42 protein-coding genes (2 of these 42 cut by a window edge) are annotated in these 57,671 nt (G+C 56.9%); 24 read left to right on the top strand and 18 right to left on the bottom strand.

Annotated features, from left to right (window positions below; genetic code table 11):
* The 4 genes from ACSBQQ_RS21245 to ACSBQQ_RS21230 form a co-directional block, all read right to left on the bottom strand.
* Nucleotides 1-253 carry the 5' portion of a type II toxin-antitoxin system RelE/ParE family toxin gene (locus ACSBQQ_RS21245; protein ID WP_060427179.1) on the bottom strand. Its footprint begins 86 nt before the window's first position, so only the first 253 of its 339 coding nucleotides appear in the window; the start codon lies at nt 251-253; the stop codon falls past the left edge of the window.
* Between the two features lie 14 nt (nt 254-267).
* Nucleotides 268-537 (bottom strand): hypothetical protein, encoded by a 270-nt coding sequence (locus ACSBQQ_RS21240; RefSeq protein WP_004930864.1) that lies wholly within the window; start codon nt 535-537, stop codon nt 268-270.
* Nucleotides 538-711: 174 nt separating this feature from the next.
* Nucleotides 712-1,533 (bottom strand): 5-deoxy-glucuronate isomerase, encoded by an 822-nt coding sequence (iolB, locus tag ACSBQQ_RS21235; protein ID WP_060427180.1) that lies wholly within the window; start codon nt 1,531-1,533, stop codon nt 712-714.
* Between the two features lie 77 nt (nt 1,534-1,610).
* On the bottom strand, nt 1,611-3,116 hold the full coding sequence (locus ACSBQQ_RS21230; protein ID WP_015379335.1) for a CoA-acylating methylmalonate-semialdehyde dehydrogenase: 1,506 nt from the start codon (nt 3,114-3,116) through the stop codon (nt 1,611-1,613).
* Between the two features lie 556 nt (nt 3,117-3,672).
* Here ACSBQQ_RS21230 and ACSBQQ_RS21225 point away from each other — a divergent pair.
* Both ACSBQQ_RS21225 and ACSBQQ_RS21220 read left to right on the top strand, forming a co-directional pair.
* Nucleotides 3,673-5,121: a sugar porter family MFS transporter gene (locus tag ACSBQQ_RS21225; protein WP_060429260.1), complete on the top strand. Its 1,449-nt coding sequence runs from the start codon at nt 3,673-3,675 to the stop codon at nt 5,119-5,121.
* A gap of 32 nt (nt 5,122-5,153) precedes the next feature.
* Complete coding sequence (locus ACSBQQ_RS21220; protein WP_039569082.1) at nt 5,154-5,990, top strand: TIM barrel protein; 837 nt, start codon at nt 5,154-5,156, stop codon at nt 5,988-5,990.
* A 36-nt stretch (nt 5,991-6,026) separates the two neighbouring features.
* Here ACSBQQ_RS21220 and fetB read toward each other — a convergent pair whose 3' ends face one another.
* The 3 genes from fetB to ACSBQQ_RS21205 form a co-directional block, all read right to left on the bottom strand.
* The gene (fetB, locus tag ACSBQQ_RS21215; RefSeq protein ID WP_033636352.1) at nt 6,027-6,800 is read right to left on the bottom strand and encodes an iron efflux ABC transporter permease subunit FetB; all 774 of its coding nucleotides are present in this window, start codon (nt 6,798-6,800) and stop codon (nt 6,027-6,029) included.
* Nucleotides 6,787-7,464: an iron efflux ABC transporter ATP-binding subunit FetA gene (gene fetA, locus ACSBQQ_RS21210; RefSeq protein WP_033636353.1), complete on the bottom strand. Its 678-nt coding sequence runs from the start codon at nt 7,462-7,464 to the stop codon at nt 6,787-6,789. The genes fetB and fetA overlap by 14 nt, the downstream gene beginning before the upstream one ends.
* Before the next feature lie 190 nt (nt 7,465-7,654).
* On the bottom strand, nt 7,655-7,942 hold the full coding sequence (locus ACSBQQ_RS21205; RefSeq protein ID WP_033649362.1) for a FaeA/PapI family transcriptional regulator: 288 nt from the start codon (nt 7,940-7,942) through the stop codon (nt 7,655-7,657).
* A 1,105-nt stretch (nt 7,943-9,047) separates the two neighbouring features.
* On the opposite strand from ACSBQQ_RS21205, the gene ACSBQQ_RS21200 reads away from it, so the two are divergent.
* The 8 genes from ACSBQQ_RS21200 (at nt 9,048) to ACSBQQ_RS21165 (ending at nt 16,396) form a co-directional block, all read left to right on the top strand.
* On the top strand, nt 9,048-9,584 hold the full coding sequence (locus ACSBQQ_RS21200; RefSeq protein ID WP_060429261.1) for a fimbrial protein: 537 nt from the start codon (nt 9,048-9,050) through the stop codon (nt 9,582-9,584).
* 88 nt (nt 9,585-9,672) lie between these two features.
* Complete coding sequence (locus tag ACSBQQ_RS21195; protein ID WP_033649363.1) at nt 9,673-10,224, top strand: fimbrial protein; 552 nt, start codon at nt 9,673-9,675, stop codon at nt 10,222-10,224.
* Between the two features lie 79 nt (nt 10,225-10,303).
* Nucleotides 10,304-12,805: a fimbria/pilus outer membrane usher protein gene (locus ACSBQQ_RS21190; protein ID WP_060423578.1), complete on the top strand. Its 2,502-nt coding sequence runs from the start codon at nt 10,304-10,306 to the stop codon at nt 12,803-12,805.
* Nucleotides 12,806-12,835: 30 nt separating this feature from the next.
* Nucleotides 12,836-13,579 (top strand): fimbrial biogenesis chaperone, encoded by a 744-nt coding sequence (locus tag ACSBQQ_RS21185; RefSeq protein ID WP_060429262.1) that lies wholly within the window; start codon nt 12,836-12,838, stop codon nt 13,577-13,579.
* A gap of 11 nt (nt 13,580-13,590) precedes the next feature.
* Complete coding sequence (locus ACSBQQ_RS21180; RefSeq protein ID WP_039569066.1) at nt 13,591-14,202, top strand: fimbrial protein; 612 nt, start codon at nt 13,591-13,593, stop codon at nt 14,200-14,202.
* Entirely contained in the window at nt 14,180-15,124 is a 945-nt protein-coding gene (locus tag ACSBQQ_RS21175; protein WP_033636360.1) for a fimbrial protein, read from the top strand. The genes ACSBQQ_RS21180 and ACSBQQ_RS21175 overlap by 23 nt, the downstream gene beginning before the upstream one ends.
* An 8-nt stretch (nt 15,125-15,132) precedes the next feature.
* Nucleotides 15,133-15,663 (top strand): fimbrial protein, encoded by a 531-nt coding sequence (locus ACSBQQ_RS21170; protein WP_223182045.1) that lies wholly within the window; start codon nt 15,133-15,135, stop codon nt 15,661-15,663.
* Between the two features lie 109 nt (nt 15,664-15,772).
* Complete coding sequence (locus tag ACSBQQ_RS21165; RefSeq protein WP_033649366.1) at nt 15,773-16,396, top strand: helix-turn-helix transcriptional regulator; 624 nt, start codon at nt 15,773-15,775, stop codon at nt 16,394-16,396.
* Nucleotides 16,397-17,059: 663 nt separating this feature from the next.
* Here ACSBQQ_RS21165 and ACSBQQ_RS21160 read toward each other — a convergent pair.
* The 8 genes from ACSBQQ_RS21160 to ACSBQQ_RS21125 all read right to left on the bottom strand — a co-directional run bounded on the left by ACSBQQ_RS21160 (nt 17,060) and on the right by ACSBQQ_RS21125 (nt 36,084).
* Nucleotides 17,060-18,067 carry an HlyD family secretion protein gene (locus ACSBQQ_RS21160; RefSeq protein WP_033638614.1) on the bottom strand — a complete coding sequence of 336 codons (1,008 nt, stop codon included), beginning with the start codon at nt 18,065-18,067 and terminating at the stop codon, nt 17,060-17,062.
* A gap of 92 nt (nt 18,068-18,159) precedes the next feature.
* Complete coding sequence (locus ACSBQQ_RS21155) at nt 18,160-19,179, bottom strand: NADP-dependent oxidoreductase (protein WP_033636362.1); 1,020 nt, start codon at nt 19,177-19,179, stop codon at nt 18,160-18,162.
* Between the two features lie 71 nt (nt 19,180-19,250).
* Nucleotides 19,251-19,874, bottom strand: a complete 624-nt coding sequence (locus ACSBQQ_RS21150) for a hypothetical protein (RefSeq protein WP_033636363.1) — start codon at nt 19,872-19,874, stop codon at nt 19,251-19,253.
* Nucleotides 19,871-21,466, bottom strand: a complete 1,596-nt coding sequence (locus ACSBQQ_RS21145; protein WP_065424452.1) for an MDR family MFS transporter — start codon at nt 21,464-21,466, stop codon at nt 19,871-19,873. The genes ACSBQQ_RS21150 and ACSBQQ_RS21145 overlap by 4 nt, the downstream gene beginning before the upstream one ends.
* A complete protein-coding gene (locus ACSBQQ_RS21140; RefSeq protein ID WP_226871968.1) occupies nt 21,463-25,539 on the bottom strand; it encodes a non-ribosomal peptide synthetase in 4,077 nt (1,358 codons plus the stop codon). Before ACSBQQ_RS21140 ends, ACSBQQ_RS21145 begins: the two co-directional genes overlap by 4 nt.
* A gap of 74 nt (nt 25,540-25,613) precedes the next feature.
* Nucleotides 25,614-31,109 (bottom strand): type I polyketide synthase, encoded by a 5,496-nt coding sequence (locus ACSBQQ_RS21135; protein WP_033649367.1) that lies wholly within the window; start codon nt 31,107-31,109, stop codon nt 25,614-25,616.
* Between the two features lie 39 nt (nt 31,110-31,148).
* A complete protein-coding gene (locus ACSBQQ_RS21130; protein WP_060429263.1) occupies nt 31,149-32,948 on the bottom strand; it encodes a non-ribosomal peptide synthetase in 1,800 nt (599 codons plus the stop codon).
* Nucleotides 32,949-33,009: 61 nt separating this feature from the next.
* Nucleotides 33,010-36,084 carry an AMP-binding protein gene (locus ACSBQQ_RS21125; protein WP_039569059.1) on the bottom strand — a complete coding sequence of 1,025 codons (3,075 nt, stop codon included), beginning with the start codon at nt 36,082-36,084 and terminating at the stop codon, nt 33,010-33,012.
* 1,092 nt (nt 36,085-37,176) lie between these two features.
* Here ACSBQQ_RS21125 and ACSBQQ_RS21120 point away from each other — a divergent pair.
* Nucleotides 37,177-38,670: a PLP-dependent aminotransferase family protein gene (locus ACSBQQ_RS21120; protein ID WP_039569056.1), complete on the top strand. Its 1,494-nt coding sequence runs from the start codon at nt 37,177-37,179 to the stop codon at nt 38,668-38,670.
* On the opposite strand, the gene ACSBQQ_RS21115 is transcribed toward ACSBQQ_RS21120, so the two are convergent.
* Nucleotides 38,667-39,584 (bottom strand): DMT family transporter, encoded by a 918-nt coding sequence (locus tag ACSBQQ_RS21115; RefSeq protein WP_039569053.1) that lies wholly within the window; start codon nt 39,582-39,584, stop codon nt 38,667-38,669. The two genes, ACSBQQ_RS21120 and ACSBQQ_RS21115, sit on opposite strands and share 4 nt — an antisense overlap.
* Before the next feature lie 283 nt (nt 39,585-39,867).
* Here ACSBQQ_RS21115 and ACSBQQ_RS21110 point away from each other — a divergent pair, with 283 nt between their 5' ends.
* From ACSBQQ_RS21110 to ACSBQQ_RS21095, 4 genes are all read left to right on the top strand, one after another.
* The gene (locus ACSBQQ_RS21110) at nt 39,868-41,106 is read left to right on the top strand and encodes an SrfA family protein (RefSeq protein WP_039569048.1); all 1,239 of its coding nucleotides are present in this window, start codon (nt 39,868-39,870) and stop codon (nt 41,104-41,106) included.
* The gene (locus tag ACSBQQ_RS21105) at nt 41,106-44,051 is read left to right on the top strand and encodes a virulence factor SrfB (protein ID WP_039569250.1); all 2,946 of its coding nucleotides are present in this window, start codon (nt 41,106-41,108) and stop codon (nt 44,049-44,051) included. The genes ACSBQQ_RS21110 and ACSBQQ_RS21105 overlap by 1 nt, the downstream gene beginning before the upstream one ends.
* Entirely contained in the window at nt 44,048-46,228 is a 2,181-nt protein-coding gene (locus ACSBQQ_RS21100) for a virulence factor SrfC family protein (RefSeq protein ID WP_039569044.1), read from the top strand. Before ACSBQQ_RS21105 ends, ACSBQQ_RS21100 begins: the two co-directional genes overlap by 4 nt.
* A gap of 94 nt (nt 46,229-46,322) precedes the next feature.
* Nucleotides 46,323-46,736: a VOC family protein gene (locus ACSBQQ_RS21095; protein WP_060426936.1), complete on the top strand. Its 414-nt coding sequence runs from the start codon at nt 46,323-46,325 to the stop codon at nt 46,734-46,736.
* 77 nt (nt 46,737-46,813) lie between these two features.
* Here the strand turns inward: ACSBQQ_RS21095 and ACSBQQ_RS21090 are convergent, their stop codons facing one another.
* The gene (locus ACSBQQ_RS21090; RefSeq protein ID WP_060388442.1) at nt 46,814-48,013 is read right to left on the bottom strand and encodes an NAD(P)/FAD-dependent oxidoreductase; all 1,200 of its coding nucleotides are present in this window, start codon (nt 48,011-48,013) and stop codon (nt 46,814-46,816) included.
* 300 nt (nt 48,014-48,313) lie between these two features.
* Between ACSBQQ_RS21090 and pitA the strand changes: the two genes are divergently transcribed.
* Nucleotides 48,314-49,816, top strand: coding sequence for an inorganic phosphate transporter PitA (gene pitA / locus ACSBQQ_RS21085; protein ID WP_033636373.1), 1,503 nt, complete (start codon nt 48,314-48,316; stop codon nt 49,814-49,816).
* A 73-nt stretch (nt 49,817-49,889) separates the two neighbouring features.
* On the opposite strand, the gene uspB is transcribed toward pitA, so the two are convergent.
* Nucleotides 49,890-50,225, bottom strand: a complete 336-nt coding sequence (uspB, locus tag ACSBQQ_RS21080) for a universal stress protein UspB (protein WP_016930435.1) — start codon at nt 50,223-50,225, stop codon at nt 49,890-49,892.
* A 432-nt stretch (nt 50,226-50,657) separates the two neighbouring features.
* Here uspB and ACSBQQ_RS21075 point away from each other — a divergent pair, with 432 nt between their 5' ends.
* The 8 genes from ACSBQQ_RS21075 to ACSBQQ_RS21040 form a co-directional block, all read left to right on the top strand.
* The gene (locus tag ACSBQQ_RS21075; RefSeq protein ID WP_039569031.1) at nt 50,658-51,431 is read left to right on the top strand and encodes an SDR family oxidoreductase; all 774 of its coding nucleotides are present in this window, start codon (nt 50,658-50,660) and stop codon (nt 51,429-51,431) included.
* A gap of 72 nt (nt 51,432-51,503) precedes the next feature.
* Complete coding sequence (locus ACSBQQ_RS21070; protein ID WP_223182202.1) at nt 51,504-51,767, top strand: hypothetical protein; 264 nt, start codon at nt 51,504-51,506, stop codon at nt 51,765-51,767.
* Nucleotides 51,760-53,514, top strand: a complete 1,755-nt coding sequence (locus tag ACSBQQ_RS21065; RefSeq protein ID WP_435013473.1) for a monovalent cation:proton antiporter-2 (CPA2) family protein — start codon at nt 51,760-51,762, stop codon at nt 53,512-53,514. The genes ACSBQQ_RS21070 and ACSBQQ_RS21065 overlap by 8 nt, the downstream gene beginning before the upstream one ends.
* Nucleotides 53,515-53,519: 5 nt before the next feature.
* On the top strand, nt 53,520-54,101 hold the full coding sequence (locus ACSBQQ_RS21060; protein WP_049195636.1) for a DUF924 family protein: 582 nt from the start codon (nt 53,520-53,522) through the stop codon (nt 54,099-54,101).
* Nucleotides 54,102-54,152: 51 nt separating this feature from the next.
* On the top strand, nt 54,153-55,061 hold the full coding sequence (locus tag ACSBQQ_RS21055) for a LysR family transcriptional regulator (RefSeq protein WP_047570115.1): 909 nt from the start codon (nt 54,153-54,155) through the stop codon (nt 55,059-55,061).
* Between the two features lie 266 nt (nt 55,062-55,327).
* On the top strand, nt 55,328-55,765 hold the full coding sequence (uspA, locus tag ACSBQQ_RS21050; RefSeq protein ID WP_004930988.1) for a universal stress protein UspA: 438 nt from the start codon (nt 55,328-55,330) through the stop codon (nt 55,763-55,765).
* A 200-nt stretch (nt 55,766-55,965) separates the two neighbouring features.
* The gene (gdhA, locus tag ACSBQQ_RS21045) at nt 55,966-57,309 is read left to right on the top strand and encodes an NADP-specific glutamate dehydrogenase (RefSeq protein WP_060429264.1); all 1,344 of its coding nucleotides are present in this window, start codon (nt 55,966-55,968) and stop codon (nt 57,307-57,309) included.
* Nucleotides 57,310-57,638: 329 nt separating this feature from the next.
* Nucleotides 57,639-57,671 carry the start of an autoinducer 2 ABC transporter substrate-binding protein gene (locus tag ACSBQQ_RS21040; RefSeq protein WP_060429265.1) on the top strand. 954 nt of this gene lie beyond the right edge of the window, so 33 of the gene's 987 nt are visible here — the first part of the coding sequence; the start codon lies at nt 57,639-57,641; the stop codon falls past the right edge of the window.

The following is a 57,671-nucleotide window of genomic DNA, read 5'->3' as shown; positions in this document are numbered from 1 at the left end:
CGTAGTCATAGATGACGTAGTATTCGCTGTCGGGATCCAATCGTTCGTGCAACCGCACTCCCATGCCTGCCAGCACGGCGTTGAAGCGGAAGCGGGCAGGATCGTCGGCAATTGCCGCGAGGGACGATAACAACAGATTGTCCACGAACACCCCGGCCGCGACTGCTCCTATCGTTCCGCTCTTATAAGACTCGATGTCTTTCAGGCTCCATTCCGCCGCCGGCGCGACGGTAAAACGTATTTCCTGGGGCATCCTGCACCTCGGGCCTATTTCCGCGCGTCACGCAGCCGCTGCAAGGTTTCTTCGGGCGACAGACCACGCTGATTTTTAATCTCTTGCTTCGCCATCATAGTCAGTTTCAACAACGCGTTGGACTGGCGTTCCAGATTGCGTTCCCGAATTTCGGCCTCTCTCTCAGCCGCCGTTTGTACAAACAGCTCGGCAACACCATTTTTTGTGACGTAAACCCCGCCTTCAAACAGATCGGGCGAACCTAATCCTTCGCGCGCCGCTTTTTGGGACATGGTAGTCGTCATGGTTCTTCCTCCTGTGTACCGGCAATTTCGTTGCATAACAGCGGTTCGTTAGATTCACTCAGCCAGGGAGCGATCGCGTGCGGACAGATTATCATTTGAGCAAGATGGAGGGCAAATTTAGGTCAAATTTATACCCTGATAAAGAATAAGCCCGGCAAGCCGGGCCTCAGGCGCTTATTGCGCGGCGGGATAGCCGTCGCCGTTAATCCAGACGTGATCTTTTTCCCAGGTGAATTTCCATTGCCGCACCGGCCCGGCCATCACGTTGAGATAATAGTTGTCGTAGCCCGCCAGGGTCGCCACCGGGTGATAACCGCGCGGCACTTTCACCACGTCGCGATTGTAGACCGGCATGCATTCGTCGAGCGTGCGATCGTCGGTATAGACGCGCTGCATGCAGAACCCCTGCTCCGGCTGAATACGGTGATAATACGTCTCTTCCAGATAGGTTTCGTCCGGCGAGTCTTCCCGATCGTGCTTGTGGCTCGGGTAGGAACTGGTGTTGCCCTCGTCGGTGTAAACCTCCACCACCAGCAGGCTGTCGGCCGGCTCGCTGTCCGGCAGAATGTTGTGCACCAACCGCTGGTTGCGCCCCTTGCCGCGCCGCTCCACGCCGATATCCGCCGGCGTAATCAGCCGTGAAGGCAGGTGGCCGCTGCCGGGCGCGCTGCACACCGCCAGCTCCAGATCGGTTTCTGCCCGCACGTCGATGCGATCGTGGTGCGGCACATACACCGCGTAAGGCGGCGTGCGCTCGAACGGGCTCATGCGTTTGCCGATATGCGGGTATTCGGCGCGCAGCGTGGCGACGGAGGCGATACCGGCCACCAGCACCAGGCACAGCTCCTTGTCACCGCACTCCAGCTGCAGCGACTGCCCGGCGGCCAGGCGATAAACGTCGAAACCGACATAGCGCCACCCGGCATTTTCCGGCGTCACGTGCTGAATACGCCCCTCGGCGTTCGGCGTCTGACATTTGGCAAGCAGTGAAGACATCTCGATTCTCCTGTTAACTCCCCGTGCAAAGGCCGTTGCCCCGAAGGAGCAACGGCCCGCTCATACTTTGCGATCGCTTAACCCAGCGTCGGCATGCTGAATTCGGACACCGTCTGCTGCCCGGCCGGCCAGCGCGCGGTGGCGGTCTTCATGCGCGTGTAGAAGCGCACGCCGTCGGTGCCGTGTACGTTAAGCGCGCCGAACACCGAGCGCTTCCAGCCGCCGAAGCTGTGGAACGCCATCGGCACCGGCACCGGCACGTTGACGCCGACCATCCCGGCCTGCACTTCCTGCACGAACTGGCGCGCGTAGTGGCCGCTGCCGGTAAAGATGGCGCTGCCGTTGCCAAACTCGTGGCCGTTCACCGTGTCGATGGCGGTGCGGTAATCCGGCACCCGCACGATGCCCAGCACCGGCCCGAAGATCTCTTCGCGGTAGATGCGCATGTTCGGCTTCACATGGTCGAACAGCGTGCCGCCGACGTAGTAGCCTTCAGGATAGCCCGGCACCTGATAATTGCGGCCGTCGGCCACCAGGGTGGCGCCTTCTTCCACGCCCAGATCGATGTAGCCCAGCACCTTTTTCTGGTGGGCGGACGACACCAGCGGCCCCATTTCATTCTCTTCGCCGCCCTGCTGCAAGCCCGGCCCGACGCGCAGCTGCGCGATCAGCGGCTTCAGTTTGGCGATCAGTTTATCGGCGGTGTCGTCACCGACCACCACGGCGATCGGCAGCGCCATGCAGCGCTCGCCGGCGGAGCCGAACGCGCCGCCCATCAGCGCGTTGACCGTGGCGTCCAGATCGGCGTCCGGCATGACGATCGCCTGGTTCTTCGCCGCGCCGAAGGCCTGCACCCGCTTGCCGTGCGCGCTGGCGGTGGTGTAGATATGTTCCGCCACGGTGGAGGAGCCGACGAAGCTCACCGCCTGAATGCGCGGATCGGTGCACAGCTGCGCCGCGTCTTCATTGGCGCAGTGCACCACGTTGAACACGCCGTCCGGCAGGCCGGCTTCTTTCAGCAGTTCCGCCAGGCGCACCGAGGCGGAGGGCACCAGCGCCGGCGGCTTGAGGATGAAGGTGTTGCCGCAGGCCAGCGCGATAGGGAACATCCACATCGGCACCATCGCCGGGAAGTTGAACGGGGTAATGCCCGCCACCACGCCCAGCGGCTGCATCAGCGAGAAACTGTCGACGCCGCTGCCGACGTCCGGCGAATACTCGCCCTTGATCAGATGCGGGATGCCGCAGGCGAATTCGACCACTTCCATGCCGCGCGTCAGTTCGCCCAGCGCATCCGAGTACACCTTGCCGTGCTCGCTGACGATAAGCTCGGCCAGCTCGTCGCGGTGCTGTTCCAGCAGCGCCTTGAAATTGAACATGATGCGCGCGCGGCGCAGCGGCGTGGTGCGCGACCAATCGGCAAACGCCCGATGGGCCACGTCGATGGCCTGCTTGACTTCGGCGGCGGTGCTCTGCGTGACGCGCCGCTCAACCTGCCCGCTGGCCGGGTTGTGCACGTCGACGGTTTGATTGCTGCTGCTCAGGCACACCTGCCCGTCAATAAAGTTACCCACGGTTTTCATGTCACGCCCTCTTTTCAAGTCCGCTGTCGCCTGGCCACTCGCCGGCGGCGCGGCGTTAATCGTCCCGCTCGCCAAACCCCGTCGGCAAGCCGGCTACATCCTGACCGGATGCAGCAAACTCTATTTCATTGAAAAAAAAGTTTCAAATAAATTGTTTTGAAAAATTTGTTTTTAGTGCGCGAGGTCGCAATTTTGCGGTGTCGATCGGGTTGGCGCTTTCATTACTGCGCCAGGGAAAGCGCAACGGCGCAGGAGAAACCAGGGGCAATACACACTGACTTTGCTACAGAAAACCTGCACCGCGCCTGCCCTGTCGCCGTTACCGCCCGTCCCAGAACGCCCAAGGCACCCGGATCGCGCGTGACGGTTTTTTTTGAACTGGATCTAAAAATCAATATTCCATTATTCACTAATTATGAAATAAATGTTCTTGTTTGTTCCAGCATTTATCGACGACATCGCCTTGATGACAGGCACGGTTCACACCCTTCCGCCCGCCCTCTTCCCGACAACCCAACCGTGCGGACGGAAGCCAGGATAAAAATCGGAGCAACACATGTCATATCAGCGTAAGCACAATACCGGCTACATATTGCGAATTTGCGGCATCGCCGCCCTGGGCGGCATTCTGTTCGGCTACGATACCGCCGTGATCTCCGGCGCGATCGAAGCGCTGAAAACCTATTTCAATCTCAGCCCGGCCGAAACCGGTTGGGCGGTCTCCAACGTGGTGATCGGCTGCGTGGTCGGCGCCTTCGCCGCCGGGCCGCTGGCGGCGCGCTGGGGCCGTAAAAAGGCGCTGATGCTGGCGGCGCTGCTGTTCACCGTTTCCGCCGTCGGCGCAGCCTTGGCCCCGACCTTCACCTGGTTCGTCATCTACCGCATCATCGGCGGGCTGGCGGTCGGCATCGCCGCCACCGTGTCGCCGATGTACATGTCGGAAGTGTCGCCAAAGGACATGCGCGGGCGCGCGCTCAGTATGCAGCAGTTCGCCATCGTGTTCGGCCAGATCGTGATTTTCTACGTCAACTTCAAAATCGCCAGCCTCGCCAGCGAAGCCTGGCTGGTGGAAATGGGCTGGCGCTGGATGTTCGCCTCGGGCGTCATCCCCTGCATTCTGTTCTGCATCCTGGTGTTCGTCATTCCTGAGTCGCCGCGCTGGAACGTGATGATGGGCCGCGACGATCAGGCGCTGGCGATGTTGACCAAGGTTTCCAACGCCGCCCACGCGCAGAATCTGCTGAAAGAAATCAAAGACTCGCTGCAGCAGGATCAACAGCAGCGGCATCGGAAGCTGAACTACGGCGATGTGCGGGTGCGTTTCATCCTGTTCGTCGGCTGCATGATCGCCATGCTGCAGCAGGTGACCGGCGTCAACGTGATGATGTACTACGCGCCGGTGGTGCTGAAAACCGTCACCGAAAACGCGCAGGAAGCGCTGTTTCAGACCATCTGGATCGGCGTGCTGCAGCTGGTCGGTTCGGTCATCGGCGCCATGCTGATGGATCGCATGGGCCGCATTCCGCTTATGCGTTACGGCACGCTGGGCGCCATCGCCGGCCTGCTGCTCACCTCGTACGCGCTCTACACTCAGGCCACCGGCTATTTCGCGCTGTTCGGCATGCTGTTCTTCATGGTGTTTTATGCGCTGTCCTGGGGCGTCGGCGCCTGGGTGCTGGTGTCGGAAATCTTCCCGAACCGCATGCGCGCGCAGGGGATGAGCATCGCCGTCGGCTGCATGTGGGTCGCTAACTTCGCGGTGTCGCAGTCGTTCCCGATGATCAACGACCACCCTTACCTGTTCTCGCATTTCCACGGCGCCTTCCCGATGTGGATCTTCGCCGCCTGCTGCCTGTTCAGCTACTGGTTCATCGGCCGCTATATCCCGGAAACCAAAGGCGTCTCGCTGGAAAAAATGGAGCAGGTGGTGCTGGCCAAACGCCACCGCCACCGCCACCCCCTGCCCGACGGCAAGCCGCTGCCGCTGGAAAACGGCAAATCCTGATCTCTCAACCCTGACCGCTGGAGTAATGCCTCATGACCATTGCACTGGACCGCTTCTGCATTAACCGCAAGATTGCGCCGAATCTCGATCTGGACAGTTTTTTCCGCCTGGTGAAACGCTGCGGGCTCAGTAAGGTTGAGCTGCGCAACGATATGCCCAGCGGCAAGGTGACCGACGATCTGAGCGACGCGCAGCTCAATGCGCTCGCTGCGCAATACGGCATCGAGATCGTCACGATCAACGCCCTCGGCATGTTCAATCTGATGGACAACCCGGCGGCGCTGCAGCAGCGCGCCGAAGCGTTGCTGGCGCAGGCGCAGGCCATCCGCAGCCGGGCGCTGGTGCTATGCCCGCACTGCAGCGCCGATGACACGCGCAGCGAGCAGCAAAAACGCGACGACACCCTCGCCGCGCTGCGGCTGCTGGCGCCGCTGTTTGCCCGCTATGGCGTGCAGGGGTACGTCGAGCCGCTGGGCTTCGGCATCAGCTCGCTGCGATCGTCACTGCTGACCCAGGCGCTCATCCGCGATTCGGGCGCGCCGTACCGCATCGTGCTCGATACTTTCCACCACTATTTAAGCGGTGTGGCGCAGGCCGACTTCGACGCGCAGATCCAGGTGGCGCAGATCGGCCTGGTGCATCTGTCCGGCGTGGAGGATGGGCGAGATAAAGGCGCGCTGAGCGACGAAGAGCGCATCATGCTGAGCGAGGGCGATCGGCTGGAGAGCCGCCGCCAGGTGCAAAACCTGGAACGCCTGGGCTACACCGGCGTCTATGCCTTCGAGCCCTTCTCTTCGCAGCTGGACAGCTGGAGCGAGGCGGATATCGAACGGGAAATCCGCCAGAGCATCGCCCTGCTGCAAGGGTAAAAAAAACGGCCTCCGCGGAGGCCGTTTTTCATGGCGTTACTTCAGGTTGCCGACCACCAGCTGGTGGCGCGCGTTGTAAAACTTACGGTAGGCCAGATAGCAGGCAATGATGGTCGACAGGCTGGCGGTGGAAAGCAGCATGAAGGTCACCATAATCTGGTATTTGATCGCTTTCACCGGGTCGATGCCGGCGAAGATCAGCCCGGACATCATGCCCGGCAGGCTGACCAGCCCAACGGTTTTCGCCGAATCCACGGTCGGGATCAGCGAAGCGCGGATGCTGTCGCGGATCAGCGCCGCCGAAGCGAACTTGGGCGTCGCCCCCAGGCTGAGCATCTCCTGAATCTTCTGCTGCTCGCTTTTGAAACGCTGGCCGAGGTTGGTGTAGCACAATCCCACCGCCACCATGGCGTTACCGGCGATCATCCCGGAGATGGGGATCACCTGCATCGGCGTAAATTCGATGGAGCCGGTCAATACCAATACCGCCAACGTCAGCACCGCGCCGGTGGTGATGGCGATAAACGACGTCACGAACGCGTGTTCGACGTACTTGCTGCGTTTCTTGGCGTTGTAGGCCGCGTTAAAGCAGATGAACAGCACCATCAACACTGTGAGCACCGCGTTATCCAGATCGAAAATGTACTTCAGCACGTAGCCGACGATGATCAGCTGCACCACCGCGCGGCAGATGCTCCAGATAATGTCCTTTTCCAGCGCCAGCTTTTCCCGGTGGCTGATCAGAATGGCGACCACCACCAGGATCATCGACAAGCCTAAGGATTCGTTGGTGATGTTATGCTGATTCATGCTGTTGCTCCTGTTGCTCGGCGCCGTGCGCGCGCAGGGTGATCACCTCGTCCGCATGCGCTATCTCTTCGGTATCGTGCGTCACCCACAGCACCGCCAGCCGGTGCTCCGCCACCAGCTGATGGACTATCTCATTGACGTTGCGCTTATTTTCCTCGTCCAGCGCGCTGGTGATCTCATCGAGCAACAGCACCCGGGGCATAAACTGCAGGTTGCGGATCAGGGACACGCGCTGCTTCTCCCCGCCGGACAGCTCATTGATGCTTTTGGTCAGCATCGCCTCCGGCAGCCCGAAACGCGCCAGATCGGCCTGCATTTTTCGTTCATCCGGCGACTGTTGACGGATCTGGTAGGGCAGCGCCAGATTGTCGTAAACCGTATTGCCGAACAGCGCCGGCGTCTGGAAGCAGTAAGAAACCTGTTTGCGATACGCCTCCGGCGACATCTCGGCGATCGCTCGTCCGTCGAAATAGAGATTTCCGCTGGTCGGATCCATTAAGGAAGAGATGATTTTCAGCAGGGTGCTTTTCCCGCAGCCGGAAGGCCCGGTGATCAGTTTGAACTCGCCTTCACCCAGCGTAAAAGAGACGGAGTCCAGGATCACTTGGTTGTCTATTTGATAATGAATATCATCCAATCTCAGTATGTCTTTCTTTTCCTTCATTACGATGCCGGCTCCCTACACCTGTTCCCGTCTGAGCGATAAGTATATGGCCGCAAAAAACATATTAGCAATGCCTGTGCGGATGGCAGCGAGCGGAGAGGAGGATTGACGGAGCAAAACGCCCCGTCAAATGATAAGTTTTACTAATGATTAGCTGTAGGAATAGTCAAAAGCGACCGCCAGGGTCGAATCACTCTTTTTTTATCGCCGCCTGTTCGTCGCAGCTGTACCAGCGTAGAGAATTGTTGATGCTGCGGTGGGTGCAGCGGACCTTGCCCTCCTTTTCCAGCGCCAGCAGCAGGGTGCGGGTGGTATAAATGTTTTCGCCGCATTTATCCGCCAGCTCGCGCGTCTTCGGCCACTGCTCCGGCGGGGGATGCAGGCCCCCGGCCCCTTCCACAAGATCCCGGCACAATCCCCGCAACACATCCAGCATCAGCGATTTTCTACTTTCAAACGTTTTCGGCACCTTGGCCATAGCATTCCTCCTGAGTGGTTACTGCTGAGCCCCCGTTCATGACTGCACGTCAGTGATGCACAGGGGCATAAATCACGGCGGCGTCCGCGCAAACGACGTTGTTCCGATAAAATAGACCTGGCGCTGTCTATCACCGCGCGAATGAATATTTATTAATAAATCCAACCTTTGCCGATAAAATTTCATGCATTGTTCCTCGGATTTTTCACTAGGATTTTTCTGTGCAATTTTTTTCATGGTTATCATGATATGAAGATGTTTAAACAATCCCATAACGAACCGCGAATACATAATTACCAATATTGTCAACGCATGCGCCTTACATCTGCTAAATGCATTAATCGCAGTAATCATTCCATCGTTCATCCTTTGATTATCACTTAGGTCATTATTATGTAATGCCTACGGCATCACCTGCCCTTTTCTGGTTAATCACAATGGGTTAAATAACATAAGCGCGTCCAAAAAATAGCATCTGATAAGAATAATCTCCCCTCTGCCTCATTGTTATTTTTTTGTTAACACCCCTTCGACAACCCAGGAATAGGCGGTGGAACGCCATAGGGACAACTAACCACAAAAAATCATACAAAACAAATGCTTATGTTTTTCATTTTGTTTCATAAAGAAAATTCTTCAATGTTCGTCAAAGCGTAATATTAGCAAAGCGATATTGCGCATTGTAGGGCAACCGCTATTACAGTCGATCTAATATCTCGCATAACCTTATTTATGCAGTCATTTATTCTGGATAATATTTACATACGATCTATTGGTTTTTTATCTTATATTTAACTTTTTCCTTTTGGTTTTATATTCTGAATTTGAGTTATTTCAACAAAATCTATTTCCAAGTAATGCTATTGTTTGCAAGAATATTCCCAGCAAAACGCCATACCGATATTCGGGTTTTAAAATCAAATAAAACCGACCAAACATCACATAACCATTTCGTTATTAAAAGCAAATAACGAAAAGTGTGCGTATTGCCCAAAGCAAAAGGATCTGGCTCCCACCGCAGTGCGGCTAACAGGGCGTTGCTGTTCTGCGGGGATTTAGGTGTGCTTTTCTTTTTATTTAAATACTCTCTACAGGAACCTGAGAAATGAAACTGAATAAATTAATGCTGGCGACCGCCATTGCTTTTTCTACCGCCTCCGTTGCACATGCGGCGCCGCCCCCGAACCAGGGCAGCGGCACCGTGACCTTTAGCGGTGAAATTATCGATGCGCCTTGCAGCATCACGCCGGACTCCGTCGATCAAACCGTCCCGATGGGCCAGATCAGCAGCCGCATCCTGGCCAAAGAAGGCAAATCCAGCGCCGAACCCTTCAGCATTGAGCTGAAAGACTGCGCGCTCAACACCATGAAAAACGTCAAGGTGACCTTCACCGGCACGCCGGATGCCGTCAACAGCAAATTGCTGGCGCTGAGCGGTTCCGCCAGCGGCGCGGGCATCGTGATTTACGACCAGCTGCACGCCAAGGAAGTTGAGCTGGGTACCGCAACGGACGGCCAGGGCCTGAACGAAGGCAACAACGCCCTGAAATTCGCCGCATACCTGCAAGGCAACAGCGCTTCCGGCGCCGTCGTGCCGGGCCAGTTCACCAGCGTGGCGAACTTTACCCTGGCTTATCAGTAAGCCTCGTTGGGGATGCCGGCGCGGGCATCCCCATGCTTAACGACGCCGGCTCCGGCAAAGGAACCGATCTCGACAGGGAGAAGCCAGCATGACCATCCATTGGCGAGGCGCATTGCTGATCGCGCTCAGCATCGGCAGCGCTAGCGCCACGGCGAAAACTCAGGGCCACGGCAAAGTCAGCCTGGGCGGCGAAATCGTCGAAACGCCGTGCAACATCGCCGGCGACAGTTTGGATCAAACCGTTGATTTCGGGCTGGTTTCAATGAGCGACGCCGGGCGAGATGCCCAGCCGAGCCTCATCGGCAGCCGCCGCCACTTCGCCATCAGGTTGGTGAACTGCGAACTGGCCAGCCAGATAAAGCCCGATTTTATTTATCGCGCGGCCAACCTCACCTTCAGCGGCATCGCGGATAGCCAAGATCCGCAATGGCTCGCCGTCCATGGCGAGGCGCGCGGCATGGCTATCGAGTTGCTGACCGACGCCGGCACCCCGATCCCGCTCGGCAGCACGACGGCGGATTATCTGATCGTTGCCGGCGATAACACGCTGCGCTTTGGCGCCCAGCTGCGCATTCACCCCGACAGGGCACGGGCGGGCGGTTTCAGCTCATTGGCCAAATTCACCCTGTCTTATCTGTAGCCGGTTTTCGTTAGGAACGCTGTACAGCATTACGTATTCAGGTCTTACGGGATGACCTGCTATTAGGCGCGGATTTGCCATGAGTGATCATTCTATGACGTCTTTACTGACAATAAAAAAAACGCCCATCATCGTCATTCTCTCTGTTCTCTGGGCAAAACCGGTCTTTTCCGCGACGGAATTCAATACCGACGTGTTGGATATCGGCGAACGCAGCAAAGTGGACTTATCCCGCTTTTCCGACGCCGATTACGTCATGCCGGGCACCTATCTGCTGGATATCAAAATCAACCAGAAAACGCTGCCCCAGCGCAGCATTCAGTATTTCCCGTCGCCGGATAACAAGAGCGGCAGCCAGGTGTGCCTGCCGCCTGACCTGGTGGAAAAAATGGCGCTGAAAGAAGAAGCGGCCAAAAAAGTCACCCTGTGGCGCGACAACCAGTGTGCCGACATTCGCGGCATCAAAGGCGCAACGGTTTCCGATCGCATCAGCGGCGGCGTGCTGGCGATCACCATTCCGCAAGCCTGGATGAAATACTCCGATCCCGACTGGACGCCGCCCGAACAGTGGGACGATGGCATCCCCGGCGTGCTGCTGGATTACAATCTCAGCGGCCAAATCGGTAAACAGCACCACGACAACGGCACCGCCGAAAGCCTCAGCAGCTACGGTACGTTGGGCGCCAACCTGGGCGCCTGGCGCCTGCGCGCCGATTATCAGACCGATTTCAACCAACAATACGGCCGGCGCGACAGCAATTTCGACTGGAATCAGATCTACGCATACCGCGCGCTGCCGATGCAGGCCGCCAGGCTGACGCTGGGCGAAACCTACCTGAATTCGCCGGTGTTCGACGCCTACCGTTTTACCGGCCTCAACCTCGCCAGCGACGAGCGCATGCTGCCGCCCAACCTGCAGGGTTACGCGCCTGAAGTACGCGGCATCGCCAAAAGCAACGCGCGGATCACCGTCTCTCAGGAAGGCCGCACGCTGTATCAAACCACGGTGCCCGCCGGACCGTTCGCCATCCAGGATCTCAGCAGCTCGGTACGCGGCAAACTGGATGTGAAAGTGGAAGAACAAGACGGCAGCGTTTCCACTTTTCAGGTAGATACCGCCAGCATTCCTTATCTGACCCGCCCCGGCTACGTGCGCTATAACGTGGCGCTGGGCAAGCCGTCTGCCTACGATCACCGCACGCAAGGGCCGGTGTTCTCCGCCGGCGATTTCTCCTGGGGCTTGAGCAACGCCTGGTCGCTGTACGGCGGCGCACTGCTCGGCGGCGATTACAACGCCTGGGCTCTCGGCCTGGGGCGCGACCTGAACCTGTTCGGCGCCCTGTCGGTGGACGCCACGCAGTCGATCGCGCGCCTGCCCGATGAACCCAGCGCCAAAGGCATGTCATTCAAGGTCAACTACGCCAAACGTTTCGACGAGCTCAACGGCCAAATCACCTTTGCCGGCTACCGCTTTTCGCAGCGCAAATTTATGACCATGTCGCAGTACCTGCAGGCGCGCTACGGCGACATTGACGATCGCTACAGCGGCCGACAAAAAGAGTTGTATACCGTCACCGCCAGCAAAACCTTTATGGCGGAGGACAGTGCTCAGGCGATCACCGCTTATCTGACCTACTCACACCAGACTTACTGGGACGCAGGCGCGCAAAACCGCTACGGCATGTCGACCAGCAAGCTGTTCGACTTCGGCGGGATCAGCAACATCACCGCCTCGTTGGCGGCCTATCGCACTCACTATCGGGGCCGCACCGACGATAGCGCGATGCTCAATTTCACCGTGCCTATCGGCGAGCACAACCGTCTGGGCTACGCGCTGCAGGTCAATAACCGCGACGTGACCCAAACGGCGACCTACACCGACAACAGCGACATCAACAATACCTGGCAGGTCGGCAGCGGCGTCACCCAGTCCGGCAAACCGACGGCGAGCGGTTACTACACCCATAACGCGTCGTTCGGCACGCTCAACGCCAACGCGTCTTATCAGCAGGGCAGTTACTCCTCGATTGGCGGAACTTTCCGCGGCGGCCTGACCGCTACCCGGCACGGCGTCGCCGCGCACCAGAACGCCGGCAACGGCGGCAGCCGCATGATGCTGGATACCAACGGCGTCGCCGGCGTGCCGATCAACAACGGCCGCGCTTACAGCAACCGCTTCGGATTGGCGGTGATCTCGGACATCACCAGCTACTACAACACCGATACGCGCATCGACGTCAACAAGCTGGCGGACGACGTTGAAGCCACGCGCGCGGTGGTGCAAGGCACGCTGACGGAAGGCGCCATCGGTTATCGCCACTTCGAGGTGGTGAAAGGCAGCAAGCTGTTAGCCACCATCAAACTGGCGGACGGCAGCGAACCGCCGTTCGGCGCCACGGTGCTGAGTGCAACCGGACGGGAGATCGCGGTGGTGAACGACGGCGGCTCGGTGTATCTGACCGGCGTCCAACCGGAAGAGCGGTTGGACGTCGCCTGGGAAGGCCGCCGTCAGTGCCGCATCGCCATCCCAGGCGCCGCCAAACCGCTGGACCGGCTGCTGTTGCCGTGCACCAAACCGTAATCCGCAACACATTGAGAGTAGACGCATAACATGAACAAACATTCGATAGCAGTAACCGCGGGCAGCCTGGCGTTGATAACGCTGGCTTCGACGGCCGACGCGGCGATCGCGTTGGATCGCACGCGCGCCATCTATGTGAGCGACGCCAAATCGATCAGCCTTAACATAACCAATGAGAACAAAGAGTTGCCTTTCCTTGCTCAGGCCTGGATCGAGAATGCGCAACATCAAAAGATCGTTTCGCCGCTGGTGGTATTGCCGCCGTTGCAACGGGTGGAAGCCGGAGAACGCAGCGTCGTGCGCATTACCAAAACGCCGGAAGCCGAGCTATTGCCGCAAGATCGCGAATCGGTGTTTTATTTCAATTTGCGCGAAATTCCGCCCAAAAGCAGCAAAGCCAACGTGATGCAGCTGGCGCTGCAAACGCAGATCAAACTGTTCTTCCGCCCGAAGGCCATCGTCGCGCCGCAGGGTGAGATATGGCAAGAACAGCTGGTGTTCCACAAAACCGCCGACGGTTTCACCATCGAAAATCCGACGCCGTTCCACATCACGCTGACCGGCATCGCCCGTCAGACGCAGAAACAAGGCGGTGGCGCGATCGGCGATTTTCAGCCGGTGATGCTGTCCCCCAAATCCAGCGAAAAAGTGCGTTTGCGCGACCATGGGTTCGACGCCTTCGTCATCACCTATATCAATGATTTCGGCGGCCACCCCGAGTTGCGCTTCACCTGCAGCGCTAGCCTCTGCACCGCCGCACCCGGAAAAAAATAAGGAGATACGGCATGGCTGACTTCACCGGCCGCCTGCGGCCTCTGCTGATCGGCGCCTTGCTGCTCGGCAACGGCGCCGCAATGGCCTCTCCGCCGGGAGAGGTTCAGGGCACCAGCGGCACAGTCGGTTTTCAGGGCGCTCTGCTGAGCTCCCCCTGCAGCCTGGCGCCGGACAGCCGCGATCAGTCGGTCGATCTCGGTGAGATCGGCACGCTCGCCTTCCGGCATGTCGGCGATCAAAGCGCGCCGGTACGTTTTCGTCTCGCCTTTACCCATTGCCTGCTGGGCGCGCGGGCGCTGGTGGACAATCCGGCCGGGATGCGCAACGGCGACGCCGGCAGGCTTTACCTGCGGGGGGAGCAGGCCGCCACGCTGGTGTTCCTCGGTGAAAGCGACCCCGACAATCCGCAGCTGCTGAAGCTGCACGGCGGCGTACAAGGCGTTGGCCTGCGGCTGAAAGATCAACGGGGCCGCGCATTGTCCCTCAACCAACCCAGCGCCCCCTATGTCTTGCAGCCGGGCGGCAATACGTTGTGGTTCAGCGCTCAATTGGAATCAACCCGTCCGTTCATCGAAGCAAACCAATTCAAAGGAGTGGTGCATGTCCAGTTGGTCTATTTATAAACGCCTGGCGTTGCTGGGTTGCCTGGCGACGCCGTTCGGCGCTCAGGCGCTGGAATGCCACCTGAATACCGAGAACGGCATTACCGAAGAGAGCGAGGATATCGGCCGGTTGACCATACCGGCCACCTTACCGGTCGGCAGCCGGCTTTGGACCTCTAAACCGATGAGCCGCGACGTTATGTGCTGGGCGCACGCCAGCAAACCCAAGGGGGAATGGGTTTATTTCTATCCCAATCCGGACAACCGGCAGTTCGCCGCCGGCATCGCCATGGGGGTGATTTATAACGGCCGGGATCTCGGCTTGATCAACTCCCGAGTACAAACCGATATGTTTCGTACCCCTAAGCAACGGGAGCTCGGTCATGTCAACTATCAGGTTTATTTGCAAAAAACCGGAGAAATCACCGAAGGGGGCGCCAGTCAGATCGCCGTTTTTCAGCTCGATGGCGTAGGCGGCATCAACGTCCACCCGGGAAAAAATTACCGTTTCACCCTTACCGGGCTGGATAAAATCAAAGTGATCCAGTGCGCCGCTTCGGTGGAGCTTTCAACCCCGGAAGGCGTTGACTTCGGTGAGATCCCGACCTGGAAACCCAATGCGGGCACCGTAGCGAGCAAGGATTTCAGCATCTTGATCCGCAAAAACGGCTGCAGCGACAGCTTCGCGCTGGAGGCCAATTTCATGGTGAAAAACGGCACGCTGACCGACGCTACCGGCTTGAATATGGACAATGGTTCAACCTTGCGCATCCACGATAATTCCAACCCCAAATGGATTAAATACAATCAGTTCGACAGCTTTGCCGACATGAGTGGCCGCGATCAGGTGCAAAAATCCTACAGCGCCTCATTGCAGGCCAGCGGGGAAGGACAGGAAGGCAATTTCCGCAAGACCGTAATCTTGCTGATTAATTATATTTAATGGTGGTGATGATGAAGAGCTATCGGACAATCACCGCTCTGTGCGGCATCGGTTTTCTATTTTCCTCCGCAGTCGCGGCGGAAAATAAGGAAATAGACTTTTTCGGCTCCGTGGTAAGCAGACCCTGCAATATCGACCCGCAGTCTCTTCACCAGACCGTCGAGATGGATACGGTGTTGATCAAAACCTTGTACCGCTACGGCCATACCAACCCCGTGTCATTTTCCATTCGCTTAACCGACTGTAAAACCGCCGTTTTCAAATCGGTCACCGCCACCTTTACCGGCACCGAAGATGCCGAACTGCCGGGCAAGCTGGCGATCAACAATGGCGCCAACGGCGCCGCCATCGCGCTGTTCGACGGTGCTGGCAAAGCGATTGATCTGGGCACGCCGACCGATGCGGTGACATTGCAAGATGGCCCCAACGCCCTGAGGTTCAGCGCCTATGTCCAGGCCCGGCCGAGCGCGATGAAAGATAAAAGCCTTACCGAAGGCGAATTCAGTTCCGTCGCCAATTTTGTGCTGGCGTACCAATAAGCCCCGCACCGCCCCAGGGAAATCAGGAAAACGACCGGCGCGCGAACGCCGGCGATTGGCCGTCACCGTTCGCTCCGGCGCGGCGCCGCGGCCTTTTAAGGAGCCACCCATGCCAGATATTCGCTTCACGCTGTTCGACAGCGATAACTTCTACCAGCAGGGGCTGCGTCTGCTGCTGCAGGACTATCTGCACTCCCTGAACGAATGCCAACGCCTGTACCCGCAGTTCTCGCCGCTGGCGCTGCAGGCGTTGGATAACATCGAAATCGTGTTCCGCACGCCGGAAGAGCGCTGGGGCTGCGCCTGCTGCTACCGGAGCCCCTACGGCATCCCGCGCCAGCGGCAGCTGACCTTGCTGATCCTCGACGACACGGCCCAGCAACAGGTGAAAAACCTGTCTCCGCTGTTCAGCATCCACCGGCGCGACTCGGTTTACGCCATTCGCCTCAAGCTGCAGATGGCGCTGGAAAAATTCATTCAGCAGCCGTGGATGGCGCTGCACGCCGCCGACATATGGAAATGCCAGGCCTGCCGCCTCGCCGCGCTGAGCCACTGTGAGAAAAAGGTGCTGGGCCTGATGAGCAGCGGCATGTCCGCCTGCAGCATCGCCGGCCTGCTGCAGCGCAGCCAGAAAACCATCAGCGCCCACAAACGTTCGGCGATGCGCAAGCTGAACGTGCGCAAAAACAGCGAGTTGAATCGGGTGCTGCTGAATCAGCGGGAGCTGAATTAAGCGGTATGCGCGATAAGCGAATGAGAATCATCGGGCTGCGCCTAAACGCAGCCCATAACAGATTAACCTGCCATTCTCTTTTCAATGAAAGAGCCTAAACGTCAGCCATAAATCAAAGATTCGTGCATTGGCCTGTAATATCACTGCGCCAGGATTTACCTTTGTCCTTAACCTTGCAGTTATGGGCATCCCGGTGGCTAAGCACCTTCCCGGAACAGTTCTTTGCGCTATAACATGTGCCTGCGGCCGCAGACGCAGTCAGAGGTAGCAGTAAGCATGAAGCGAGAGTAATAACAATCGATAGACTTTTCATAACATATATCCTTATTCGTTCATATTTAAGTTTCATCGTTGTACATATCGCAGAATAAATCTGCTTACGTCTTTCTATCCTCAACCCATTTTGTTTAATACGCCTCCTTACCTCTCTATCAAAACTTCAACAATGAACGACGCCGTTCTATCGAACAACGCCCCAGGTAAATGCATTGATAATCACGCTCGTCCAGCGGCGATAAACACGCGGCGCCTTTTTACCGATATAAGAACTACCAGCCAATGAATGAACAGGCTATGGTGATGACTATTATAACTTTGCCGTCATTCCGGCACAGACCGCGTTGCGACATCCCTTGTCGAGGCGGATTTCCATATTTCCCGGCGCTATCCCCGCGTATCTACCGTAACAGAGGCCGAAAGGCCGCTGTCTATTTGTTGCGGAGAGTCAAAAACAATTTTTACTGGGACGCGCTGGACAATTTTGGTGAAGTTCCCTGTCGCATTGTCTGGTGGTAATAAAGCAAAAGTTGCTCCTGTAGCCGGTGAAATACTATCCACCCTGGCATGAAATATTTTCCCTGGATACGCATCAACTTTCACCTCCACAGGCAATCCTTTACGCATACGTGCTTTCTGCGTTTCCTTAAAATTGGCGCTTATCCATGGGGCCGCTCCGGAGACGATACTGGCAATGGACTGCCCCGCCTGAACCATCATACCCACTTGCAAACTACGGTTGCTGATTACCCCATCAATAGGCGCAATAATCCGCGTGTAACTCAATGTCAATTTCGCCTGTTCCAGGTTTGCCTGAGCCTGTTCAACATTAGCCTGGCTTTGCTCAATTTCGCTTTGCAAGACCTGGAGTTTATCGCTTTGCGTTTTCAAGCTCGCTTGCGTTTGGTGGTATTTTGCCTCTGCGACGCGATAACTGGATGTGGCGTTATCCATGTCTCCCTTGGAAACATAATTCTTTTTCTGCAAAATTTGAAAACGGAGATACTGCTGATGCGCATACTGCAGAGTGGCTGCAGCAGAATTCACATCGCTGCGAAACTCGTCAATAGCACTTTTTTGCATTTGATAACTTGCCTGGGCATTCGTTAACGCCGCCCGACTTTGCGCCAGAGTCGCCTCTGCTTTCTGCAACGCGACAACAAACTCCCTGTCGTCCAACTGAGCCAACAAGTCGCCCTTATTCACCCGATGATTGTCCCGAATCATAGAGTTAACCACCACCGCGCTGATGCGGGCGCTGACGTTTGTAATGTCTGCTTGCACGTAAGCATTGTCGGTGGTTTGAAAGTAGCGCCAATAAAGCAACCAATAAAGAAACCCTGACAAAACCAGTAACACGAGCAGAAGGAAACCTATTTTTTTAGAATGTTTCATGTTGAATTCCAACAACCTGAATGATGTACGCTTAATACCCACCATCCAGGTTGAAAATATTTTCATATTATGCGCAACAGTAGAGTCTATCGTTAGCACATCCGTATCAATTGTTTGCCGAAATGTTTTCCATTAAGTGAATCAATAAAAGCCTGAGGCGCATTTTCCAGCCCATCGACTATTGTTTCTCGGTATTTCAACACACCGTTTTCTGCCGCATTTAACAAGAATGCATCTGATTCGGCGTAGTCTTTGAACCATTCGGTTACCAAAAAGAAACGATTTAAAGGCGCATCCGGCAGGGCAGAGAAAAAGTCCGCCGGGCCGGATGCATCAACATCAGTGCCTTTATTGTAATTGGCCGCATTACCGCAGATAGGCACCCTTGCCCCCTCATTCAGCAACTTGGCGACAAACAGTGATACGCGGCCGCCCACGTTCTCAAAATAGATATCGATACCCTGGGGGCACGCGGCGCGCAAATCCCGGTTAAGGTCGGCAGTCTTGTAGTTAAGGCAACTGTCAAAACCCAGCTCCTCCACGACATACCGGCATTTATCCTCGCTGCCGGCCAATCCCACAACGCGGCATCCCGCCAGTTTACCCAATTGCCCAACGACGGAGCCAACCGAGCCCGAGGCGGCAGAAACGACCAATGTTTCACCCGGTTTTGGCTTCGCGATTTTGTTTAAACCGAAATAGGCCGATCGGCCCGGCGTCCCGACCGCACCGAGAAAAATAGAAGGTGGTAATGTTGTCTCCGGCAAACGATGAACAGTGAAGTTTTGAGCATCACCGATATAATACTTTTGCCAACCGGAGAAGGTGAATACGCGATCGCCAACGTTAAACAAAGGATTACGCGAAGCCACGATTTCCCCAATAGCCTCTCCCTGAATCACTTCCCCCAGCTTTATCGGGCTCACGTATTTGGTGCTTTTATTGAGCCGTGGCCGGAGATAGAGATCGATCGATAACCATTTGTTCTCAACCAGAAACTCTCCTGGATCCAATGGCCTCAACGAGCTGGTCTCCAATCTGAAGTTTTCCAGCGTAGCGGCGCCATCAGGGTGGCTGTTCAATACGATCGATGCATTCTCAAATTGACTCATGTTCTTCCCCCTCTTAACTACGTAGATACATGTTTACGGCATCAGCAACCGCCAGCCCTGTGGGCCAGGATTTAACGGCCTTTTTTACGCAAATGTGACGTCCAACGATATTTCGGCCAATAAAAACTGAACAACACCATCAACAAAGTCAGTGGCCAACCACAGATAAAAATAATCGTGTCAACGGGCAGATCCTCGCGCATTGACAGGCCATATACACCGACGGCTTTCAGAAGGAAAACCAAGATCCACGCCAATGATACTTCGTGCCACACTTTTGCGTATTGAGCGGTACCGTAAACGGGAATATCTTTCAACCTTGGCATCGCCTGTTCTGCCAGCGTACGTATCATTGGCTTGCCTACCAGAGAATAGAAGCCGAAGACCACCACCACTGAAGATGCTCCGCTGACCGCGAGAAACACATTTTCTTTCTTGATTGCGAACGGAGCATAGCCGCGTAAATACAAATAGTGACTAACGCCTGAAACCAGAATTAATGCGATCACCGACAATGAACCGCTACGCTTGTTAAATATTTCCACTGCGCCTGAATAAATAGCCGTCAGCAGTAATGCGAAACCCGCGCCTCCCCACCAAAAGGCGATGTTATAAAGCACGATCGGGGTAATGATAGTAATGCAAGCATCGCGCGACATCAGGTAGTGCCATATCGTCATAGAGCGCTGACTCATTCCTTACCCTCTTTTTTGACATGCAAACGAAAATCGCGAGAAGAGAACATCACAAGCAACGCGGTTGCCAACATCATTCCGCCCATAATCAGAAACAGATCGTTAAACGCCATGATTTCCGACTGACGGGCGATTCTTTTGCCAAGTATCGCGAAAGCCGTACTTTTTATACTCATGACGTCAACGGCCAAACCGCGCGCGATCATCAGACTTTTAACGTCATTGAGATACCCGGCAAAGGCATTGCTGCCGGAGACCAACGACGTCTTAACGACGTCGACATGGGTATAAATGCGCGTGATGAAAAAGGTGCTTAAGATGGCAGTGCCGCAGGAGCCTCCCAGACTGCGGAATATATTGATCAACACCGCCGAAGAGGCACTGTCTTTTTGCTGAATATTGCGGGTAGCCAGCAAGGAAAGCGGCACCATGATAAAGGGCTGGCCTAATGCGCGGATCAACATGGACCAGGCCATCTGTGGGCCGGCAAAGTCACCGTCCATCGCACAGTCCATAAAGGCACTGATGGCCAGACCAACAAACCCTATGCAAATTAGATACTTCTGGTTATATCGTTGAATAAGCAACGGGATAAAAGGCAGGATGATTAACTGAGGAAACCCCATCCAGATCACCACCGTACCGATATCAGAAGCATTGTAGTCATGTACCATCGTCAGGTAATACGGCACCAAGAATAACGTACCGTAGATAGCGACGCCCAACATGGCAAAAACCAAGATGGCGCACGAGAAATTGTAGTCCCGGAATAAGCGAATATTGATAAGCGGCTGGGCATGCGTCAATTGGGCATACATAAATATTAAGAAACTAACAGCGGAAATGACCGCCAACACGCATATCATATTCGATTCTAGCCAGTTTTCTTCACCGCCCTTTTCTAAAATCACCTCAAGCGCGCCCAAACACAGCATGACCGAAATGATGCCGACAAAGTCCCCGCGACGAATAATATTCCAGTCGATAACAGGGTGTTTTAAAGCATAGTGAATCAACCCCCAGGACAACAAAGCGGGTATCGCGTTGATATAAAATATGGCGTGCCAAGAGAAATTATCCGTCAACCAGCCTCCCAATGCCGGCCCTACCGCCGGCGCGAAAGTCCCTATAATGCTAAACAGCGACATGCCCAACGGCCGTTTTTTTAATGGCAGGATCTCAATAATCAAGCGAAATGAAATGGGAATTAGCGCCCCGCCACTGAACCCTTGAAGCGCCCTAAACACGATCATGGAACTCAGATTCCATGCGGCAGAACACAGCAGCGATGCCCCCAAAAAGCCGGCAATGCACCACAGCGCATAACGCCCGGTCCCCAGAGCCTGACAAAGCCAACCACAAAGCGGAATTGCCACTATCTCTGCGGTAAAATAAGACGTCATCAGCCAGGAACTGTCATTCAGCGTCGCAGAAAGCGCGCCTTGAATCACTTTCATGGATGAATTGGCGATTTGGATATCCAAAATCGCCATAAAACCGCCGATTAATCCTCCGAGAATAGCGCACCATTCACGCCTGGAGACCCTGGTGTCCTCGGCTGGCACCGCGGCCGTTGTCAAAACGGCGCTCATGACAATATCTTCCGCAGCTGGCTGGCCGTATGGCTTATCTGAGGCGGATTCATCATCGAGATGTGATTGCCAGGCGCGCTTATTATCGTCATCCCCCCGCGAGCCAGACGAGCCCAACCCAGTCCGGGTATCTCTTGTGCAATGCGGTCCGGCAGAATCTCCTCCGCCTCCGCAACCACGATCCTGCCGTCATATTCTTTGCCCTGATAGCTATCTGTCGCAGCGATATGCGCCTGTAGAATCGTCAGAAAATGCTGGAACTGCGTTGCGCTAATATTGTCAGGAACCAATTTTGCGCGCTTGAATTCCTGCAGGAACAACAATGAACGCTGCGCTTCGGACATCTCTGCCAGCGCAGGTGCGGCGATTGCAAATGACGCACCGGTAAAACGCTCCACCTTGCGGGCGAAATATGCAAGCCGTTCAAATTCATTCATCTGTGCGGCGCGATCAATCTGTATCTGAGGAGCAGGTTGATCGAGTATCAGCACCGTTGGCGTTCGCCCGTCGGCATGCTGCAGTTGGCGCGCCATTTCGAACGCGATTGTCGCCCCCAGGGACCATCCGCCCAGCACCAGATTTCGCCGTTGCGCAATATCCTGCGCCTGCTGCAGATAGCATGCGGCCAGCACCTCTATATCGTGGTTGTAGGCCTGATCTTCACCGAAGTTCGCCACCTGCAGGCCATAGATCGGATAGTCGGCCCCCAACTCACGCGCTAATGGGTAATAACACAAGATGTTTCCGCCTGCCGGATGAATCATCAAGAGCGTCGGTTTATCTTCCTCGACCCCGGTATTCAGCATCACCAACGGCGATAATACTTGCCGTTCAGCCTGCGTCAGAAAGGCCGCCAACTCGCCGACACTGCCGTGCTCAAACAACTGCCCCAAAGACAGGGTTGTGCCAAAATGCTGATTTATTTCGATCACCAACTTCAATGCGGTAATCGAATTTCCCCCCAGCGCGAAAAAGTCATCCCGCGTATCCAATCGCTCGCGTTGCAGCACGCGGCAATAAATGGCATATAAGCGTTGTTCGACGTCCCCTTCCGGCTCTCGCACCGATTGAGGTATGGCATCGTTCATGCGCGGCAAAGCACCATAGTCCACCTTGCCACCGGCCGTTAACGGCAAGCTGTCCAGCCAAACCCACTGATCCGGCTGCATGTAATGAGGGACCTTGCTTTGCAAAAACGCACGCACTTCCGCGCTGCGAGCCTTTCCTTCGCCGCAACAATACGCCACCAGCCAGCTCTCGCCCGCACCGTTCAGCCACTGTTTTACCGCGGCTTGAGCGATCGCCGGTTGCTGCTGCAATACGTGCTCGATTTCCGCCAGTTCCACACGATAGCCCCGCACTTTCACCTGGCGATCCAAACGCCCTAAAAACTCGAGGTTTCCGTCCGGCAGCCAGCGCCCTTTGTCGCCAGTGCGGTAAAGGCGTTCACCCGCCAAATAAGGATGCGGGATGAAATTCGCCCGATTCTGCTCCTCTAAGCCGATATAGCCTGCAGCCACATGCTCACCGCCAAGATAAATCTCACCAGGAAGGCCGATAGAGACTAACTGTTGATAAGGATCCAATACCAACACGTGGCTGTCGGCCAAGGGCTTGCCGACCGGCAAATAGTCGCCCATCTCATCCGGCAAACCGTCCGGCAAGGTATAGGTCGCCACACCGACGGTACACTCCGTAGGGCCGTAGTGATTGACCACACGGCAGTCAGTCTGCAGTTGACGTATGCGTTTGACTAACGCCGTCGGGACTCTTTCTCCGCCCAAGACTAAAAGACGACGTGGCAATAGCGCACCCGCATGGGGTGACATGAGCAATGCGGTCAGGTGCGTTGGCGTGATCTTCATGCAGTCCAAGGGATGCCTCTCCAGATAGGAGAACAATGCCTGCGGATCATTAAGCTGCTGAGTGCTTATCACCTCCAGTTGTCCCTGGTAGATCAGCGCCGGGAACAGCATGGTATGCGCCAAGTCGGTAGTGAAGGCGGAAAACATGCCATATCGCGCCCCGGCAGGTTGATCCAGGACAGAGGCGATGACCTGGCAATATCGGCTTAGCTGAACATGATTGACCCTGACGCCTTTTGGCCTACCGGTGCTGCCTGAGGTATAAATGATGTAAGCGGGAGCGTCTGTCGGCATTGTCAGTAATTGGGGATTCGTGCTCAGCGCGGCGCCGTGGCACTGGTCAATCGAGATTGTCGGCTGTGAAACCGCCGGCGATCCGGCATCCACCACAACGAAGCGCGCCTGTGCGTCCCGCAGAATAAAGTCGACCTGTTCCATCGGCAAAGTGATATCGACAGGCACATAGCATCCCCCTGCTTTCAATATTGCCAGCAGAGCCACGACACAGCGTTCGCTTTTGGCCATAAACAGCGCCACTGACTGCCCCGGCAACAGGCCATGTTCCAGCAAACAGTGCGCGAGACGGTTAGCCTGCTCGTTCAGTTGTCGATAGCTCAAAAGACGGCCATCGCAACGTACAGCCACCGAATCGGCACCCAAAGCATCGGCCTGACGCTCAAACTGCCGATGAACCGCCATGGGAACGGCGTCAAGCAAGCGTCTACACCCGCTCAGCAAGTGGCGATGTTCCTCGCGAGTCACCAATGAAAGATCGCGCACGGTTATTTGAGGCCGTTCGATGAGCGTTTCCAACACCGTGCGCAGATCGCTCAACATACGCGTTATCGTACTGCGGTTAAACAAATCGGGATTGTAGTTTAAGGTAAACAGTAAACTACCGCGGCTTTCTTCAACCCACAGGTTTAGATCCAGTTTGGATACGCCATAATCGATTTTAAGCGGTTTATAGGTAAACAACGTGTTGTTATGAAAATGAGGAAATACCTGATACGTCAGCGCCGCCTGAAAAAGCGGATTAACCTGCGGATTTCGGATATGGCCAATTTCATCAAGAATATCATTGAGGGGAATAGCCTGGTGCAGCTGAGCTTGCTCACTCTCTGAGCGAACGTCGCCAATAATTTCTCGTAACGTCGCCTCTGGAACGATATCCAGTTTCAGGGGTAAGGTATTCATAAACAACCCCAGCATATTCTGAGTCTCGGGTTGGTTACGATTGGCAAAAGGACAACCGATAATGATTTGCTGCTGGTTGCTGTATTTGTGCAACAAGAGCATATAGGCCGAAAGAATCATGTGGAAAGGCGTCGCGCCCAGCTGTGCAGCCTGCATCTGCAAACGCTGGGTGAAATCCCGATCAAAAGTGTGGCTTGCCATACTGCCTTTGGTGCTCATTTTAGCTGGCCGTGGGCGATCGGTCGTTATCTCAAGCAGGCCTTGCGCGTCATCAAACTTTTTAGCCCAATACGCCAAACCCTTTTGATATTCTGCCGTGGCATACCACTGTTCTTCTGCCAATGCATAGTCGGAGAATTGCAGAAAATCGTTTGTACGCGGTGTCTCGCCATGGAGGATTTGGAAATACATCTCCATGAACTCTTTAAAGAACAAGCTGACCGTCCAGCCATCTGAGATAATATGGTGAAACGTCAGCAACAATACATATTCATGTCGATTGGTTTTAATCATGCGCCAATAGGAAAGTGGCCCACAAGTCAAATCGAAAGAACGCTGTCCTTCCTGACGCGCAACGTTTTCTACCCATTCGTCACGCTCGTACTCAGGAAGAGACAAAATATCGTCATAGTGGAAATTGAACAGGACTTCATCACTCACGCACTGGCAGAGTTCGCCCTCCACCACGTTGAATGTGGTGCGAAGAATGCCATGCTTTTTCGTCAGAAAGGTCAGCGCCTTTTTCACTACCTCCATGTCGATGTCATGCTCGACGCGGCAAGTGACGGCATAAGGATTGTTGTACGCCTTACCGTCGTCAAGGTACTGATCCAATACCCAAATACTGCGTTGTGAACCGGTCACAGGGAAGTGCCGCCTGGCCGAGTCAGCTTGTTTTCTGATGATTTTACCGGAAGCCAACACCACTTGCGTTTTCTTCTCCCTGGCAATTTTTTTCAACTCATCCAAACTCAACGATTTGAGCATGGCGCTACTGATTTTAGTCATCATCAAATCCCGCTTTTGCCTGATTGGCATGTTTGCCTACGTGGTTTCCCCCAGGCTCGCACCTGGGGGGAGCCGGGTTATTCGCCTTGCAGCAATACTTCCAACTCAGCAAGGATCAGTTTTGACAATCCTTTAACGGTCTGCTCCTGGTAAAACAGATCGACGCGAATATCAATTTCAAAAATACCTGATACCGTCGACACAACCTGAACCGCCAACAGTGAATTACCGCCGAGTTCAGTGAAATTATCGTTCACGCCAATCCCAGAAATACCGAGGATGGACTGCCAAACTTTGACGATTTCCTTCTCGATGTCGTTTTCGGGCGCCATATATTCCACAGACAACGCGGGCCGCACATGGCCATCAGCGGCTTTTTCCTCCTCATTCTCCAATAAGGTTTCATTTTGAGCCGGGATAGACTCATCGATCAGTTGCCCAAGGTCGCTGGTGACAATAACCAATTGTTCAAATTCCAAATGCGCCAGCTGGCGTTTCAGCGCATCGAGCCCTTCATTGAACAAAATATCCTTGTCCGCAAGATTGACTTTCACCGCCGCGGGCGCCGCCTTCTCGTCCGACTCCACCACCTGATTGACTTGGGTCATTTTAATCAGAGTGTAATTTTCCAACGTCAATAACGGCACGCCGGCATGTGACAGGAAGACAATATCCATCGTAATGGCATTGTCCGTATGCTGATACGGCCCCTTCAGTTTGAGGTGCGCATAGCAATCCGTTTCCAGCGGCGCGTGGTAGGTTATTTTGCCGTAACTGATCGGCAGGAAGTTTTCCTGGGTGATATAAGTCAGGCAGCGGATCGCCGTGGCATCGATCATCGCCGGGTGGAATGGATAGCGCGCAAAATCGTCATGGAAATCTGAACCGATAACTTTATGCATCAACCATTCGTTTTCCCCTTGCAAAATGTCTTGGTGGTTGTCCCACCGCGGGCTCAGCGAAAGGAAGACATCGCCAGTATTGGCGTTGCCCAGCTCGCACTCCAGCGGCTCGTACGCCAATGCTTTCGTACAGCGCTGGCGAAGAGACTCAAGCGATGCCGGTTCATCCTCTGACTCAGCCACTTTTGAGCTGACTAAACCCAGCGCATGCTCCTGCCAGGCCAGATCCAACAGGCCTCTGCTTCGCAGGCTAAACTTGTAACCATGACTCTCTGCGGTGACCAGCAACTGCATGTTGCGCGGCCAGGCATGATGATAAATGACGGGTTGCGTCAACAGCAGATTCTTAACCTGCAATCTCTCTTGAGGTTTAAAATGGCTCATCCATTCGTACAGCATCGATAATATCGTCGCGCCGACCAATGACGGCTGATGCGTCAAGCGATGCTCATCAATGACCCAGTCTTTTTGCACCGCCAGGTTGACCCGATAACGCTCTTGCATTCCCTCACGGCCAATCAACGTCAACAAATCGCCCTCTACTTCTTCAAACTGTGCGGATTTACTATTTTTTTGCTCAATCAGATGATTGCTCCAACGCACCGCCATACCGATATCCCCCCACTTGCCCCAGTTGAGAGAAACCGTATGCCCAGAACGTTGCTGGTTGCGGTAATGGGCGAAAGCGTCCATAAACGCATTGCCCGCGCAATAATCGATGCGCGCCTCATCGCCGACAATCGAAGTGATCGAAGAGAAAAGAATGAAGAAATCAGGCTGTTTATCTTTAAGCAGCTCGTCCAAAATCAAACTGCCGTTCACTTTGGGATTCAACACGCCAGCACAATCGGCGTCATTTTTCAGCGGAATAATTCCGCCGCCGGCAATCCCCGCGGTATGGAAAACGCCATCTATGCGGGTAAACCCGGCCAGCACATCGCGCATACCGGCATAATCGCAGACATCAACCTGCGCAAGATGCACGGTGTTTCCACGTTCTTCCAGCCGTAAAACCCCCGCGATTTTCTCACTCACCGAATCGTCCACCGAATGCTGCTGCAGCCACGCTTGCCATTGATCGCGCGGCGGCAGCTCAGTGCGATAAGTCAGGATCAAAGTCGCATTGCTGACCTCTGACACATGGCCCGCAACCAACATGCCCAGTCCGCCCAAACCACCGGTAATGAGGTAGACACCCTCATCCTTCAGCTCCGCAGCAATTCCCGTATCATCTTGCTTCAGATGAACGGCCTGATAATCTTCCTCCCACCGGTTGCGCCCGCGATAAGCCACCAGATTGCCATGCGTATCGATATGGCTTTCGTCAATCAATTGCTGTGCTAAATCATGGGGCGCCGTGTAGCCGAATAAATCCACATCCACAACGTGGCACCGCACTTCGGGATACTCGTGATAAAAGACGCGCGCAGGCCCAACGACCAACGCTTTTTGCGGTGAATACAGCCGTTCCTCCGTCACATTGAAAATATTGTTGGTCACAAACAAGAGGTGCAGGTTTTCCAGCAGGTTTTCACTGACCAATGCCTGCTGCAAATAAAGAGGGCTGTAAAATGCGTCGACCTGCAGCGCATAGCCATCACCATGGCACTGCGGTGCGCCGTTATCGGCAGAAAGGTTCCACATATTAATGATGCGAGTGGGACGCAGCGCCAGGTTCTTCACACTTTTCAGCAGGCGAACGTAGTCTTCGCGTTTGGAGGGATCGATAACGTAACACCCGTTCGCCGCATCCTCCTCATAGTGAGTGCCGCGCCAGACGGTCAATACGCGCTGTGCGCTTTCCGCCAGCTGCCTTTGAATATGTTCGGCGATAACCATGGCGTCCACGAACAGCAGCCAACATTCCGAGTCTGGATCGATGCGGCTACCTGCCATGAACCTGGCGGGAATGGTGCGTTTCCAGGCCGGCATGTGAAACCATTCGCCAATATCCGCTTTTTTGCGTTTGAGGGCGCTGACGGAACTGGCGCTCTGTCCTCCTTCGGCTCCTCGCTTCAGCGCCGGCAGCTTGAATTCCTTACGTTCGAAAGGATAGCCCGGCAATGGCAACCGGCGGCGATGTTCATCACCGTAAAATTGAGCCCAGGAGATTGTTACACCGCTGGCCCACAGGCATCCCAGCGAGGTAAGTAAATATTCTCCCGTCAATTCCACATCCTTCGCGGTAGGCAGCGAAGAGTAAATCAACGCGCTTTCATCCGCCTTGAAATGCTGCTTCGCGGCCGATTCAAGAGAACGGCCTGGCCCCACTTCCAGGAAGATATAATGCTGATGTTCTTCAGACATCAACGTTTTGAATGCGTGAGAGAACAGCACTGGATTGCGCACATGTCTCACCCAATAATCGCTGTCAGTGGCTAGCGCATCGGTTATCCAATCGCCACTCACCGTAGAGACGAATGGGATTTTTGGGGCGTGCAATTCAATGCCGTCGATGACCTCTTTAAAAGCTGGCAATGCCGGTTCCATCATGTATGAATGGAAGCCATGGGAGGTATCCAGATGCTTGCAAAACACATTGTTGTCTTCAAGCTGCCGTTGGAATACCTCAATCTCATCCAAATCGCCGGCGACCACGCAGAGCCCCGGGTAATTGACGGCGGCAATCTCCAATTTGTCGCCCTGTAACCGCTGACGCAGCGACTCTTCATCCATCAGCACGGCAAGCATTGCGCCAGCCGGCAGCGCTTGTACCAGTTTGCCGCGTAACGCCACCGCGCGCAGCGCATCTTCCAGGGAGAACACGCCGGCAATACACGCTGCGACATATTCGCCAACGCTGTGGCCTATCATGGCATCGGGTTTGATCCCCCACGACATCCATAATTGCGCCAGACTGTATTCGACAATAAATAGCGCAGGCTGCGTAAACTGGGTTTCATTAATACGGTTTTTTCTTAATCCTTCGTCGCCTTGGAAAATTATCGACAATAAATTTACGCCCAAGATCGGGTCCAAATAGCGACAGCAGCGATCCATCACTTCGCGGAATTTCGGGTAAGTGGCGTACAGCTCACGGGCCATATTGATGTATTGGTTGCCCTGGCCGGGGAACATAAACACCACGGCCTTATCGCCTTTCGTCAACGTTGAAATATTGGCGGACGGCTGGTTCAATTTCTCCAGTAACGTTTCACGATCCTGCCCTACGACGACCGTGCTGTGCGCAAACGGCTGGCGGCCCACCTGTAGCGTGTAGGCGACATCGCCAAGATTGACGTCCTTGTTTTCAACCAAGAAATCGTGCATACGTTGTTTCATCGCTTCCAACGCAGTTCGGCTCTTCGCCGAGAATGGCAGCATAACCAAGCCATCATGGCGAGTGCTTGGCTCCGTTCGCGGCGGAGCCTCAAGAATGACACAGGCGTTCGTCCCCCCTACGCCAAACGAATTCACCAATGCACGATGCGGTTCGTCAGAACTCGCCAGTTTGCTCAATTCGGTATTCATCACAAACGGGCTGGTTTCAAATGCAATATTGGGATTTGGCGAAATATAATGCAGTGAAGCAGGAAGGTCCCCTTTCTCCAATGCCAATGACGCCTTAATTAAGCTCGCCATGCCGGAAGCAGCATCCGTATGCCCGATATTCGTTTTTACCGAACCCAGCCGGCAATATTGTTTTCTGTCGGTAAATTCACTGAACGTCTGGCTGAGCGAAGTGAACTCGATAGGATCCCCCAACGCAGTCGCGGTGCCATGCGCCTCGACGAAACTGATGGTATCCGGATGAACCTGCGCGTTGTCGAACGCCTGTTTCGCCACCGAAATCTGGCCTTCGATACTTGGCGCGGTATAGCCCGCCTTCAGATTGCCGTCATTATTAATCGCCCCGCCTTTCAATACCGCATAGACATGGTCGCCATCACGCAATGCGTCACTCAAGCGCTTCAATATGACAACGCCGGCTCCGCGACTGAATACGGTGCCATTGGCACGAGAATCAAAAGCATAACAACGCCCATCCGCGGACTCCATTCCGCCTTGCATGTATTGGTAGCCACGGCGTTCAGGGGTATCGAGGGAAACGCCACCGGCGACTATCAGATCGCTTTCCCCATTCAACAGACTATTAATACCCATCACCACGGCGACCATCGCGGTAGAACACGCCGTTTGCACATTAACGCTGGGCCCTTTTAAATTCAGCTTGTACGACACCCTGGTGGTAACATAATCCTTATCGTTATTGGTCACCACTGAAGCACCGCTCACGTACTTTTGCACATCAGGATGCGTATTGACTTTATTCAAATGCCACGCAGTACCGGTTCCGCCAAAGACGCCGACTTTACCGGGATAGGTACTGGGTACATAACCCGCATCTTCAAATGCATGCCAGCTGCATTCCAAAAATACCCGATGTTGAGGATCCATAATTTCCGCATCACGAGGTGTGATATCGAAGAAATTGGCGTCAAAATATTGCGCATTACCCAAGATGCCTCTGCGACGAATATAGTTTGACGAGGCGATCATTTCCTCTTCAATGCCGCTGGCTCTAAGCTCCTCTTCAGTGAACGTACTGATCGTTTCTACACCATCTAGCAGATTTTTCCAGAACATTGCCTTATCTTCTGCACCCGGGAAGCGCGCAGACATTCCCACGATAGCGATATCCCTATCACGGCACGTTGTTTGATATTTCATCTTTACCTCACCATGTGTAGCACAATTAAAATTAATAAATTATTTGTTTTTTCCTAATAGCTCAGCATTTTTCTCTGCAATGCGTTGACTTAGCATCTGTACGGTTGGGTATTGGAATAAATCCATAATGGTAATGGGCGTGGAAAACTTATCTTTTATTTCCCTGTGTACTTTAGACATCAATAACGAATTACCTCCAGCGTCAAAGAAATTATCTTTCGTTGACAGCTCCTTGTTTTTTAAAATCGTTCTCCATACAGAAATGATTTGCGCTTCTATATCAGAACTCATCTTGCTTTTTATATCAAACATCTCTCTCTCTCCTTTATTTTCATGCGAACTAAGGTTAGATTTATCGACTTTGCCATTTGGATGAATCGGCATCTTATCCAATGAAATAAATCTGGAAGGCAGCATAAAGAAGGGCAGAGACTTCGCCAAAGCGCTCTTTACCTCCTGAACATTAACAGGCTGTTGATGACGAGAAACATAAAATGCAGATAGCGTTGGTATTTTATTATTTTGGTTGAACTCTACAATAACGGCGGCATGCGATATCTGGGGCAAAGCCTGCAAATGCATTTCGATTTCAGCCAGTTCAATCCGATGCCCACGAACTTTTACCTGATCATCAACCCTGCCGATAAATTCCAAGACATTGTCATCAAGGCATTTGACCAAGTCGCCGGTTCGGTACATTTTATGATTTTCGCCCGGGATAAAAGGATCTTTGACGAAACGCTCGAGGGTCAACGTTTCAGCATGCAGATACCCCTTGGCCAGAATGTCGCCGCCCAAATAAAGCTCACCGCAGTTTCCGGGCTGAACAGGTTTAAGCGCGTTGTCCAACACATAGGCGCGCGCATGGGGAATCGGCCGTCCTATGGGAACCATGCCCTCTCCCTGCTCTGGCAAGCACGGCCAATGGCAGGCAAAAATAGTCGCTTCCGTCGGCCCATACAGATTGTGGATCTGCCCGGAGAACTGACGGCTCAAATCGTCGACCAAACTCTGCGGCAGCGCTTCGCCACCGGCGAAAATATGCGTTAAAGTTCGACAATCGCCCACCACATCGGCATCAACGATAATGCGTAACGCAGTGGGTACAAATTGGGCAACGGTAACCCGGTGGCGGCGAATGAAATTTGCCATTAGCAGGGGATCATATTTCATTTCCTCATCGATCAGCGCGCAGCTTGCGCCAGTCATCAAAGGCCAAAATATTTCCCAGACAGAAACATCGAAACTGAAGCTGGATTGGTTCAGTACCACATCATGCTGGCACAGATTGAACGCAGCCTGCATCCATTTCAAATACTGTACAACCGTGCGATGACTGACCATCACCCCCTTCGGCTTACCGGTTGATCCGGACGTATACATGACATAACAGAGATTGGACCCACTGACTTTCGGCAAAGCCGATGCCAAAGGTAAAGTGAGGTCCAGGCGCGTGATGTCCAACCATTCGCAACGCTGGGAGGCGTCTTTCAACGCCTGATCCAGAACACCGCTCGTAATGACCAGTCTCGTACCAGCATGGTCAATCATGTATGCCAGACGGTTAACAGGATAATATGGGTCCAATGGCAAATAGCAGGCGCCTGCCTTGAGTATTCCTAATAAACTGATAACCAGATCCATTCCCTTATTAAGGTAAACGCCGACGATATCCCCTGGTTTTATCCCATGACTAATTAATCGCTCCGCCAATGCATCCGTATATTGGTCCAGTTTTTGATAGGTCAGTGCGTTATTATCACATCGCAACGCCACCAAATCCGGCGTAGCATTACTCTGCCATTTAAATCTAGCATGAATAATATCTTCAGATACCATGATCTGAACCTCTAATTTATATTGTATTGTTTGAAAGTAGATTTCTTAAAAACAGGATGCATCAAAGAGTCATTCTTTCAATTATCCCGATATATTCTTTTGACAGCCGTATCACTTCATCTTTTTTTAGCGCTGCCATATGATAGTTAAAGCAAACATTTAGACATTCTCCTTCATGAATAGACAATGTCATATCGACTTTTGCGAAGTCGCTTTCTACCGCTTTGACGTCAATATCAACTCCACCACAATTGACCGGTGATGGCATCGCACTTAAATAGTTAAAACAGACCGGCGCATACAAGAGATCCATCCAGCCATGCGCGCGAATGTCACTATTCAAAATATCATAAGGTATCGTTTGATTTTCCAATAACCCATACACTCTTTTTCGACAACGATCTAAAAGCGATCCGATATCATCTTCAGGACTGTACTTATCGTAATAAGTCACTCTATTTACGAAACAACCCAACAGCGAGGTTTCTTCATAAAGCATGCGATTGGAGACAGGGATGCCAATTGGCACATGGCGATAACGCGTAAAAGTATTTAGCAACACATTGAATGCCGTCAGCATACAAACAAAAACTGTGGTTTGGTGGCTTCTCGCAAAGGCCATGAGCGATTGCGTCAACGCTTTCGAGATCGTAAACCACACATTTTTTCCCTCCAACGTATCTCGGGGGGAGAACAGGGAAGCATCTGCGCCGGTATGTACGTAATGAGCAAAAGTTTCCAGCCAAAATTCTCTTTCCTGCGGGTAGCGCGTCGGCTGGATGCACTGCTGTTGCCAGCAACGATAGTGCTGATACCCCTTGCCTTGGCCTAGCTCAAAGCCACGATCGCCCGCGCGGTAGGCCTGAAAATAAGCAATGAATTGCTTGAAGAATAAACCGATAGAGTCATGGTCAAAAACGGTGTGGTGGACCTGTAGCAAGAGAATGTGCCAGCTCGCCGGTAGGGACATGAACCGGATATGAATGAGCGGCATGAGTTCAAGATCCATCTCGGGTACGCCGGCGGCGGCCAACAGCCCTTCGTCGCTCAGCTCATCGAAAGTGCAGATCTCCGCCGCGCACTCCTGGCGCACGATCTTCAAATCCGACGCGGGATAGTCTCCCTCACTGCAACTAACGTTGTTTAGATTAAAGCGACTGCGCAATACTGGATTATTCTTCAAGATCTGCTGAATACTCCACTCCATGGCGGAAATATCCAGCGGCCCACCGAAGGCCAACCTAAACGCAATCTGATAAGCGCCAGGCGCCGGGCTGATTTGATCTAAAGTTAAAAAATAGCGCTGTTCACTAGAGATAGACGGGAGCCTAAAATCATTTTCAAGCACAACCGGGTCAGTATCATTGACATAGTAAGGCACGATAAACGATAGCAGATGAGGCGTTGCATTATCGAAAAACAAGGTGTAATCAATATCGCTAAATAATCGGCGCTTAATTAATTGCCTTATCTGAATCACCTGCAACGAACCGCCACCCAGATCAAAGAAATTATCATCTGCGCCTAAGTCACAGAAACCTAATGCCTCCTGGAATATATCAATGAGTTCTTGTTCCAATTCGTTGGCGGCGGGACGAAAAGCATAACTCAGCGCAGGGCGTGATGGAACGGGTTGGGGCAATCGCTGGAGGTCCAGTTTTCCGTTAGGAAGTTTTGGCATGGTTTCGACAAAAATAAAGTGCGAAGGAATCATGGCTGCCGGTAACGTCAAACGCAAAAAATTCCTGATTTCGTTTGCCGAAATAGTCCCCTCAGATTCCGGAACCAGGTAAGCGATCAATCGTATGCCCCCCGTGCTTTCCTCTGTCTTCCGCACCAAGGCGTGTCTAATTCTGTGATCTTCACGTAAGGCGATTTCAATCTCTTCCGGATCGATTCGCACTCCATTTATCTTGATCTGGCGGTCGATGCGACCCAGATAGACAATCTCGCCATGCGAATTGAATTTTCCCAAATCACCGGTTCGATGGCCACGATAGCACGCATGATCGATTTCCTGCGTAAAGAAACGTTGGTGAGTTAATGTATCGCGATTGAGGTAACCGCGCGCCACGCCTTTCCCAACAATACAGATTTCCCCACACCGATCGCCGCTGACAGGTGAACAGTCATCATCAACAATCAGTATTTTACTGCCTCGCAATGCCTTACCCAGAGTGACCGCCTTCCCTTTTTCCAAACGAGCGAAAGAGCCGTTTGCCGTCGTTTCCGTAGGGCCGTATAGGTTATACACCGTTGCGTCTGGACATTGCGCAAAGGTTCGCTCTTTTAGATCAAAGGGAACCGGCTCACCGGAAAGAAATACGGTTGTTGGTAAACGCGACGCGCCGCCTGCTTGACGATCGTAGCGCAGCAACGCATCCCATACCGTCGGCACACAATAAAGCGCTCCTGAAGGATGTTGTTCGTACCAAGTCAGCAATTTTTCAGGCTCATGCAAAATATTGGCAGGTAAAATATGCAACGTATCGCCACGCAGCAAAGGGGCATAAAGTTGCGTAACCGCAGCAGCAAAACTCAAGGTTGAAGTCAGCGGTAATACTGCCTGAGTTTCAGGCCAAAGTGCTTGGTTGAACCAATCCAGGTAATAACTCAAATTCCCGTGCTCAATGACAACCCCTTTTGGTAACCCGGTAGAGCCTGAGGTATACAGCACATAAGCGATATCCGTTTTCTGTACCACGGGCAGGCTTATCGTAGCCGGCATATCTGCATAGGCGATATCCTCTAACGCCAGCGTAGAAGGGAAATTTTTTCCTATCCCCGTTTTACGCATGATGGAAACCGTGGTCAGCAACAAAAAGGCTGCAGCGTCATCGAGAATTTTTAATACTCTCTCGTTAGGCAAAAAATCTGATAAGGGAATATAGGTGTAGCCCGCTTTGAGAATTGCCAACAGCACCACAGGCATCATTAGACCTGGCTCCAGATAGACAGCAATTCTTCCTCGTGGATGCATCGGATATTTTGATAATAAATAGCGCGCTAGTAGATTGGACTGGTATTCAAGCTGGGCATAACTCAACGTTTGCTCGCCAAAAACGACTGCACGCTTAGCCGGTCGTTGGGTTGACCACGTCGAAATGGGTTCAAAAATAGGCTTTCTGTCATTCATAACAGCTCCTTCCATATTTTCCGCCTAAACTCAACAGTAAAATCCAAAGAAACTCAGGTTCAAACCTCGGTATGTTTTTTGATCAAAAAAATGCCCGAAGGTTGGCCATCAGATTCTTAATAAAGCTGGCGTTTTTTTTGCAATCAAAAGACAGTCATTACGACAACTGACATATGCAGAGGAAAGCATGATCGCGCAGTCTTGCCACGATTCATCTGAAATTTAAAATAACCTAGCCTATTTAATATCTCTAAATAGTTATAATTATGGATAATTCCTACTGAATGATTACGTTAAGTAATTAGTTAGGAATAATAATACCATGAGAATGATACTCAAAGACCAAAATGATTCAATTTGTAAAATATAAAAATTTTCGCATACTTTATCTGATTAAAATTTAACCGATATAACCGCAATAAGTTGATTTTAAAAAAAATAAAAAAACAACCTAATCAGAAAGCATTTGTTACATATGATATTTACTTTTGATTTTTTTGGCATTTGACAGAAGATAAAGTTAAACAAACATAAACAAATTGCGGTGTGAAACTCACTTTTAGAATAGGGGTATAAATATAAAACCGTGATGCAATCGACATTTTATCAAATCGTCTAAACAATTATTTTTGTAATTATTAACATATCAATATCTGGGTATCGAGATAAAATCGTCGCATATATTCTCACTGTTAATGCATAACCATGTTACTGACGGGTGATAATTCAACGTTCCCTTTGTATTACCCCTTTCCTTGTCGCTACATGATCAATCCTGCTTCAATGCTCACTTCACAGGACGTGACAGCGTTTGCGCTCAAAACCACCCCACGGATGGGCATGCCTTTATGGCCGCTAATGCTTACTTATTCCCGCAGGAGATTCCCGTTATTTACTCCGTATATTACGAATAAATATCCAAAATCTGGCGACAGGTTTTAAAACATTTTAGAACGTTTCATCACGCTCATTCAGGTGTAGCCAACGCTGAACTTAACAACAGCGAACAAATGATAAAAGATATCCGCTATTAACACCGAAAATGGTCTACTCTGAGCGTTAATTTTCCCTATAGATTGCGAGCCGGAATGCATGCCCAGAACAGCCAAAGCCGTTGACGTCCCCGCCCTCGGCGAGCTCGATCGTCAGGCGGGTCAACTTAGCCACCAGCTGGCGCAGGCCCTGCGCCAGGCCATCCACCGGGGCGATCTGAAAGCGGGCGACCTGCTGCCCTCGACGCGCCGGCTGTCGGCGGCGTTGAATCTGGCGCGCGGCACGGTATTGGAGGCGTTCGCTCAGCTAACGGCGGAAGGTTTTCTCGAACCGCAGCCCGGCTCCGGCACCCGGGTCGCCCACTATCAGGCGCCGCGCCGCACGCCGCACGCCACGGTGCAGGCCGCTCCGTCCACAGCCGTGCCGCTTTCCGCACAGGCGCAGCATCTGGCGCGCTTTGCCGCCCAGGCGCGGGCGTTGCCGCCGGTGCCGTTCACCGTCTCGGTGCCGATCGGCGATACCGCGCCCGACGATATCTGGCGGCGGCTCGGCAACCGCATCCGGGCGCGCGGCCCCGGCGCCCCGTCAGGCTACGGCGATCCGCTGGGCGCGTTGCCGCTGCGCGAAGCCATCTGCGACTATGTGCGCCGTTCCCGCTCGGTAAACTGCACGCCGCAGCAAATCCTCATCACCTCCGGCACGCAACAAGGGCTCTATTTGGCAGCACAGATCCTGCTGGACGCCGGCGACAGCGCCTGGGTGGAAGACCCCGCCTACGCCGGCATCACCGCCATTTTCGACAGCCTGTTTCGCGATCGGCGCATGATTAGGGTGCCCGTCGCCGCCGACGGCATCGACGTCGCCGCCGGTATCCGCCTGGCCGCCGACGCCCGCGCCGCCTTTGTCACGCCATCGCATCAATATCCGCTGGGCATGCCGATGAGCATGGCGAAAAGAAGCGCCCTGTTGGGCTGGGCCAAAGAGCGGCAGGCCTGGATCGTGGAAGACGACTACGACAGCGAGATACGCTACGCCGGCCACCCGTTCCCTTCGCTGCAGGGGCTGGCGCCCGAGCGAACGCTCTATCTCGGCACCTTCAGCAAGGTGCTGTTCCCTTCGCTGCGGCTGGGTTACGCCATCGTGCCGCCGCCGCTGGTCGACGCCTTTTGCGGCGCCAGGATCCTGATGGATCGCCATCCGCCCAGCGCGGATCAACACGTGCTGGCCGCCTTTATCGCCGAAGGGTATCTCGACCGGCATATCCGCAAAATGCGCGGCGTCTACGCCGAGAAACGCCGGGTGCTGATCGAGGCGATCAACACGCATATCCCCGCCGATTTGGCGATAGTGCAGCCCTGCGATCAGGGCATGCACATGGTGCTGTGGCTGAGGAAAGATCTCGACGACGTGCGGGTCGCCCAGCAGGCCAACGAAGCCGGATTGGCGCTGCGGGCGGTGTCGCCGATGTATGCGCCCGGCCACGGTGAGCCGGGCCTGGTACTGGGGTTGGGCGGTTACGCCGACCGCCAGGTGCAACAGGCGGTGGAACGGCTCGGCGAGGTGATCCTGGCCTGCGCCGGCAGCGGCGCCTAGCGGGAAAAGCGCTTGGCGCCGAACACGCAAACCACCACGCCGGCCATCACGGCGATCATCATCGGCTGGACGGTTTCCTGCAGCAGCCAGCCCGCCAGCGCCAGGCCAAAGAACGGCTGCAGCAGCTGCAACTGCCCGACGGCGGCGATGCCGCCCTGCGCCAGGCCGCGATACCAGAAAATAAACCCAATCCACATGCTGAACACCGAGACGTAAACCAGCGACAGCCAGGCGGCGCCGCTGACGGCAGGCCAACCGGCCGGCGCCGCCAGCCAGGTGGCCGCCAGCGTCAACGGCAACGCCGCCACCAGCGCCCAGGAGATCACCTGCCAGCCGCCGATCCGGCGCGACAGCACCGCCCCTTCGGCATAACCCAGGCCGCACAGCAGCACCGCACCGATCATCAGCGCATCCCCCTGCCAGCCGCCGCCGCTCCCCTGGCTTAGCGCGAAAGCGCCCACCAGCACGGCGCCGACGCCTGAAAAAGCCCAAAAAGCGGGCTTGGGCCGCTCTCCGCCGCGCAAAACGCCAAAACCGGCGGTCGCCAACGGCAGCAGGCCGATATACACCAGCGAATGCGCCGAGGTGGTGTGCTGCAGCGCCAGCGCCGTCAGCAGCGGAAAACCGATGACCACGCCGAGCGCCACAAACAGCAGCGGCGGAAAATCGGCCCGCGTCGGCCGCGCCTGGCGGGTGATCAGCAGCGCACACAGCGCCAGCAAGGCGGCGATCGCCGCCCTGACCGCCGTCAGAAACAGCGGTTCGAGCTCCAGCACCGCCACCCGCGTGGCGGGCAGCGAGCCGCTGAAAATAATCATGCCGAGGAAGCCGTTCATCCAGCCCTGGGGCGAATGCCCGGCGGCGGGATGCGCAGGGGGAACAACGAGAGTTTTTTCAGACTGACTGTCCGTCATGTGAACGCTCCGCACGCCTGAGGCATACCGAAATCGGCAACCCGCGAGGCGATGTCATAGTGAAAGAGAACATCGTTCCCCGGCGTCGCTTGCCGGGGCCAGGTTCTATTTTTCAGATAAAGCGGTTCACGGACAGGTCCGGATAGCGAGATTTTCACTGTGCCGGTTCCGCTAACGCCAAAGAAGGGCGTTTTTCGGGCTGTCCTTGGCCGTTTGGCGGCTCTGCCTGCGGGGTATCATGGACTTTTATGCGTTTTTGCAGAACAGGACAAGGTGCGGTGCCGTGGTGAAACCCTTCTTACGCAGTGGCAGTTTGGATGATGTGCTGGCTTTAGGCGAAAACGGGCAACCGGTCTACGCCTGCGCGCAGCAGCTGCGGGAAACCCTGCGTCTTCGCCGGCAGCAGCAGGCCGCCGACTGTCTGGCGCTCCCCCAGCCGAACGAAAGCGGCACCCGCATCGACTGGTATGCGCCCTTCCCCGGCAAGGTCACCTCCTGGCTGGCGGCGAGCGACGCCCAGCGCGCGCAGGCGGTGCGCCACCTGGAACACTGCCTGACGACCTTCCGCAGCCTGACGGAACAGGCCCAGGCGACCGATCACCCCAGCCATCGCCTGTTCGGCGCGCTGCTGGCCAAAGCGATGCACATGCCCGACCCCAACCACGTTTACCTGGTGGACGATCGGCCGGTGCTGACCTTCTGGGGCTTTATCAAGCCGCAGGCGCAGAGCCCGGACGATCCGCTAGCCTGCCTGCGCCCGCTCGAATCGGAAGTGGAAAAACCGGCGCCGATCGCCGCCGCACCGCGCAAGCCGGCCGTTGTCGAACCGGTAAAACCGGCCCCGGCCGCCGAGCCTGAACCGGCGCCCGCCCCGGCAGCGCCTATCGAATCCTCTGCCGTCGTTCGCCCGCGCCGGCGCTACGCTCTCTGGCTGTTGCCCGTACTGTTGCTGGGCAGTGCGGCGCTGGCCGCCTGGCTGCACCGCTCACCGCCGCCGCAACCGGCGATGCCGGCGGAGGTCCAGCATCCGGCGCCGCCGGAAAAAACCGCCGCGCCGTTGCCCAAGCTGCGCTTACCGCTGGCGCACGCGACGCTGATGCCGCCGCCCCCGGCGCCGGTCATCCCGCCGCCGCTGGACAAAAATGCGCTGGTGCTGCCGCCCGAGGCGGTGAAGGCCGGCTCCACCCGTTTCCTTAATGGCAAATGGCGCGCCACCGTGGCGCTGAAAGACCCGATTACCGGCAAGCGCCCCAGCCTGCAATATCGTCTGAACGGCGGTAAAGGCATCGCCGTTATCGCCTACGGCGACGGCGTCAGCTGCCGGGTGGCGGTCGAAGCCGGGCTGATGCAGTCCGGCAATCTGGTGATCAACAGCCGCACCAAGGCGCGCTGCAGTGACGGCAGCCGCTACCAGATCCCGGAGATCGTCTGCCGCCAGGGCGACACCGGCGCGGCGGAGTGCACCGGCCGCTACGATGCGGACACCACCTATCCCATGACGTTCAAGCGCGAGAGTAAATGATGCTGGCACCCCTTACGGACTACAAACACGGCATTACGCTGATTCAGGACAGCGGCATTCAGTTTCTGGACTTTGCCCTGACGCCGCTGCTGGACGCCGAGTTTCCCGGCAAATTCGTGCGCAAGACCGCCAGCGGCCCGCTGCTGCGCCTGCAATGGGAGGCCGAGAGCGGCAAATATCAGCTGCCGGCCGTGGGCGACCAGGCCGCCGAAGTGGTGCGGCCGGAGTTCAGCTATCCGCTGCAGCAGTCGCTGCACCTGCTGGATAAGCTCTGGTTGCCGCTGCCCTGCTTGCGCCACACCCCGGCGGGCCTGTTCTTGTCGGGCCCGGACAACTGGGCGCGCCTGCAGGTGGTGCAGTTGGATGAACCGGATCAGGACGGCAACCTGCTGCGCGTGGTGCTGGCCTTCGACACCCGCGCTGCGGCGCCCGGCCAGGAGGCGCTGGCGCCGGGCGAAAGCGATCTCGGCACCGATCTCCGTTTCGCGCTGGCGCACCGCAACCACGAGCTGGGCGAGTTCCTCGATCTGACCTGGGTGGACGGCTGGCTGCGCGAGGCGTTCAGCCAGCGCGCCACCGAGCGGGAGCAGCGTGCCGAAGTGGAGATCAACGCCGGGCTGAAAACCTTCGAGTATCAGGCGCACTACCTCAATCTGTTGCACATGCTTGGCCATCAGCTGGCGGTGCCGCAGATAAAGATGGTGGCGGCGACGCTGCAGCAACCGGCGATCGACGTCGATCTGGTACTGGACGTCGGCAACTCGCACACCTGCGGCGTGCTGGTCGAGGATCATCCGGAGGAGAGCAACGGCCTGAAGCAAACCTACGAGCTGCAGCTGCGTTCGCTGTCCGAACCGCACCGCGTCTACAACGAACTGTTCGAGAGCCGGGTGGAGTTTTCTCGGGCCGGCTTCGGCAAGCCGCATCTGTCGTTCCAGAGCGGGCGCGACGACGCCTTCCAGTGGCCGTCCATCACCCGCGTCGGCCGCGAAGCCGCGCAGCTGGCGCAGCGGCGAACGGGCCATGAAGGCACTACCGGCATTTCCAGCCCGCGCCGCTACCTGTGGGACGAGGAGCGCTATGCGCCCGGCTGGCGCTTCAACGAGCGGCACGAGCCGATGGCCGCCGCCGCGCCGTTGACCACCCTGATCAACGACGAAGGCGTGCCGCTGTCCGCCCTGCCGACGGCGCAACGGCTGCCGGTGTTCGCCGCCCATTACAGCCGCAGCGCGGTGATGACGCTGATGCTGAGCGAGCTGCTGGCGCAGGCGCTGATGCAGATCAACAGCATCGCCCAGCGCAGCCGCATGCCGAACGCCGCCGCGCCGCGCCGTTTGCGCGCCATCATTCTGACGCTGCCTTCGGCGATGCCGAAACCGGAGCGCGAGATCTTCCGCCGCCGCATGCAGGAGGCGATCGGGCTGGTGTGGAAGGCCCTCGACTGGCACCCGCAGGATGCGCCGTTCGACGGCGCGCACGCCCGCTTCCCGGCGCCGCAGGTGCAGATGGAGTGGGACGAGGCCACCTGCGGCCAGATGGTCTATCTGTACAATGAAACCCAGGTGAACTTCGCCGGCCGCACTGACGCCTTTTTCGCCGCCATGGCCCGGCCCGACCGGCCGCTGGCGCCGGATGAGCAGGCGGGCAAAACGCTGCGCATCGCCTCCATCGACATCGGCGGCGGCACCACCGATCTGGCGATCACGCACTATTCGCTCGACGACGGCGTGGGCAACAACATCAAAATCAACCCGCGCCTGCTGTTCCGCGAGGGCTTTAAGGTCGCCGGCGACGATATCCTGCTGGACGCCATCCAGCAGTTTATCCTGCCCGCCGTGCAGCAGGCGTTCGAAGCCGCCGGCGTAAGCGCCGCCCCGGCGTTAATGGACAGGCTATTCGGCAACGAAGGGCGTATGGACGGGCTTTCCACCCTGCGTCAGCAGGCCGCGCTGCAGATTTTCATGCCCGCCGGGCGCGCGCTGCTCGGCGCCTATGAAGAATACGACCCGCTGGACAGCCGGGCGGAAATCGCCGCCAGCCTGGGCGATCTGCTGCCGCAGCCGCCGACGCCGCAGGTGCTGGCGTTTATCAACGGCGAGGTGCAGCGCGAAGCCGACAGCGACGCCTTCGAGATTCTGCACACCCCGCTGGTGATCCGCCTGGCCGATCTGCACGCCGCCTTCTTGTCCGATCGCATCGGCATCGGCCGCTGCCTGCGCCTGCTGGCCGAGGTGGTGGCGCTGTATACCTGCGACGTGCTGCTGTTGACCGGCCGCCCGGCGCGTTTCCCCGGCGTGCAGGCGCTGCTGCGCCACCTGCAGCCGCTGCCCGCCAGCCGCATTCTGCCGCTCGAGGGCTACCACACCCGCAGCTGGTACCCGTTCAACAAACGCGGCCGCATCGACAACCCGAAATCCACCGCCGCGGTGGGCGCCATGTTGTGCCTGCTGGCGATCGACCTGCGGCTGGAGAGCTTTTACTTCAACGTCGGCGATTTCCAGCCTTACTCCACCATTCGCCACCTGGGCATGCTGGACGGCAACAACATGCTGGCGGACGATAACGTCTATTACCGCGACATCGATCTGGATCGCGCCGACTTCGCGCTCGACCCCGCCGGCAGCTTCCAGCTGCGCGGCCCGCTGCGCCTGGGCTTCCGCCAACTGGACAACGAACGCTGGCCGGCCTCGCCGCTCTATACGCTGACCATCAATGACGCCCAGCTGGCGCGCAAACTGGCCGGCGACGCGGTGATCACCCTGCGACTGGCCATTACCGCCAGTGCCGAACAGGGCGCGGAAAGCGTCAGGATCGCGCAGGCGTTGCTGGCCGACGGCAGCCCCGTCCCGGCGCACCATCTGCAACTGAAACTCAATACCCTGGCTGCCAGCGCCTCCGGCGCGACCCACTACTGGATAGACAGCGGGAGCATTTACCCACGATGAAAGCTATCACTACCGCCCAATCGGCCCCGAACCACGCACTCAGCGCCGGCATTCTGCAGGCGATCGCCTGGGTGGACACCGCGCGCCGGCAGTCCACCCGTTTGGAACGGGAAGCCGATCGCCTGACGCTGCGCCTGCGCCGTTGCCATAACCGCGCACTGCAATTGGCGAAGGCACAACCTGCGCAGGTCGCTATCGGCCTGTACGGCCACAACGCCGCCGCCAAGGCCCACCTGCTGGCGGCGCTGGCCCCCGGCGCAGAAAGGCTGCACGGCGACGCCGCGCTGGCGGTGCGTTACTGCGCCACCGCGCCGACGCCGTCCACCGAGTATCCTCTCGCCCTCGCGCTGCTCGATGAAGCGCAGTGGCTGGCCATCACGCTCGATGCCGCCGCGATGGGCGGCTTCCGGCTGGACTGGGACGCCCGCGCGATCGCCGGCCATCTGCAAGCGTTGGCGCGTCACCGCCAAGCCGTCGCCCTCGACGGCCTCAGCGACAGCGATGTGCTGGCGCTGTGGGATAGCCAACGCCGCCACGGCGACAAGGGGCAACAGACGCTGGACAGGCATTTCTGGCCGCAGGCCGTGGCGCTGGCGCCGCAGCTGAGCATCGACGATCGCGCGCGCCTGTTTGCGCCGCTGTGGGGAGAGGAAACGACGCTGACGGCGCATTATCGCCAGCTGGCGCACACGCTGCATGCCCTCGGCGGCAGCCGACAGGTTCATGCTCCGCACCGCGCCTTACCGCTGCTGACCGCGAGCGCCGCAGCGGAAAACGCCGCGATCGTCGTGATGGCCGAACACGGCGGTGAACGGAAGATCGCGTTGAGCGATCTGACCTGGCTGACCGCCGAAGTCACCACCGTTCTGCCGCAGACGGCGCAGGCGGGCCTGCCCGCCGACGTGGCGCTGATCGACCTGCCCGGCAGCCGCGCCTGCCCGCAGGCGGAACCGACGCAGCGGCTGCAACAGGCGAAACGCGCCCATTTGCTGACCCGCTGCGCAGACGGCCTGCACGCCAACCTGCTGCTGGTGGCCGATGCCGCCGCCACGCCGCAGGACGCCGCTCGCGTCGGCCAGGCGCTCGCCAACTGGGTCAATCAGACTCAGGGAGAAACCCCGGCGCTGCGCCAGCGCCGCAAACCCGGCCTGATCTGGGCGATCACGCCGTTCGATCAACGCGGGGAAGGCAAAGCGCGCCCCGACGACGCCGTACAGCGCCAGGTCGGCGAGCCCGGCGACAGCTGGGCCACGCTGCTGGCGCTGGATGAACAGGATTGCCGCCGCATGGTAAGTTACCTGGCCACCCAGGCGCGCCCGGCCCAGAAGCAAGCGCGCCTGCTCGAACAGCGCGAAGAGTTGCAGCGTGAGCTGACGGAAAGCCTGCTCGGCAACTGGCTCACCGCCGCCGATCCGCACGCGGCGCAGCAGCGCGGCCAACAGCTGCTGCGCGCGCTGCAGGCGCAGGCCGGCCGCCACGGCGAACTGCTGGAACGGCTGTTGCCGCAGCGCGATACGTTGCGCCAGCTTTATCAGCAACAGCAGCACGCCGCGCCGGCCCCGACGACGACGCCTGTACCGTTCGGGCTCGACATCGATCTGTTCGGCGCGCCGGAAACCCCGGCATCCGGCGAGCCCTCCGCGTCGCCCTTTGCCGCGCGGGTATTCGCGGATTGGATCAACCATCTGCGCAGCCTGCCGGACAGCCGCCGGTTGCTGGAGCTGCTCGGCGTCGAAAAGCCGCACCTGGAACTGCTGGTCGATGCGCTGATCGGCGCCGCCTGCCGCCTGCGGCTCGATGATGAGCTGGAACGCGCGCTGTGCGCCGGGGGCCTACCGGAACAGAGTGAAGATCGGCAAATCAGCCAGGCGCTGGCGATACTGGGCGACTTCGTCGCCTGGCTCGGCTTCCAGCGGCGCGATGCGGCAACGCGCCCCGAGAGCCGCGTCAACCCCGGCCAGCCGATCTTTACCCCGCCGCCGCAGCCGGCGGTGGACTGGAGCAGCCAGCAGCGGTTAACCCGGCTGGCGCCGACGCCGACCAAAAACACCGCGTTTTATATCTATGACTGGCTGATCGGCCTGCAAACCCTGCTGGCGGAGAATGCGGCGACGGAAAGCGCGCTCGGCGAGGCGCAGCGCGCGGCGTTGGAAGAGATCGTGGCGACTCTGCGATAAGCGGCGGCTCTGGCAGCAATAGGGGGCGAAAACAGGATAAATCGGGCGTTGCCGATTATGCTGATGAGTAACACAGCGATTCTGGGAGAAAATCATGCCCCCTTTCAGCCTGAAGACTATCGATCATGTGGTTCTGCGCGTGCGCGATGCGGAAAAAAGCCTGCGGTTCTATACCCAGACGCTGGGTTGCGACATCGCCAAACGGCGGCCCGATTTGGGGCTGGTGCACCTGCGCGCCGGAACGGCCATGATTGATCTGGTCGACGTGAACGGCCAGCTTGGAAAAAAAGGCGGCGACGCGCCCGATCCTCACCGGCAAAATGTCGATCACCTCTGCCTGCGCATCGATCCTTTCAACGAAGACGAACTGCTGGCCTATCTGCGATCGCAGGGGATCCCCGTCGCCCCTGCTGAATCGCGCTACGGCGCGGAAGGCGACGGGCCATCGGTTTACTTCAGCGATCCGGATGGCAATCGCATAGAGCTTAAGGGGCCGGCGGCCGATTAAATCACGGTGTGTTCCGGATATCGGATAACCATAAAATAGCCTTCTAAATCGGCCTAGCCCCTTCACGCTGCTGAACGTTAACGCTCCTGCGCCGCCAACGCCTGGGCGCAGGCCCAGGCCGAGCTCCACGCCCACTGGAAGTTGTAGCCGCCCAACCACCCGGTCACGTCCACCACTTCGCCGATAAAATAGAGCCCCGGCGCCTTGTGGGCTTCCATCGTCTTGGAGGAAAGTTCGTTGGTGTCAACGCCGCCGAGCGTCACTTCCGCCGTGCGGTAACCTTCGGTGCCGTTCGGCTGCACGCGCCAGTTCTGCAACAGCTCCACCAGCGCCGTCTGCTGCGGCGCATTCAGCTGCTTCAGCGTGGCCTCCGGCAGTTGTCCCAGGGTTTGCAAGCACTCCACCAACCGCTTCGGCAATTGCAGCGCCAGGGTGTTTTTCAGGCTTTGGTTCGGGTGCTGGCGGCGTTGATCATCCAGGAAGGCCGCCAAATCCAGCTCAGGAAGTAAGTTAATGCTCACATACTCACCCGGTTGCCAGTAGCTGGACAGCTGCAGCACCGCCGGGCCGGACAGGCCGCGATGGGTAAACAGGATGCTTTCACGGAAGCTGACGCCGTTCTCGGCGGTGATCACCGCCGGCACCGAGACGCCGGACAGCGTCTGCACATGCTCCAGCAGCGGCTTATGCAGGGTAAAAGGCACCAGCCCGGCACGCGTCGGCAGCACCCTGAGACCGAACTGCTCCGCCAGCTTGTAACCGAACGGCGAAGCGCCCAGCCCCGGCATGGACAAACCGCCGCTGGCCACCACAAGTGAGCGAGCACTCACTTTTTCACCATTCAGCGCCAGCGCGTAGCCATGTTCGGTTTTCTCCACGCCCAGCACTTCGCTGCGCAGGCGCACCGTCACCTGGCCCAGCTCGCACTCTTTGACCAGCAGATCCACCACCTGCTGCGCCGAGTCGTCGCAGAACAGCTGCCCCAGCGTTTTTTCATGGTAGGCGATGCCGTAGCGGTTGATCAGATCGATGAAGTCCCACTGGGTGTAGCGCGCCAGCGCCGACTTGCAAAAGTGCGGGTTGTTCGACAGGTAGGCCGCCGGTTCGGCGTACATGTTGGTAAAGTTGCAGCGCCCGCCGCCGGACATCAGGATCTTGCGGCCCGGTTTTTTGCCGTTGTCGAGCAGCAACACGCGGCAACCGAGTTGCCCCGCCTGCGCGGCGCAAAACATGCCGGCGGCGCCCGCCCCAATCACTACGACATCAAACTGTTCCACCTGAGCCTCTCTTATCAAAACCACAATCGCGACAAAAGGGCGCCATATTACGCCGTTTCGCCGCCGGTCACCGCCAAATTCACGGCGGCAGATTGTAAAGCCCCGGCGCCGTCAACGCCATAGTAAGAAAATATTACAGAGGTCAGAGGAGAATAACGCATTGATATTCCGTATTTTTGTTATAGGCGCGTCATCGTTTCGTCATGTCCAAATCAAAAAAACGTCATATTTTCCTTTTCCCCGGCCCCGGTTGTCACTGATAATGCGCGGCGTTCATGTCCACAAACTGGCGTAACGCTTATGCTGCATTTGTTCGCTGGCCTGGATTTCCATACCGGCCTGATGTTAATTCTCGCATTGTTGTTCGTGTTGTTTTATGAAGCCATCAACGGTTTTCATGATACGGCCAATGCGGTCGCTACAGTTATTTATACCCGCGCCATGCGCTCGCAACTTGCGGTCGTGATGGCAGGTTTGTTCAACTTTCTTGGCGTAATGCTCGGCGGTTTGAGTGTTGCTTACGCCATCGTCCACTTGCTGCCTACCGATCTGTTGTTGAACGTCAGTTCAGCACACGGATTAGCCATGGTCTTCTCCATGCTGTTGGCGGCAATCATCTGGAACCTCGGCACCTGGTATTTCGGTCTGCCGGCCTCCAGTTCCCATACGCTGATAGGCGCAATCATCGGTGTCGGTTTAACCAACGCCCTGATGACCCACACTTCAGTGGTGGATGCGCTTAACGTCCCGAAAATGATTGGTATTTTCCTTTCTCTGCTGTTCTCGCCGCTGGTCGGCATGATGGTGGCGGGAGTGATGGTGTTCGCCTTGCGCCGCTATTGGAGTGGCACCAAGAAACGCCAGCGTATCCACATGACCCCTGCGGAACGTGAAAAGGTCGACGGCAAACGCAAGCCGCCGTTCTGGACCCGTATCGCGCTGATCCTGTCGGCGATTGGCGTCAGCTTCTCGCACGGCGCCAACGACGGCCAGAAAGGCATCGGCCTTATCATGCTGGTGCTGATCGGCGTTGCGCCGGCCGGCTTCGTGGTCAATATGAATGCAACCGGTTATGACATCACCCGTACGCGTGACGCCGTGACCCACCTGCAGCAATATTACCAGCAGCACGGCGACGCGCTGTCGCATGCGGTGTCGTTGACGCCGCTGGTGCCAAGCCCGGATGACGAAGCTGCGCCGAACAAGCCGGCCGAGTTCCACTGCGACAGTTCGCGCGCCATGCCGGCGATCGAGCTGGCTCAGGGCATGCTGACCAACCTGCAAAGCTACGATCAACTGACGGTTGAGCAGCGCAGCCACCTGCGCCGCCTGCTGATGTGCGTGACCGACACGGCGGATAAAGTCGCCAAGCTGCCGGAAACCTCATCCGCCGACCAGCGCTTCCTGAAGAACCTGCGTCAGGATCTGCTGCAGACCGTCGAGTACGCGCCGATGTGGATCATCGTCGCCGTCGCGCTGGCGCTGTCGCTCGGCACCATGGTGGGCTGGAAACGCGTGGCCACCACCATCGGCGAGAAGATCGGCAAGAAAGGCATGACCTACGCCCAGGGCGTATCGGCCCAGATGACCGCGGCGCTGTCTATCGGCGTGGCGAGTTATACCGGCATGCCGGTCTCCACCACCCACGTCCTCTCTTCGGCGGTTGCCGGGACGATGATCGTGGACGGCGGCGGCGTGCAGAGCAAAACCGTGAAGAACATCCTGTTGGCCTGGGTACTGACCCTGCCAATCTCGATTCTGCTTTCCGGTGCGCTGTATTGGGTTGCGTTGAAGCTGATCTAAGCGATAAGCATCATGAGGAAGGCGGCCGCAGGGCCGCCTTTTTTTTGCCTGCATCAAGGGAAACAGGAAGGCATTAATACCAGATCATCAGCGCTATCAGGCTGATGACCACCAGGCCGCACAGGGCCGAGGTCAGCATGAACTGCCCGCGCACCCGCTCGCAGCGGCGAATAAACTCCGGATCGTGGTGCTCGACATAGCGTTGCGCAAAGATATAGCGCACCAGCCTCAGCTGCTTGCTGGGTTGCCCGTGGGCGGTGAAGAAACCGCCGCCATCGACGTATTGGTACAGCAGCGGATCGCAGCCGCGCAATACCACCAGCAATGCGCGCAGAGAAGAGTAATACCGCACCATGTTTACCACACACACCACACATAAGGCCCAAAACAGCGCGACGGTACTGATCATGATTACCCCCTCAAGGCGTTGTTATCCGCGGCCATCCGCCGGGTCCAACCGCCCTACCTCATTACCCGATACTCTGCTGGAGCTTACCGCTCTCATCCCCTTTTTTGCCTGCACGGGCCATGCCCATAACCCACCGCCTCCGGAGACGTTACCGCACCGCACAGAGAGATTTGCACGGCGTGATTCCACTCAGAGGGGAAATGGTGAGGCCCATATTCATCATTGTAGGTTAATGAAACGCAAACTGGCCTGATCAGTGGATAAAATTTACCGCCACGTGCCGAAACGCCCCCGCCGGGGCGTTATAAGTGATAACCGTTCGTCTGCAATTAGTCGTTTTTCCTGGATAGTCTATCCCGCCCCACGCCGCTGATCTTTCCCCCCACGCTGGCTAGACTCAGGTTTCCGTTACGCTCATCCAAGGAAACTGTTATGGCAAACCATTCAATCAAGGGAAAAACCGTCCTGATCGCCGGCGGCGCCAAAAATCTCGGCGGGCTGATCGCGCGCGATTTGGCTGAACAAGGCGCCAAAGCGGTAGTGATCCACTACAACAGCGCCGCCTCCAAAGCCGAAGCGGATAAGACCGTCGCCGCCATCCAGGCCGCCGGGGCGCAAGGCGTCGCGCTGCAGGCCGATTTGACCACCGCGGGCGCTATCGAGAAGCTGTTCGCCGATGCGGTCGCCGCCGTCGGCAAGCCGGATATCGCCATCAATACCGTCGGCAAAGTGCTGAAAAAGCCGATGGTCGACATCAGCGAGGCCGAGTACGACGAGATGACGGCGGTCAACGCCAAAACCGCGTTCTTCTTCCTGAAAGAGGCGGGCAAACACCTCAACGACAACGGTAAAATCTGCACGCTGGTCACCTCGCTGCTCGGCGCCTTCACGCCGTTCTATGCCGCTTACGCCGGCACCAAAGCGCCGGTGGAGCACTTCACCCGCGCCGCCGCCAAGGAGTTCGGCGAGCGCGGCATCTCCGTGACGGCGGTCGGCCCCGGCCCGATGGACACCCCGTTCTTCTATCCGGCCGAAGGCGCCGATGCGGTGGCGTATCACCAAAGCGCGGCGGCGCTGTCGCCGTTCAGCAAAACCGGCCTCACCGATATCGAAGACGTGGTGCCATTTATCCGCCACCTGGTCAGCGACGGCTGGTGGGTTACCGGCCAAACCATCCTGATCAACGGCGGCTATACTACCAAGTAACGCCGCATGGGGGGCGCGCGTCTGGCGTCCGCCCCCGCCAGGAGGCGCAGCGTAGAGGATATTGCAATGCACATGCTAATGGTCATTGGCGGAGGCGTGGTTCTCCTGGGATTGTTTGTGCTGTTCGGCTGGCTCTGGGGCGCCAGTGCGGCGGGCATGGCGCTGGCGGCAAAAATTTTCGTCCCGGCCTGGTTGCTGATCGCGGCGGTCAATATGTGGGTGGGCGTCGCCCACGCGGGCTACAGCCTGCGGGCGGAGTTGCCGATCCTGCTGCTGGTGTTCGCGATCCCCGCCGCCATCGCCGCGTTCGTATTCTGGCGCCTCGCCCATGTCTGAAAGCGCCGGCGACCTGCTCAACGTGGTGACGCTACTGGGCGCCGCCGTGGTGGCCGTGCCGCTGTTCAAGCGCTTGGGGCTGGGCTCGGTGTTGGGTTATCTGGCCGCCGGTTTGGCGATTGGGCCGTTCGGCTTTGGTTTGTTCAACGATGCGCAGACCATCCTGCACACCGCCGAGCTTGGGGTGGTGATGTTTCTCTTCATCATCGGCCTGGAGATGCGGCCTTCTCATCTGTGGAACATGCGGCGCGATATTTTCGGCCTGGGCAGCCTGCAGGTATTGAGCTGCGGGCTGCTGCTCACCGCCATCGGCATGGCCTTCGGCTTTTCATTGGCCATCTCCTTCATCTGCGGCATGGGATTCGTGCTGACGTCTACCGCCATCGTCATGCAACTGTTGGGCGAGCGCGGCGACATCGCCAGCCCGCGCGGTCAGAAAATCGTCGCCGTATTGCTGTTTGAAGATCTGATGATTGTCCCGCTGCTGGCGCTGGTGGCGTTCATCGCGCCGGCCGGTTCATCGACGCCGGTATCCGGTTCCGCCTGGGGCGGCATCGCCATCGCCGCCGGTGCGCTGGCCGCGCTGGTGGCGGCCGGCATCTGGCTGCTGAACCCGCTGTTTCGCATTCTGGCGCACGCCAAAGCGCGCGAAGTGATGACCGCAGCCGCGCTGCTGGTGGTGCTCGGCGCCGCTTTGCTGATGCAGGTGGGTGGCCTTTCCATGGCCATGGGCGCCTTTTTGGCCGGTGTGCTGCTGTCGGAATCGACGTTCCGCCATCAGCTCGAAGCCGACATCGAGCCCTTTCGCGGTCTGCTTTTGGGGCTGTTCTTCCTCGGCGTCGGCATGTCTCTCGATCTGGCCGTGGTGGCGCGCAACTGGCCGCTGATCGTCAGCGGCGTGCTGGCGATGATGTTCATCAAAGGCCTGTGTATTTACTGCGTGGCCCGGTTGACGAAAAGCTCGCACGGTGATGCTCTCGACCGCGCCGTACTCATGGCGCAAGGGGGAGAATTTGCGTTTGTGCTGTTCGCCGCTGCGCTGGCCAATCAGGTGCTGCCTGCGGAAGCCAACGCCAACATGACCGCCGTCGTGGTGCTGTCGATGGCTTTGACACCGCTGGCGGTGTTGATCCACCAACGCCTGCGCGCCTCGTCCGACGCCTCGTTGGACGGCACGGAACAGCCCATCGGCTTGACCAACAGCGTGCTGATCGTCGGGTTCGGCCGTTTTGGTCAGATCGTCAGCCAGCACGTTTTGGCGATGGGCGCCGATATCGCCATTATCGACCGCGAACCCCAGGTTGCCCGCGACGCGCAAGACTTCGGCTTCAAAGTTTACTATGGCGACGGTGCGCGCATGGATGTGCTGCATGCGGCGGGCGCCGGCCACGCCCGCGCCATCTTGGTCTGCATTGACGATCCGCAAGCCGCCACGCAGATTGTCGAACACGCCAAAACCCACTTCCCGCAGGCCCGCGTGCTGGCTCGCGCTCATGACCGCGAACATGCCATCGCGCTGATCAAGGCCAATGTGGATTACCAAATTCGCGTCACCTTAGAGTCCGCCATGTCTTTCGGGCATGAAGCTATGTTGGCGTTGGGCTCCGATCCGGAAACCGCGGCGGATCTGATGGCCGAGCTGCGGCGCAAGGATGCCGAACGGTTGGCGATGGAGGTGTCCGGCGGCATTTACGCCGGTACATCGATGATTTTGGGCAATGCGCCGACCAAGGCGAAGAAGGAATGACGGGCATGCCGACCCTTTTCCGCCGGCGCAGCGATGCGCTCGCGGCCGATAATCAAACGGCCGATGAGGTGGTGCGGTTTTGGCGAGACGCCGGCGCAGAGCAATGGTTCCGGCAGGATCCGCGCTTCGACCAACGCTTTCGCGCGCGCTTTTTGGGCCTGCATCTGGCGGCGGCCCGGCGTGAACGCGACGACTGGCTTAAGACGCCGGAAAGCGCGCTGGCGCTGATGATCCTGCTCGACCAATTTCCGCGCAACGCTTTTCGCAACACCGCCCACATGTACGCCACCGATCCGCTGGCGCGCCGCTTCGCCCGCATCGCCATTGCGGCGAACTACATGCAGGCCGTCGAGCCTTCGCTGCGCCTGTTTTTTTGCCTGCCGTTCGCCCACTCGGAAAATCTCGCCGATCAGGATCTTTCCGTGGCGCTAAACGCTCAACTGGGGCCGGCTGAACGCGCGCACGCCGAGGGACACCGCGATATCATCCGCCGTTTCGGTCGTTTCCCACATCGCAATCAGCTGCTGTTGCGCGATACTACCACGCAGGAGCAAGCCTTCCTGGAGCAAGGAGGGTTTGCCGGATAACGCCGCAGAATGCTTTAAGCGGCAATAATAAGGACAATAACGGGCGCATCGATGGACAGATTCAATCAATACCGCGTATTCGTGCAGGTGGCGGAGATGGGCAGCTTTATCCGCGCAGCCCATGTGCTGGAGGTGCCGCGCGCCTCGGTGTCCGCCGCCGTGCAACAGCTGGAAACGCAGTTGGGCGTGCGCCTGCTGCACCGCACCACCCGGCAGGTGCGGCTGACCGCCGACGGCGAACAGCTGCTCGAGCGGCTGCGCCCGCTGCTGGCCGAGGTGGAGGATATCGATCAGTCGTTTCAGGCCAGCCAGCGCCAGGCCTCCGGGCGGCTCAGCGTCGACGTGCCGAGCCGCATCGCCCGCCGGCTGATCGCGCCGGCGCTGCCCAGCCTGCTGCGGCGCCATCCCCACCTGCAGCTGGTGCTCGGCTCCGCCGATCGCGCCATCGATCTGGTGCAGGAAGGGGTCGACTGCGCGGTGCGCGTCGGCGATCTGCACGACAGCAGCCTGGTGATGCGCCCGCTCGGCCATATCGCGCTGATCAACTGCGCCAGCCCCGCCTACCTGAGCGAATACGGGCATCCCACTCACCCCGCAGATCTCGTCACCGGCCACTGGCACATCGGTTACGCCTCGCCCAAAACCGGCCGCGAATCCCCCTGGGAATACCTGACCGCCGACGGCCACACCCAGCGGCTCGAACTGCCCAGCCGGGTGGTGGTCAACAACGCCGAGAGCTATATCGCCTGCTGCCGCGCCGGGCTGGGGCTGATGCAAATCCCGCGCTACGACGTGCAACACCTGCTCGACGCCGGTGAACTGGTGGAAGTCCTGCCCGCTTACCGCGCCGCCTCCATGCCGATCGCCCTGATCTATCCCCATCGTCGCCAGCGCTCACGCCGCCTGGCGGTGTTTCACGAATGGTTTGAAAGCCTGCTGCAGCCGCATCTGGAGCGCTGATTGCGCATTTAGCGCTATACTTTGTTTAATAACGCTTATAATTCAAGCGGTCAGACCGGCAGCATCCGCATAATCAATAGGCTTTTACGCCGCACGGGTGTACAACGAAAGGTATCGGGCGGAGAGATTTTCGATGCGGCGCAGTGTGATCGCCCCAACATATCATTGCGTTATCCGAATGATACTATGGAACCAAAAGCGCAAGGCGGGTAAACGGAACGCCTGCTAACCCTTTTAATCGGCATGTTTATGGAAGGAGTATTCTTATGGCTTACAAACACATACTGATCGCGGTGGACCTATCCCCGGAAAGCAAGATCCTGGTAGAAAAAGCCGTCTCGATGGCGCGGCCGTACAACGCTAAAGTTTCTCTGATCCACGTCGATGTCAACTATTCCGACCTCTATACCGGCCTGATCGACGTCAATCTCGGCGACATGCAAAAACGCATCTCTGAGGAAACCCATCAGGCGCTGACCGAGCTGTCGCAAAACGCCGGCTACCCGATCACCGAGACCCTGAGCGGCAGCGGCGATCTGGCGCAGGTATTGGTCGATGCCATCAAGAAATATGACATGGATCTGGTACTGTGCGGCCACCACCAGGATTTCTGGAGCAAGCTGATGTCTTCCGCTCGCCAGCTGATCAATACCGTGCACATCGATATGCTGATCGTGCCGCTGCGCGATGAAGAAGACGAATAAAGTAAGCACTTGCTAACTTAACTACCCAACGCCCGCGCCCTGCGGGCGTTTTTCATGCCGCTACGCCGATTAATCGCTTGATAATCAACCGCCCTCCGATGATATAGTCGCTAAAGACACAACATCCTCCCCCGGGCATCGCCTATACCCATATCTATAAGAAATAGCGGGGGAAAACTTAATGCTAAAAGGAGTTATCCATGGAATATGCCGTATCGGTAGAGTCTTTCCTGTCCTCGTTACAGCGCCATAACCCCCACCAGCCGGAATATCTGCAGGCGGTGCGCGAAGTCTTCACCTCGCTGTGGCCGTTTATCGAACGCAACCCGCGCTATCGCGAACAGGCGCTGCTGGAGCGCCTGGTGGAGCCCGAGCGCGTCATTCAGTTCCGCGTCAGTTGGGTGGACGATCGCGGCCAGGTGCAGGTCAACCGCGCCTTCCGCGTACAGTTCAACTCGGCCATCGGCCCCTATAAGGGCGGCATGCGCTTCCATCCGTCGGTAAACCTGTCGATCCTGAAGTTCCTCGGTTTTGAGCAGACTTTCAAGAACGCGTTGACCACCCTGCCGATGGGCGGCGGCAAAGGCGGCTCCGATTTCGATCCCAAGGGCAAAAGCCAGGGCGAGATCATGCGCTTCTGCCAGGCGCTGATGACCGAGCTGTATCGCCATCTGGGGCCGGACACCGACGTGCCGGCCGGCGACATCGGCGTCGGCGGCCGTGAAGTCGGCTTTATGGCCGGCATGATGAAGAAACTGTCCAACAACACCGCCTGCGTGTTTACCGGCAAGGGTCTCTCCTTCGGCGGCAGCCTGATCCGCCCCGAGGCGACCGGCTACGGCCTGGTGTACTTCACCGACGCCATGCTGCAGCGCCACGGCCTGGGCTTTGAAGGCATGCGGGTGGCGGTGTCCGGCTCCGGCAACGTGGCGCAGTACACCATCGAGAAAGCGCTGGAGCTGGACGCGCGCGTGATCACCGTGTCGGATTCCGGCGGTACCCTGGTGGACGAGGACGGCTTCACCACCGAGAAGCTGGCGCACCTGGCGGAGATCAAAAACCAATGCTACGGCCGGGTGGCGGACTATGCCCGTGAGCGCGGCCTGACCTATCTGGCCGGCCAGCAGCCGTGGAACGTGCCGGTGGATATCGCCCTGCCGTGCGCCACCCAGAACGAACTGGATCTCGAGGCGGCGCAGACGCTGATCCGCAACGGGGTGAAGGCGGTGGCGGAAGGCGCCAACATGCCGACCACCATCCAGGCCACCGACGCCTTCCTCGACGCCGGCGTGCTGTTCGCGCCGGGCAAGGCGGCCAACGCCGGCGGCGTGGCCACCTCGGGGCTGGAGATGGCGCAAAACGCCGCGCGCATCGGCTGGCGGGCAGAGAAAGTGGATGTACGTTTACAACATATCATGGCCGATATTCACCACGCCTGCGTGGAATACGGCGGCGAAGGCAAGCAAACCCACTACGTGCACGGCGCGAATATCGCCGGTTTCGTCAAGGTCGCCGACGCCATGCTGGCGCAGGGCGTGCTGTAATCCGCCGTAAAGGTGATCTTGTTCACACATCGATTAAATGCTTCAATGCCGGCCTCTGCGCCGGCATTTTTTTATGCTTTCTCACCATCCAAATGATGCCAATTGGTTAAATAAAAGTTAACAAGAAGTTATTTATCGCTTCTTAATCGGTAGTAAATTTACCACCACAAAATAATTAAACATTTATTTAACACTAAATACGCCATCATTTTACTTAATTGTGCACTGATCACATTTCGTTAACTTCAGCTACGCCCCCTCTTCCATTCCTTTGTAATCTGCAGCGGTGGAAAAACCGCCACCCCTACAGATAAAAAAAGGTACAGCTAATGAAATTTAACCTCGCATTATTAAATGCATGT

This window comes from Serratia sp. G204Y (assembly GCF_051172435.1).
In the GTDB taxonomy this organism is placed as follows: domain Bacteria; phylum Pseudomonadota; class Gammaproteobacteria; order Enterobacterales; family Enterobacteriaceae; genus Serratia; species Serratia sarumanii.
Note: the sequence above shows the minus strand (reverse complement) of the source record. Positions and strands in the feature narration are given on the sequence as shown.

Excerpts from the sequence above, each read along its gene's own strand:
- ACSBQQ_RS21095 (WP_060426936.1), top strand. The coding sequence starts at position 46,323 with ATGCCCCCTTTCAGCCTGAAGACTATCGATCATGTGGTTCTGCGCGTG.
- ACSBQQ_RS21185 (WP_060429262.1), top strand. The coding sequence starts at position 12,836 with ATGAACAAACATTCGATAGCAGTAACCGCGGGCAGCCTGGCGTTGATA.
- ACSBQQ_RS21055 (WP_047570115.1), top strand. The coding sequence starts at position 54,153 with ATGGACAGATTCAATCAATACCGCGTATTCGTGCAGGTGGCGGAGATG.
- fetA (WP_033636353.1), bottom strand. The coding sequence starts at position 7,464 with ATGAAGGAAAAGAAAGACATACTGAGATTGGATGATATTCATTATCAA.
- ACSBQQ_RS21170 (WP_223182045.1), top strand. The coding sequence starts at position 15,133 with ATGATGAAGAGCTATCGGACAATCACCGCTCTGTGCGGCATCGGTTTT.
- ACSBQQ_RS21230 (WP_015379335.1), bottom strand. The coding sequence starts at position 3,116 with ATGAAAACCGTGGGTAACTTTATTGACGGGCAGGTGTGCCTGAGCAGC.
- iolB (WP_060427180.1), bottom strand. The coding sequence starts at position 1,533 with ATGTCTTCACTGCTTGCCAAATGTCAGACGCCGAACGCCGAGGGGCGT.
- ACSBQQ_RS21155 (WP_033636362.1), bottom strand. The coding sequence starts at position 19,179 with ATGAGTCAATTTGAGAATGCATCGATCGTATTGAACAGCCACCCTGAT.
- ACSBQQ_RS21150 (WP_033636363.1), bottom strand. The coding sequence starts at position 19,874 with ATGAGTCAGCGCTCTATGACGATATGGCACTACCTGATGTCGCGCGAT.
- fetB (WP_033636352.1), bottom strand. The coding sequence starts at position 6,800 with ATGAATCAGCATAACATCACCAACGAATCCTTAGGCTTGTCGATGATC.
- pitA (WP_033636373.1), top strand. The coding sequence starts at position 48,314 with ATGCTGCATTTGTTCGCTGGCCTGGATTTCCATACCGGCCTGATGTTA.
- ACSBQQ_RS21220 (WP_039569082.1), top strand. The coding sequence starts at position 5,154 with ATGACCATTGCACTGGACCGCTTCTGCATTAACCGCAAGATTGCGCCG.
- uspB (WP_016930435.1), bottom strand. The coding sequence starts at position 50,225 with ATGATCAGTACCGTCGCGCTGTTTTGGGCCTTATGTGTGGTGTGTGTG.
- ACSBQQ_RS21060 (WP_049195636.1), top strand. The coding sequence starts at position 53,520 with ATGCCGACCCTTTTCCGCCGGCGCAGCGATGCGCTCGCGGCCGATAAT.
- ACSBQQ_RS21195 (WP_033649363.1), top strand. The coding sequence starts at position 9,673 with ATGACCATCCATTGGCGAGGCGCATTGCTGATCGCGCTCAGCATCGGC.
- ACSBQQ_RS21135 (WP_033649367.1), bottom strand. The coding sequence starts at position 31,109 with ATGAAATATCAAACAACGTGCCGTGATAGGGATATCGCTATCGTGGGA.
- ACSBQQ_RS21125 (WP_039569059.1), bottom strand. The coding sequence starts at position 36,084 with ATGAATGACAGAAAGCCTATTTTTGAACCCATTTCGACGTGGTCAACC.
- ACSBQQ_RS21205 (WP_033649362.1), bottom strand. The coding sequence starts at position 7,942 with ATGGCCAAGGTGCCGAAAACGTTTGAAAGTAGAAAATCGCTGATGCTG.
- ACSBQQ_RS21180 (WP_039569066.1), top strand. The coding sequence starts at position 13,591 with ATGGCTGACTTCACCGGCCGCCTGCGGCCTCTGCTGATCGGCGCCTTG.
- ACSBQQ_RS21070 (WP_223182202.1), top strand. The coding sequence starts at position 51,504 with ATGCTAATGGTCATTGGCGGAGGCGTGGTTCTCCTGGGATTGTTTGTG.
- ACSBQQ_RS21065 (WP_435013473.1), top strand. The coding sequence starts at position 51,760 with ATGTCTGAAAGCGCCGGCGACCTGCTCAACGTGGTGACGCTACTGGGC.
- ACSBQQ_RS21120 (WP_039569056.1), top strand. The coding sequence starts at position 37,177 with ATGCCCAGAACAGCCAAAGCCGTTGACGTCCCCGCCCTCGGCGAGCTC.
- uspA (WP_004930988.1), top strand. The coding sequence starts at position 55,328 with ATGGCTTACAAACACATACTGATCGCGGTGGACCTATCCCCGGAAAGC.
- ACSBQQ_RS21225 (WP_060429260.1), top strand. The coding sequence starts at position 3,673 with ATGTCATATCAGCGTAAGCACAATACCGGCTACATATTGCGAATTTGC.
- ACSBQQ_RS21115 (WP_039569053.1), bottom strand. The coding sequence starts at position 39,584 with ATGACGGACAGTCAGTCTGAAAAAACTCTCGTTGTTCCCCCTGCGCAT.
- ACSBQQ_RS21145 (WP_065424452.1), bottom strand. The coding sequence starts at position 21,466 with ATGAGCGCCGTTTTGACAACGGCCGCGGTGCCAGCCGAGGACACCAGG.
- ACSBQQ_RS21190 (WP_060423578.1), top strand. The coding sequence starts at position 10,304 with ATGAGTGATCATTCTATGACGTCTTTACTGACAATAAAAAAAACGCCC.
- ACSBQQ_RS21165 (WP_033649366.1), top strand. The coding sequence starts at position 15,773 with ATGCCAGATATTCGCTTCACGCTGTTCGACAGCGATAACTTCTACCAG.
- ACSBQQ_RS21200 (WP_060429261.1), top strand. The coding sequence starts at position 9,048 with ATGAAACTGAATAAATTAATGCTGGCGACCGCCATTGCTTTTTCTACC.
- ACSBQQ_RS21160 (WP_033638614.1), bottom strand. The coding sequence starts at position 18,067 with ATGAAACATTCTAAAAAAATAGGTTTCCTTCTGCTCGTGTTACTGGTT.
- ACSBQQ_RS21075 (WP_039569031.1), top strand. The coding sequence starts at position 50,658 with ATGGCAAACCATTCAATCAAGGGAAAAACCGTCCTGATCGCCGGCGGC.
- ACSBQQ_RS21175 (WP_033636360.1), top strand. The coding sequence starts at position 14,180 with ATGTCCAGTTGGTCTATTTATAAACGCCTGGCGTTGCTGGGTTGCCTG.
- ACSBQQ_RS21130 (WP_060429263.1), bottom strand. The coding sequence starts at position 32,948 with ATGGTATCTGAAGATATTATTCATGCTAGATTTAAATGGCAGAGTAAT.
- gdhA (WP_060429264.1), top strand. The coding sequence starts at position 55,966 with ATGGAATATGCCGTATCGGTAGAGTCTTTCCTGTCCTCGTTACAGCGC.
- ACSBQQ_RS21105 (WP_039569250.1), top strand. The coding sequence starts at position 41,106 with ATGCTGGCACCCCTTACGGACTACAAACACGGCATTACGCTGATTCAG.
- ACSBQQ_RS21140 (WP_226871968.1), bottom strand. The coding sequence starts at position 25,539 with ATGATGACTAAAATCAGTAGCGCCATGCTCAAATCGTTGAGTTTGGAT.
- ACSBQQ_RS21100 (WP_039569044.1), top strand. The coding sequence starts at position 44,048 with ATGAAAGCTATCACTACCGCCCAATCGGCCCCGAACCACGCACTCAGC.
- ACSBQQ_RS21240 (WP_004930864.1), bottom strand. The coding sequence starts at position 537 with ATGACGACTACCATGTCCCAAAAAGCGGCGCGCGAAGGATTAGGTTCG.